Origin of the sequence: Halobellus clavatus (assembly GCF_900107195.1) — an archaeon.
GTDB classification, from domain to species: Archaea; Halobacteriota; Halobacteria; order Halobacteriales; family Haloferacaceae; genus Haloquadratum; species Haloquadratum clavatum.
The window spans coordinates 1-53565 of the sequence record NZ_FNPB01000017.1 but is presented as its reverse complement, the minus strand read 5'-3'; the positions used below and the strand labels follow the sequence as shown (position 1 = coordinate 53565).

The window sequence follows — 53565 nt, the reverse complement described above, 5'->3', positions numbered from 1 at the left end:
GGTGCAGACGTCGAGCCCGGTCGGCTCGCCCACGACGTACAGATCCGCGTCGAGGTCGAGTGCGGCCGCGCCGGTCGAGACCGCCTCCTCGTCGGGCGTTACCGCGAGCGTCACGCGCGAGTCCGGTGCCGGATCGACGGCGAAGAAGGCCGCGAGGATGGCGGCGAGCGGGCCCTTGGCGTCACAGGAGCCCCGCCCGCTGATGCGAACGAGTCGCCCGTCGACCTGCTGGATCTCGCTCGGCACGTGCGGCGAGACGGTGTCGATGTGGGTGTTGAAGACGAGGTGCGTCGCGGGATCCTCCCCCGCGTCGGCTCCGGCCTTCCGGGCGATCGTGTTGCCGGCGTCGTCGACCCGGACGTCGACGCCGTGCTCCGCCAGCGTCTCGACGAGGAACTCGCGCATCGGCTCGACGGTCTCGTTCGAGGCGATCGGGACGGCCTGCTCCAGGAAGTCGATGGGATCGAACGCGTCGGCGTCGTCCGTTCGATAGACGTCGGGTCCGGACATCTACGCCGAGCGGACGACGAGGTCGAGTTCGTCGGCGAACTCGCGCTGGGCCGGGCCGGCGAGCGTCGCGGGACCGTCGTCGGGGACGGTGATTCGGAGGTCACCGCCCGGCGGACTGACGGTCACCGACTCGGCGCCGTCGACGAGGCCGAGGCGCTTCGCGACCGCGGCCACGGCCACCGCGCCCGTGCCGCACGACCTGGTTTCGCCCTCGACGCCGCGCTCGTAGGTTCGCTGGTGGAAGTGGGGATTCCCGTCGGCGTCGACGCCGGCCCGCGAGGCGAGCGTGACGTTCGCTCCCTCCGGGAAGACGTCGGCGTGACGGACGGCCGGCGCGACCGCCTCGAGGTCGACCGCGTCGACGTCATCGACGACGGCGACGGCGTGGGGAACGCCCGTGTTCACCGCCGTGACGGTGAGCCCCTCGACGGACTCCTCGATCAGTTCGTCCTGGCGATCCAGCGGGAGATAACGGGGATCGAACGTGGGTTCGCCCATCTCGACGGTGACGAAGTTACCGTCGACGGCCGCGTGTCGCGTGCCGGCGGGCGTGTCGATCATCAGTTCGTCGTCGCCGGTCCGTTCAGCCGCCCACGCGGCGGCGACCCGCGCGCCGTTGCCGCACATCGCGGCGACCGACCCGTCCGGTTGGACCAGCGTCATCACGACCCGTGGCGGGGAGTAGCGCTCTTCGAGGTGGAGAAAGAGGACGCCGTCGGCACCGACCCGCGGGGCGTCAGTGTGGTCGACGCCGGTCTCGCGGTCGCAGTGGGCGGTCGCGAATGCGGGGCGGTCGGGGATCGATTCGACGGCGTCGACGACGATGAAGTCGTTACCGGTGCCGTGGTACTTCTCGACTGGTACCTGATCGTGCTGTACACTCATTGCTCTAAGGAAGTGAGGTCAGTCAACGTCTCCCGCCGTCGGGTGAGTCGAACCGTCGTCTCAGAGAGCGCGACTTCCGCCGGCCGGGGTCGGGAGTTGTAGGTGCTCGACATCTCGTATCCGTACGCGCCCGCGTTCCCGACGGCGAGGACGTGCCCGCGTCGGGGCCGCGGGAGCGATCTGTGCTCACAGAGTACGTCTGCCGACTCACATATAGGTCCTGCTACTGTGACCGGCGTCGACTCGGCGTCGGGTGCGGAGATATTGCGGATCGCGTGGTAGGCGTCGTACATCGCGGGCCGGAGCAGCGTCGTCATTCCGGCGTCGATACCCACGACGGTCGCGTCGCGGGCCTGCTTGACCGTGTTGACCCGGGCGAGCAACACGCCGGCGTCGGCGACGACGTAACGGCCGGGTTCGACCGCGAGCGTCGCCTCGACGTCGCCGAGTGCCGCTCGCGTCGCGTCGGCGACCGCATCCAGATCGAGCGGCGGTTCGGTCTCCCGGTAGGGAACGCCGAAGCCGCCGCCGACGTCGACGAACGAGAGTGGACCGATCCGGGATTCGATCTCCCGGGTCAGTTCACCCATCCGGCGGACTAACTCCCGGTGGTCCGAGAGGTCCTCGCCGGAGATCCCGCTGCCCGCGTGGGCGTGGACGCCGACGAGGTCGAAGTCGGCGTCCCACTGCTCGGCGAGGTCGGCGACCCGCTCGGCCGGGATCCCGAACTTCGCGTTCGCGCCCGTCTGGACCTTCTCGTGGTGGCCCGCGCCGACGCCGGGATTTGCCCGGATGCACAGGCGGCCGTCGAAGCCGCGGTCGCGCAGGCGCTCGACGGTGTCGGCCGCGCCGACGGTGATCGTCAGCGCGGGGTGCTCCCGCCAGCGCTCGACGACGTGATCGAGGTCGCGGGCGGGCGGGTTCACCGCGGTATACTGGATCCGCTCGCCCGGGAACCCGGCGTCGAGGGCGCGCTGGACCTCGCCCGCGGAGGCGCACTCCGCGTCGAGACCGGCCTCGCGAACGGTCCGGAGTACCGACTGTCCCGCGTGGGCCTTCATCGCGTACTTGACGTCGGCGTCGGGGAACGCCGCGCGGAGTCGCGCGCAGTTCGCTGTCACCCTCTCACGGTCGACGACGTAGAGCGGGGTCTCGTACTCCTCGGCGAGGGCGAGGAGGGCCTCGCCGTCCCAGTCGGCGAGGCGTCTGACCGCCGGCCCCACGTCGTCGACCTCGCTCATTCCCGGAGCGCCTCCTCACGACGGGTCTGATCGAGCGTGTCGTCTTCGATGTCGAGCGCGACGACTGCGGGCTTGTACGCGCCGGACTCGAAGAGGTCGTGGTCGCCGAGCGAAGATTCGACGTAGCGGGTGAACGCACGGCGATCAGAGGGCAGGTGGCCGTAGATGACCTCCTCTTCGACGAGGTCGTACACCGGAATCCGGGGGCTGAGTAGCGTGTTCTCGCCGACGATTGTGTTCTCGCCGATGTGGAACCCGGACGTGACGCGGCAGCCCGCACCGAGCGAGACACCGTCTTCGACGATGACGGGCGCGTCCTCGACGGGTTCGAGGACGCCGCCGATCAGCGTGTTCGCGCCGAGTTTGACGTTTTCGCCCAGTTGGGCACAGGAGCCGACCGTGTCGCAGGAGTCGACGAGGGTACCGTCGCCGACGTGCGCGCCGACGTTGACGAACGACGGCGACATCATAATGCAGTCCGAGCCGAGGTACGCGCCCCGTCGGATCGCGGTTCCGTCGGGCGTGTTCCGCGTGCCGCGGCCGCCGAGGTCTGTCGTCGAGCGGAGCGGCAAGACGTCGTAGTACGTGACGTCGCCGTACTCACGCGGGAGGGTCTCGCGCAGACCGAAGTTCAGCAGGATGCCGCGCTTGACCCACTCGTTGACGACCCAGCCGTCGGGGCCGCTGCCCCCGACCTGTTCTGCCGCACGGACGTCGCCAGTTTCGAGGGCTTCGAGGAACGCGTCGAGCGTAGATTCCACGCCCGAGCCCGCCGTCTCAGCGGCGATTTCGTCGGCTTGATAGCGCTGCCACAGATCTTCGATGTCGGATTCCAGACTCATTGGGATGCTCCGGTGTCGCCTGTGTCTCGGTCGGCGTCCAAGACTGCGTCGAAATCGTAGCGACCGGGGTCGCGGCCGACGAGCCAGGTCGCGGCGTCGAGCGCGCCAGCGGCGAAGATGCCGCGGGAGCCCGCGCGGTGGGTCAGTTCGACGATCTCCTCGTTGCCGGCCAGGAGGACGCGGTGTTCGCCCGTTACGTCACCCGCGCGACGCGCGTGGACACCGATTTCGTCGCCCTCGCGCGGTTGGTCTCCCTCGCGGCCGTGGACCCGTTCGGCGGCGTCGCCGCGGGCCTCGTCGATGTCGTCGAGGATGGTGAGCGCGGTTCCAGACGGGGCGTCGCGCTTGCCGTTGTGGTGCGTTTCCGTCACCTCGACGTCGTAGCCGGGAAGGGCCTCGACGGCCGAGCGGACGGCCCGTCGCAGCGCCGCAACGCCCCGCGAGAAGTTCGAGGCGCGCAGGAACGGCACCGTCTCGGCGACCGACTCCAGCGTCTCCAGTTCCGCGTCGTCGTAGCCCGTCGTCCCGACGACGACGGCGACGCCGTTGTTCGCCGCCGTGCGGAGGTACTCGACGCTCGCGTCGGGGACGGTGAAGTCCACGAGGACGTCGACGTCGTGGTGTTCGAGCGCGTCGTCGAGGTCGCCCTCGTCGACGACCGCGTCGGGGGCGCTCGGTGCGTCACCGCTCGTGACTGCCTCGGGCGTTCGGCTGGCGGCGAGAACGTACTCGACGGCGTCGTCGGCGGCCGCGGCCGCGAGGAGTTCGCCGCCCATCCGGCCGCTCGCACCGGTGATTGCGACTCGGTGCCCGCCCATCAGACGGCCTCCGTCCGCTCGGGGTCGGGCGTCTCCTCGAGCGCCGCCAGGATCCGCTCCATCTCGGCGTAGTTGTCGTCTTCGAGGTCCGTCAGCGGCGAGCGGACCCGACTCGGGCCGTAGCCGCGGATCTCCATCGCGGCCTTGACCGGGATCGGGTTAGTCTCGACGAACAGGTGCCGGAACAGCGGCGACAGTTCGTAGTGAACCTCGCGAGCGCGATCGAGATCTCCCTCGATGGCGGCGTCGACGAGTTCGACCGTGCGTTCGGGTTCGACGTTGCCGGCGACGGAGATGACGCCGCGGCCGCCGAGCGTACAGACCGGCAGCGTGAGCGCGTCGTCGCCGGAGAGGACCGCCAGGTCCTCCTCGCGCGTCCGTTCGATCACTTCGGAGATCTGTGCGATATCCCCGCTAGCAGCCTTGTACGCGCGGATGTTCTCGTGGCTGGCCAGGGCCTCGACCGTCTGCGGTTCGACGTTCTGGCCCGTTCGGCCCGGGACGTTGTAGACGATCTGCGGGAGGTCGACCGCGTCGGCGATCGCCCGGAAGTGCTCGCGGAGGCCCGCCTGCTCGGGCTTGTTGTAGTACGGTGAGATGAGCAGTAGGGCGTCGGCCCCGGCGTCCGCAGCGCGCTGTGAGAGGTCAAGCGCCTCGTGGGTCGAGTTCGACCCGGAGCCGGCGATGACGGGCACGTCGTCGACGGCCTCGACGACTGTCTCGACGACCTCGATGTGTTCGTCGTGGGTCAGCGTCGCGCTCTCACCGGTCGACCCGGCGGGCACGAGACCGGCGACGCCGGCGTCTTCGAGTCGTCGGGCGTCCGCTGCGAGCAGTTCGTGGTCGATCTCTTCGTTCTCGTCGAACGGCGTGGTCATCGCGGGGAACACGCCGGTGAAGTCGATGTCTGTCATTGTTGGGATGTCTACTGTCGGGTGGGGTTTGTCTCTGTCGTCATTCGGACGTTGGTGCGCGCGCCGCGAAGCCGCCAAGGACGGGGATGCCACTCCCGCCCAGAGCGTTTAGCACGCGCGTTTTTTGCCGCGGAAAAGAGCGCCACCCGTCGCTGTCTGCGGGGGCGACCCCGTCGAAGACGGCGTGGCGTGTGTCACACCGAAACGATGAGCGGCCGAAAGTATATACGTTTCGCAGTCGCCCCACGCGATTCGAGGGCACTGACCTCGTGTCCGGGCGGATCGGGGGTGTGAGTCACTCGTCGAGGTGGAGTTCGTCGAAGAGGGCAGCCACGCGCTGCCGGATGTCGTCTCGGATGCGCGCCACCTCGTCCGTCGGGCGTCCGTCGGGGTCGTCGAGGTCCCAGTCACGGTTCTCGCCGGCCCATCCGGCCGGACACACGTCGTCGGCCGAACAGCCCATCGTGACGACGTAGTCGCTGCGCTGGATCTCGTCGAACGTCACCTCGCGGGGCGTTCTGTCGCTGAGGTCGATCCCGACATCTCCCATCGCGTCGACGACGACGTCGTGGACGTGATCGGCGGGGCGCGTGCCGCCGGTCACGAGTTCGATCCGCGCTTCGAGACCGCGGTCGGCGCGTTCCTGTCGGGCGAAGGCGTAGGCCATCTGCGACCGGCCGGCGTTCTGGACGCAGACGAAGGCGATGCGGGTCGGGTCGGAGTCGGTGGTGTCTGTCATTGTCGTGGTCAGTCCGAGTAGGCGACGCCGGCGAGCATCGCGAGCCCGATCCAGACGGTGAGATACCGGTCGAGGACGCCGAGGTCGTCGCTCACGCCGTCACCACCTCGTCGGCAGTCGCCAGGAGCGATTCGGCGCTGTCGGTCGCAGTGTAGTACCGCCAGTTACCCTCCTTGCGGCGGCCCGCGAGTCCCACGTCGACGAGGTCCGACAGCGCGTGGCTGACAGCGCTCTCGCTGACGTCGACGAGCGGTTCGAGTTCGCAGACGCAGCGTTCGTCGTCGGCCGCGACGAGCGCGCGGGCGAGTCGGTATCGCGTCTCGTTTCCGAGGACGGCGAAGAGGGGACGGGCGTCGGCGTCGGCGAAGGCCGCCTCCGCGAGGGCGTCGAGCTCGTCGAGACGGCGCTCCACGTCCGCGTCGCAGCACTCGGACAGTTGCTCGGTCAGCAGTCGTCTGATTCGGTCCGCGGTGGGTGCCATCATACCTAGTTGAAATCCGGCTCAAATAGACATTCCGATCTGAATCGAGGTTCAGATAGATAGCGGGAGCGGTCGCACCGGATCTTCGATCGCGACGGCACGCAGGACCGGACATTCATGTAGGATGCCGACGCCAGTGACAGTATGACCGAGATTCACCCGAGTCAGCGGGTGGCGATCCTCGCCGACGCACAGAACCTCTATCACACCGCACAGAGCCTGTACTCACGGAACATCGACTACTCGGCGCTCTTAGAGAAGGGCGTCTCGGGGCGGGAACTCACGCGCGCGATCGCGTACGTCGTCCGCGCGGACTCGCCCGAAGAGGAGAGCTTCTTCGACGCGCTCGTCGATATCGGCTTCGAGCCGAAGATCAAGGAGATCAAGACGTTCGGCGACGGGTCGAAGAAGGCCGACTGGGACGTCGGGATGAGCCTGGACGCCGTCACGCTCGCGAACCACGTCGATACGGTCGTGCTCTGCACCGGCGACGGCGACTTCTCGCGGTTGTGCTCTCACCTCCGCCACGAGGGCGTCCGCGTCGAGGTGATGGCCTTCCAGGAGTCGACCGCTGAGGAACTGATCGAGGCGGCCGACACCTTCCTCGACCTCTCGGAGCGCGAGGAGACGTTCCTGCTGTGAGGACGCGCCCGACAGTGTCAGGAGAGACGGGTCGCGACGGCGGCAGCGCCGGTCCGGACGACAGAGAGCGCCGCGAGTCCCGTCCCGACGACAGCGACCGCGGCGACGGTCAGGGCCAGGGCGTCGCTGACGCCCGTCTCGAAGAGGAGTCCGCTGCTAGTGAAGAGGAGGAGCACGCCGAGCGCCACCAGGCGCGCGTTCGCGATCATACTCGTCTCGGACGCCGTGGCGGTATATATGGGTTTACCACTCGTTCGAGTGCGGTAACCGCTCGCACGGACGGGTGCGCGACCGAGGGAGTCTTGCCGCTCGGCCCGGGAGCGTGGGTATGAGCGAAGCCGACGCAAAGACGCTCGGGGAACTCCGGACGGTCGCGAACTACCAGTTCGGGGCGGGCGCGGGCGAGGCGCTGTTTCCTGCCGACGACGACGAGCGGGTGACCGTCCACCGATCGACGAGCGGGCGGCCGCGGCAACTCGTCGTCGACGACGGCCGTGTGGTCTCCTACGGTACTGACGGCCGCTTCACGCTCGGCATCGCCGGTGGTCGGCGGCTCGTGGACGCACTGGACCGTCCGACAGCGCGGGTCGTCGTCGGGGCGGAGAGCGAGCCGTTCGTTCGCGACGGCAAGAACACCTTCGCCAAGTTCGTCCGCGACGTCGACCCCGCAGTGAGGCCGGGCGACGAGGTCGCCGTCGTTCGTGAGGACGACACCGTTCTCGCGGTGGGTCGTGCGGAGCTCTCAGCAGACGCGATGACTGATTTCGAGACGGGGATGGCAGTCAGCGTGCGCGAGGGCGCCGGCGTCGACGAGGAGTCCGACTCGTAGGCGTCGCCGGCGTGTCAGAGTCCCAGCGCCGTCACCACCGGAACGCCGGCGGCGAGTGCGCCGACGAGATAGCCCCCGATCGCCCCGCCGTTGAGGAGCGGCAGGCCGGCGTGCGCTCGCCCCTTCAGCACCAGCCAGAGGAGCGCAAAGAGCCCCGCGAAGGTCCCGACCATCGCCGTCAGCGCGGGGAGGTTCAGCGCCGGGAGACCCGGGACGCCGAGCGACGGCGCGAACCGTGAGGGGACGAAGAACGCCGCGCTGGCGATCATCACGGTCGGCATCACGGCGTCGCCGAGGCCGATGAAGAAGGCGTCGCGGACCCCCGTCTCGTCCGTGTCGTCACTCGACTCTGCGTCGGCCGCCGGGCTGGGAGCGTCCGCGGTCGCGGTCTCGGTGGAGGTGTCATCCGTCGCGGTCTCGGTGGAGGTGTCATCCGTCGTGGTGCCAGTGGAGGTGTCATCCGTTCCGGCGTCCGCAGACGTTTCATCCGTCGCGGTGTCCGCGGACGCCTCCGCTGGTTCGTCGTCGCCGGAGGCGTCGTCGACCACGTCGGGCGTCGAGTCCCCCAGCGAATACGACAGCGACGTCGGAACGACGAGGACGACCGGGAGGTTCAGGTCCATCACGCCCGAGGCCAGATCGAGCATATGCTCGGTCCCGTAGACGCTGATCGCGTCGTAGACGGCCAGGACGGCGAGCAGGAGAATCGCGGGCAACAGCCCGAAACTGATCCCGAACAGGCCCGCCGCGCCCGCGCCCATCAGGACGCCCGCGGCGTCGATGACGTACCACTCCGGATGGATCACGAGGAGCACGGCGAGCGCGACCGAGGCCGAAATCGCAGCGAGCGGCGGGAGCAACACCGAGAAGACGTACCAGGCCAGCGACGCGGCCGCCAGCACGACGAAGCCCCGGACGGCCCAGTCGAGGTCGAATTTGAACGCCGCGAGCATCAGGGCCGTCGCGACCAGGATCGCTCCGATGTAAACGAGACTGTTCGTGGGATCCGACGGATCCTCGACGGTCTGATACCCCTGATCGTAGAACGTCGGCACCAGCGCGAGGGCGCCGAGCTGGACGAGGAGGAACAGCAGGGCAGCGAACCCGACGGCTCCGGCGACGCGTCTTCGCATACGGCCGGAGTTGCCGCCGACGCACTATGGGGATTGCGCTTCGAGGGTCGCGGTATCGGGGTCTCGATTCGACCGCGTCCGCACGTCCTGAATGACCAGTTTGACGCCGTCGGGATACGGAGATTCGAGGCTGATCGACCAGCCGTGGACCCGACACAGGGTTCGAATCGTCGGGAGGAAGATTCCCGTCTTGGCGTTCGGAACCGCCTCGCCGTACTCGAAGGCGCGGTCGACTTGGGCGGCCGGGATCGATTCGCCGTCACAGACCAGATCGATGCTGCCGTCCCGGACGTCGACCGAGAGCTCCGAGGCGTTCGTCGCGGCCGCGAACTCGAGGCAGTTCGAGAACAGTTGGACCAGCCGCGACTCGTCGGCGGCGACCTCCCGGTCACCGCGGACCGTGAGCGCCGGTTCGGGGTCGTCGAGCCGTTCGCGGGCCGCGTCGGCGATCACACCGGGATCGACGTACTCCGTGGAGTCGACCGTCTGACCGTAGCGCGCGAGCGTCGTGAGATCAGCGACGATGCGGTCCATCCGGTCGAGCGACGCGCTCGCCGTCTCACAGGCCTCTCTCGTCTCGGCTGGATCGGCTCCCGAGATGTCCTCCGACGCCAGGTCGAGATACCCCTGCGCGATCGAGAGGGTATTGCGGAGTTCGTGGGTGATCGCCTCCGCGAAGTCGTCGAACTGCTCGTTCTGGCGCTGAAGTTCCCGGCGCTGCTGTTCGACCTCGGTCACGTCGGTACAGATCAGGACTTCACCCACGCGCTTCGACCCGGTGCCGACCGGCGCGGTCTTGAGCAGAAAGTACCGGGTCTGGACCCGGTCCTCGATGGCGATGATGTCCTCGTCGTCGTCGAGAGCCGCGGCGAACGACGGACAGGCCGCCTTGAGCGGGCGTCCGACGGCGTCCGCGAGTTGTGGGAACGTCACGACCGCCGCCTCGTTGACGTCGCGAACGACCCGGTCGTCCGTGATCAACACCACCGCGTCGTCGAGCGCTTCGATGACGCGGTTCCGCCAGAACTGCGGCACGGCAACGAACTGCTCGTCGATGACGAACAGCGCGCCCACGGCGAAGACCGCCACACCCAGCGGCTCGTAGTTGAACTTGATGAACGGACCGACGCCCGTGTACGCGAGGACGTCGAAGACGACCGGGATCGCGGTCGTCCCGACGAGCGCCCCCAGGAGTCGAGTGTCGAGGTGTGACTCGGTGAAGGTCTCATAGAGCAGATAGAAGCCGACGGCGGTCAGCGCGTACGCCAGTCCCGTCACGACCCAGTGGACCGGTGAGGGCTCGATCGAGAGGTGAGCGAACGGGGTCGTCGCGAAGGTGGTCGTGAAGTACAGCGAGTGAACGGGATTCGTGAATTTCAGACCGGCCACGAAGAGATAGAGCACGAGTGCGGATTGGCGGAACAGCGGTCGGCGGTGGTAGTCGTGACCCGTGTACGCCGAGCAGAAGTAGAGCCACGCGCCCACGCTCGCGAAGCCGACGAGTAGTCCGACCATATAGAACGAAAGCTTGAGCCCGTCCGTGGGTGCGACGAGTCGGAGTGTGTGCGCCGCGGCCCACACCCCGCTGCAGAGTAAAAGCGCCGTCAGCCCCGTCCGGGTCTCCGTGTCCGAAAATCGCCGTACTCGCGAGATGGCCGCGAGACAGGCGAGTGCCGCGGCGCCGAACGCGGCGATATGGAGCACCCGTAAGGGCAACATCACAATTGATCGGTCGATAGATGGGGATATAAATCACTCCCGTCATTCGACATTTTGATAACGCTCCTGTCAGAGAGAATGAAATATTTTCGAGTTTGCGGCCCCGGTTTGGCCGGGTCAGCGCGCGTAGAGCCGCTGCCCGACGATCGACGCCGCACGCACGTCCTGCTCGGGCGTGACGGCGACGTAGGGGCGCGACACCGGGCCGAACACGTCGACGACGCGGCCGATCGTCGAGAGAGATTCGTCGACGGCTTCTGCACCGATGCCCGGGTGGTTCTCGTCCGCACAGCGGACGATGAGGAGGTTCTGTGCCGTTCGGGTGACAGTACCGAGGCGCCGCATCGTCAGTCCCGCAGGATGCCGACGTAGGCGGCGACCGCCTGCACCAGATCGTTCTTCGTCGAGTCTTCGGCGCCTTTCACGAGGACGCGGCCCCGAGCGTCCCACTCGCGGGGGTGCGTCACGTCGCGTTCGATGACGGCGTCGTACCCGATCTGCTGGACGGCCTGCGCGATCTCGTCGACGGTGGGGTCGTCGACGGCGTCGTCGAGCGGGACGCGCCGACCGTCCTCGCGCGAGACCGACGCGTCGATGTAGCGCGGCCAGATGACGTTCTCCACAGCCATAGTCCAACGACCGCGGCGCGCCCGTAATACGGTTGTGGTCCGGTGCTGTCGGGTGACCGACGGCGGGGTGCCGAGCAGTAGGCTTTATCGGCGCGCCCCCCACAGGCCGAGTATGGATCCGGATCTCGCCGCCCTCGACGAGTATCTGGCTGACGCGGGATACGACGGCTATCTCGTCGACGCCCCGGGGTCAGACGCCACGCAACGCTATCTCTCAGGGTTCGACGCTCCCGACCCGTTCGTGACGCTCTACACGCCCGACTCGACCGCGGTGTTGGTCTCCGCGCTGGAATACGGCCGCGCGAAGACGGAGAGCCAGGCCGACGACGTGTCGCGGCTGGCGGACTACGACTACCGGTCGCTCGCGGCCAAACACGGCACGCACGAGGCGAAAGCGCGCGTCGTCGAGGCCTGGCTGGCGGATCGGGGCGTAGACGCAGTCGCGACGCCCGAACGGTTTCCACTCGGATCCGCAGATCACCTCCGGGAACGAGGGATCGCCGTCGAGCCCGAGACGGCGGACGTGGTGACGGAGATCCGCGCGCGGAAGACGCCGACGGAGATCGAGTGGATCCGCGCTACACAGCGTGCCAACGAGGCGGCGATGGCGGCCGCGAACGACCTCCTGACGGCGGCGACCGTCCAGCGCGCCGCCGCGGTCGACGATGGAGAGTCTGCGGCCAGTCCCGAGGACGAGGTGCTGGTCCACGACGGCGAGATCCTGACCAGCGAGCGCGTCAAACGCGAGATCGAGGCGACGCTGCTGCGCAACGGGTGCGCACTCGACGAGACGATCGTCGCGTGCGGTGCCGCCGCCGCCGATCCACACGATCGGGGCAGCGGGCCGCTTCGCCCCGACGAACCGATCATCGTCGACATCTTCCCCCGGTCGAAGACGACGCGGTACCACGCGGATATGACCCGGACGTTCGTCAAGGGGGAGCCGACGGAGACGATTCGGCAGTGGTTCGAGTTGACGCAGGCGGCGATGGACGCGGCCTTCGACGTTCTCGAACCCGGCGCGACGGGGCGCGCCGTCCACGACGCGGTCTGTGACGTCTACGAGGACGCCGGGTGGCCGACGCTCCGCTCGGATTCGACGACCGGGACGGGATTCATCCACTCGACCGGTCACGGGGTCGGGCTGGAGATCCACGAGCTGCCACGGCTGTCACCGGACGGCGGCGAACTCCGGCCCGGACAGGTCGTGACCGTCGAACCCGGACTGTACGATCCGGCAGTCGGCGGGATGCGGCTCGAAGACCTCGTCGTCGTGACCGAGGACGGATACGAGAATCTGACCGACTACCCGTTCGAGCTGACCGTCTGAGGTCAGCCGGGGGACTCGCCGGCACTCTCGGTCCCGTTCGAGGTCCGGTTCTGCGCGTCGCGGTACTCGCGGAGCAGTGATTCCAGCGCGTCGGCGGTTTCGGGGGTGAGAACGCCGGCCGCCTGGCGAACGACGTAGTCGTCCTCGAGGAGGAACGCGTAGATCGTCTGATCGCCGAGGATGCCGAGTCGCCGCTGGAACGCCTGTTTGTTCACCGAGAGGAACACGGTGTTCTCGTGGAGTCGGTGGCTGGCGTTCGTCGGCGACATCCCCCCTTTCGACATCGGCGGGAGCATCCCCCCCTTGGACCCGACAGTCAGTTCGGCGTATCCGAAGTGGTCGAACTCCTCACGGAGTTCGTCGGCGAATTCGCGCCACGGCGAGACGAGTGACCGTTGTCGGAGATGAAAACTGACGACGACGAGCGTCTGCTCGCCGTCGAGGTCTGCGGGTAGCGTCACTCGTCGGCCGTGTTTGTCGGAGCCTGACGTTGTGGGAAACTTCATTCGGTTGGTGCCTCTACATCCATCATTCGTGGCCGTTCACGGTCGAACGGTGCCCAGTACGGCACTCACACGCGTAGCTACGTGGACGGCACAGACCGGAGCCAACGAACCGTTCGGTGTCACACTGGTGCAGGTTCTTTCCCCCCGAGAGCCAATTGGCCAGTGATCTGATTTAAACGTACGCCCCAAATATTCATATCTGATAATATACCCCCGGCAATCGCGTCACCGAACCCCTTTTGATTGCGGCGGCGCGTAGTCCGCGGCGATGGAGGTACTCGTCGTCGGGGCCGGTGGGATGGGACGCTGGGCCGGCGAGACGCTCGCAGCATCGTTCAGCGTCGCCTTCGCCGACCGTGATCCCGACGCCGCCGACGCGGCCGCAGCGGCACTCAGCGGGGGAGCGCGCGCGGTGGCTCTCGACACGGCAGAACGGTTCGAGGCAATCTGTCTCGCGGTCCCGATCAGCGCCGTCGGGACGGCGATCGAGACACACGCGGCGCGGGCCGACCGAGCGATGCTCGATGTCACCGGCGTGATGGTCGAACCGGTCACCGAGATGCGTGCACACCTCGCCGACCGCGAGCGCGTGAGTCTGCATCCGCTCTTCGCGCCCGGGAACGCCCCGGGGAACGTCGCCGCCGTCGTCGACGCGCCGGGGCCGGTCACCGATCGGGCGCTGGAGGCCATCGCCGACGCCGGAAACGACGTGTTCGAGACCGAACCGACAGAGCACGACGCGGCGATGGAGACGGTCCAGGCCGGTGCGCACACCGCTATTCTCGCGTATGCGCTCGCGGCGCGCGAGGTCCGCGAGGAGTTCTCGACGCCGGTCTCAGAGCGGCTCGACGAACTCGTCGACACGGTGACCGGCGGGACTCCGCGCGTCTACCGGGAGATCCAGGAGTCGTTCACGGGCGCCGACGCCGTCGCCGAGGCGGCGCGCCGGATCGCCGACGCCGATGGCGACGCGTTCGAAGAGTTGTACGCCGAAGCGGGAATGCCAGGCGACCGGCCCGGTACGGCCCCGGAAGACCGAGATACCGACGCCGGCAGTGAGGGGTCCACGCAGTGATCGACCGAGACGCCGTCCGCGCGAATGCAAAGTATCTCAGAAACGTTCGCCCGATCGATCCCGAAGAGATCCACGAGTACATCGACGGGACGCCCCATCCGGCAGTCGTGCGTGAGACACTCCGCGAGGAGGCGTTCGACCTCGGGCTCAGAGAGCGTTCGGACGGCACCTTCGTCCCTGCGAGCGACGACCCCGCACCACAACCCGGGTGGAACCCGACCGCGTTGCCCGAATCGTACGCGTTCGCGCTCGAAGACCTGCTCGTCGAGCGCTATGGGGCCAACTGGCACCGCGGCGAGAGCGGCGACCGATTGCGGACCGTGATCCGGCGGCTCAAGGAGGACTACTACCGGGGCAACCCCGTCGAATACGACGCGGTCGCCGCGCTGGGCTACGCGATCTATCACCTCCCGGACTACTACGCCGCCGTCGGCTACGTCCTCGACGACCTCACAGAGCGCGAGCGACTGCCCCGGAGGCTGCGCGTCCTCGACGTCGGCGCGGGGGCCGGCGGCCCGGCGCTGGGAGTACACGACTACCTGCCCGCGGACGCCGTCGTCGACTACCACGCCGTCGAGCCGTCGGCTGCGGCCGACGTCCTCGAGCGGCTGCTGACCGAGACGGGGCCGAACTTCCGGACGACGATCCACCGCGAGCCCGCGGAGGCGTTCGAGCCCGACGACCCGTACGATCTGGTGCTGTTCGCGAACGTGCTGAGCGAACTCGACGAGCCGGAAGCAGTCGCGGCGCGCTACCTCGACAGCGTCGCTGCCGACGGTTCGTTCGTCGCGCTGGCTCCCGCGGACCGCAACACTAGCACGCAGTTACGCGACGTCGAGCGCGCGCTGGCTCCGGCCTCCGCCGACGTCTCGGTGTACGCGCCGACACTCCGGCTGTGGCCCGATGCGGCCCCATCGGATCGCGGGTGGTCGTTCGACCGCCGCGACGACATCGCGGCCCCGCCCTTCCAGCGCCGCCTCGACGAGGCCGGCGCCCCGTCACCGCCACCCGGTGAGCGGGACGATCAGGCGGGAGCGCCCGCGGGCGGATCCGAGCGCACGCCCAGCGACGGGACGTTCCGGAACGAGACGGTCCAGTTCTCCTACGCGATCCTCCGGCCGGACGGGGCGCGCCGGGCGGACGTGCTCGGCAGTCCAGACCGCCACGCCAAGATGGCCGAGATGGAACAGCACGTCACGAACCGGATCGATCTGCTCGCGGTCAAACTGAGTCGCGACCTCACCGACGACGCGGACGCGAATCCCCTGTTCAAGATCAGTGACGGAAGCGAAGCGGTCGAGCACTACGCCGTCTCGACGATGGCAGACCCGCTCAACGAGACGCTCTTGACCGCCGACTACGGCGACGTGCTGGCCTTCGAGAACGTGTTGTGCCTGTGGAACGACGACGAGGGGGCCTACAATCTCGTCGTCGACGACGAGACGTTCGTCGAATTCGTCGCGTGAGGCTGGGCGCGTCGGGCGACTGACGCGCAGGGCCGACCGAGCGGGCGAGCCGTCGCGGTCGATCCCCGCTCGTCTCGGCACTCGCGGGCGGTACACATTTCCCCGCGCCGGCGAAGATAGCGGTATGAGCGACTCGCTCTCCCTGCTCCTCACGAACGACGACGGCATCGACGCCGTCGGGTTTCGAGCGCTGTACGAGGCGCTCTCGGAGATTGCCGACGTGACCGCCGTCGCCCCCGCCGACGATCAGAGCGCGGTCGGTCGGAAGCTTTCGAGTGACGTCACCGTCCGCCAGCACGAACTGGGCTACGCCATCGAGGGGACGCCCGCTGACTGCGTCGTCGCCGGACTCGAATCACTCCGGCCGGACGTCGACGCGGTCGTCGCCGGTTGCAACAAGGGGGCGAACCTCGGCGCGTACGTCCTCGGCCGCTCGGGCACGGTCAGCGCGGCGGTGGAAGCCGCGTTCTTCAACGTGCCCGCGATCGCCGTCTCGCTGTACGTGCCCGGCGGCGGGGAGACGCCGTGGCACGAGCAGGCGACTGACCCCGCGGACTTCCGGGAGGCGACCCGCGCGACGACGTACCTGGTCGAGCACGCGCTCGGCGCGGGCGTCTTCGAACAGGCGGAATATCTGAACGTCAACGCACCGATGCACGACGGCGACCCCGCGCCGATCGAGATCACTCGGCCGTCGACCCTCTATGAGATGACCGCCGACCACGACGGCAACGGGACCGTCACGCTCCACGACCGCGTGTGGGACATGATGCGCAGCGGCGACCTCCCCGATCCGGAAGGCACCGACCGCCGCGCGGTGGTCGACGGGAAGGTGTCGGTGTCGCCGCTGACGGCACCCCACTCGACGGAGCGCCACCAGGCGCTGGACGCGCTCGCGGAGACGTACCTGGATACGGTCTGAACGGCTCGGACGGGCTCACTCGGTGCGGACGGCGACGAACCGAAGCCGCCGGTAGTCGGCCGTCCACGTCCCGTCGTCGTACAGCTCGTCGCGGAGTCGGTCTTCGACGGCGGCGACGACCGCGTCGCGTTCCGCCTCGGGAACCGACCCGAGCAGGCGGTCACCGAACATTCCCAACCAGGCGGCCATACCGTCCGCCCCGTCGTCGAGTTCCGTCGGCCGGTCGAACAGTCTGGCGTAGCGGACCTCGAACCGGTGTGCTTCGAGCGTGCTCGCGTGCTCGCCGACGGTCGGGAAGTACCAGGGCTCACTCGGCGGGTCGTACCCCCGTGCGTCGAGTTCGGCTCGCACCGCGGTCACGATGGCGTCGACGTTGCCGCTCCCGCCGAGTTCGGCCACGAACCGACCGCCCGAGCGGAGCACGTCGGTAACCCCGTCCAGCACGGCGTCCTGTTCGTCGATCCAGTGCAGCGCCGCGTTCGAGAAGACGGCGTCGAACGGTTCGTCCGCGCCGAGCGTCGCGAGGTCGAACTTTCGAGCGTCCGCGCGGACGAACTGGATTCCCGGATGGGCCGCCCGTGCCGTCTCGATCATCTCCGCCGATCGGTCGAGGCCGACCACGTCCGCGCCCGCGTCCGCGATTCGAGCGGTCAGGTGGCCGGTCCCACACCCGAGGTCGAGGACCCGTTCGCCCGGGTCGGGGTCGAGAAGCCCGATCACGTCGGAGCCGTACTCGTAGACGAACGAGTGCGAGCCGTCGTAGGCGGCCGAGTCCCAGTCGTTCGCTGTCTCGTCGGTCATCGTCCGTCGTTGCGGCCGATGCGGCATAAATCGATCCGGACGGCGCGCGGCAGAAGGGAAACGCTCTTTTCGGGTACGGACGGATATCCGGCATATGAGCGACGGGGACGAGGAGACGACCGCCGATTCGGACGCGGCGGCGTCGGACGAGTCGACAGATGCGACGCCCGAGACCCTCAACGAACGCCTCGACGACCTGGAGGCCGACCTGGAGGCAGCCGAGACGGAGGCCGCCCTCGACGACATCGAGGCCGACCTCGACGACGCCGAGTCGGATCTGGACGCGGCGAACCTCCCGGAACCGGACGAGGACGACGAGGATGCAGAGGATCCACAGGCGGATCTCGAGACGCGGATCTCGGACCTCCGCGACGATCTCGACGCCCAGCGCGGCCCGTACGCGAGCGACGTGACCGACGCCGTCGAGTCGGCGCGCTCGAAACTGACCGAGACGCGCTGGACGGCCCAGGGGGAGCCCGAAGTCCGCGACGCCGTCGAGGCGTTCGCCGACGCGGCCGGCGAGTCTCTCGAAGAGACGTTCGAGGTCGACGCCGACTCGGCGGAGGGGGTCGACGTGGACGCGCTGGACGCCGCGCTCGAAACCGTCGCCGGGGCCGTCGCGGACGCCGGCCTCGACGCAGACGAGGACGCCGAGACCATCGCCTCGCTCATCGAGGCGACCGACGAACTCGAGTCCGGACTGGAGGACGCCCAGGAGTGGGACGACCTCGAGACGAACGAGCAGTTGATGGCTGAGGGGTTCTACGACGTCCTCGGCCACTACAAGGACTACCCGCCGGAACTCTCGGCGCTCAAGCAGTGGGAGAGCCAGGGTCGCGTGGATATGGTGCTGCTCGCGAAGGACAGCCTCCAGTCGGAGTTTATGCAGGACCACTGTATGGACGCGCTCGTCCGGATGGCCAACCCCGAGGCGTTCGACGAGATGCACCAACTCGCACAGCGGCGCGACAAGAAGGCGATCAAGGCACTCGGTCGGATGGGCTCGGGCGCCGAAGACGCCGTCGAGACGCTCGTCGAGTACGTCGACACCGATTCCGATCCCGCGCTCCAGAAAGTGACGTTCCGTGCGCTGGGAGAGATCGGCTCGACGGCGGCGACACAGGCGATCGCGGACAAACTGGAGATGGACAACGACAACGTCCGGCCGTACGCTGCCCGCGCGCTCGGTCTCATCGGTGACACGCGCGCGGTCGAACCGCTCTCGGACACCCTCGCGAACGACGGGGCCGACGAGGTCCGCGCGGCCGCCGCCTGGGCGCTTCGCCAGATCGGCACGGAAGCGGCGCTCGAAGCCGCCGCCGAGTACACCGACGAACGGTCGTTCCTCGTCCAGCACGAGGCGGAACTCGCTGCTGACGCCCTCGACGACACCGACGCGGAAGCACCGACGGCGTAGTCGGGACGCCTCCTCACGCATATCTTCAAGTAGGATCGGGGGACCACCCCCGCCGTGTCCGCACGCGTACCCCGGTCCGACGAGTCCGCGAAGTCCTCGCCGAGCGGCGACCGCTGGATCGCTCGCTCGGCGACCGTCCGGGCGATGCTCCTCGTCGTCCTTCTCTGGAGTCTCGGCGTCGTCCCGACGTCGGTCGTCGCCGCACCGGCGGTGGCAGAGCCGACACAGCCGCCGGCGGGAGCGACGGCGAACGACACCGGCCCACGCATCGTGGCCGTCTTCCCGGACCCGGTCGCAGCCGGCGACAGCGGTGAGTACGTCGTGGTCGATACCGCGGGCACGCCGAATCTGACCTTAGCGGACGGCGAGTCGACCGTCCGGGTGCCGCCCGACGGTCGCGTGGCGGTCTCCTCGTCACCGAACGCCACGCGAGCGCTCGTCGAGACACGCGTCGTCGGCCCCGGACTCGACCTCTCGAACGCGGGCGAACGCCTGCAACTCCGCCGCGACGGGATCGTCGTCGACCGGGTTGCGTACGACCGATCGCGTGAAGGTGAGCGATTGAACGCGACGACAGAGCGATGGACACCGCGGGGGTTGCGGCCGCGATCGGTCGTGTCGACCGGGGCGTCGCCGGCGACAGTGTTCGTCCTCCCGGACGCGCCCGAGGTGGCCATCGAGACGCTCCGCGGCGCTGAGACCCGGATCCTGCTCGCGGGGTACACGTTCGCCTCGCCGCGGGCGGCAGACGCGTTGCTCGCGGCGGAACGACGCGGCGTCAGGGTTCGGGTCCTCCTCGAAGGGGGCCCGATCGGCGGGATGACGACCGCACAGCGGACGCAACTCGACCGCCTCGCCGCGGGCGGGGTCGACGTCCGGGTGATCGACGGGCCGCACGCGCGGTTCACGTACCACCACGCGAAGTACGCGGTCGTCGACGACAGGGCGCTCGTGCTGACGGAGAACTGGAAGCCCGCGGGGACCGGCGGCCGCGACAGCCGCGGCTGGGGGGTGCGCGTCGATTCGCCGCGGACCGCCGCAGCACTGGCCGACGTGTTCGCTCACGACGCCGACTGGACCGACGCGGTGCCGTGGCCCACAGCCCGGCGGAATGCGACGTTCGTCGAGGCGGGACCGGCCGCGGGCACCTACGACGGCGAGTTCGACGCGAAACGGGTCGAAACCGGACGTATCGAGGTCCTGACCGCACCGGGAAACGCCGGAACGGCCGTCCGGCAGACGATCCGCGATGCCGACGACCGGATCTGGGTACTCTCGCCACGACTGGACGTCGAGGGGCCGTACTTCGCGTCGCTAGTCGACGCCGCCCGGCGCGGGGTTCGGGTTCGGATCCTGCTCTCGAACGCCTGGTACGACGCGGAGTCGAACGGCGCGGTGGTCGAGCGGGCCGCGCGGCTTCGCGACCGCGGCCTTCCGATCGAGGCCCGGATCGCACGGCCCGCGGGCCGGTTCGGAAAGGTTCACGCCAAGGGGGCGCTCGTCGACAGCGAGACCGTCCTCGTTGGCAGCCTCAACTGGAACGAAGGCGCCGAGCGACGAAACCGCGAGGTCGTCCTCGCACTCTCCGGCCCCGAGCCGGCGGCCTATTACGGGCAGGCGTTCGACGCCGACTGGCGACGGGCCGGCGGGGCCGGGGGCACAGAACGAGGTCTCACGGACCGGCGAGTGCAGGTGACGATGGGCCTCGGCGCGCTCGCGGCGCTGGCGCTCGCGGGGTTCGTCCTGCGGCGGGTGATAGCATTCGAATGAATCAGAACCGGCCAGTAGCTGCTCGCAGCGGACGGATGACCGTCCGTCTCAGGCCTCGGTGTCGACGATCGCCTGCGAGGAGAGTTCCTCGTCGAGTTCGGCGTCGGCCATCTTGTCGACGAGGCTGTCGATGACTTCGGCTCGCATACCCTTCACGAACTTGATCGAGCCGACGACGAGGTGGCCGCCGCCGGAGACGCCGCCGCCGACGACCTCCTCGTTCAGTTCCTCGACCATCCGGGGGATGTCGAGACGGACGCCGTCCGAGCGGAGCACCGCGAAGTCCGGGCCGTAGCCGATGGTGATAACCGCTTCGCCGTGCTCTTCGACCTTCCGGTCGTGGAGTTTGCCCGTGGTTTTGCCCGGTGCGGGGTACGTGAAGCGGTGGGCCCACTCGTCGAGGTCAGCGGTGTAGAGGTGGGCGTCCGAATCGAGTCGCTCGTGTTCGAGGTGGGGCGCGGCGGCGTCCATCTGCCGCTCGACGTCGCGCTCGGCCCGAGTCGCGAGGAAGTCGACGAGTTCCCGGTGGCGCTCCTCGTCGTCACAGCCGACGTTCAGGACGTCGTTGACGAGCGACTGCCCGTCGTTGTAGCGCAGCCAGTGGGCGGCGTAGTCGAGCGCTTCACCGACGTCGAGCAGGCGCTCGCGGTCGTAGCCCTCCTCCTCGGCGAGTGCGATGAAGTCCGCCATCTCGTCGGCCTTCGACCGATCGGCGAGTCCGGCGGCGGCGGGGACGTGTCGGAGTTCCGAGGTGAGATCGGGGTCGATCATCCGCGCGAGTTCGACGCACATCATCCCGGTCGTGATCCGGTAGTCCTCGTCGTAGAGGTAGGGGTTGACGTGGGCGTCCAGTAGGTCCTCGACGGCCTCTGGGTCGGGGTGGTGATGGTCGACCACGGCGATCGGCACGTCGTAGTGCGCGAGGTTCTCGTAGGCCGGCACGTCCTCCTCCGTCGAGCCGTTGTCGAGCATCAGGAGGAAGGGGAGCCGCTGGCCGTGCCGCGAGCGGCCCTCCAGCGCGAAGTTCAGGTCGCGCGTGACGTCTTCCATCTCGTAGAACGGTGCCTTCGAGGGAAGGCGCTTGATCAGGTGTCGCGGCGCGTCGGCGTCGTCGTGGACGGATTCGATGAAGTTCTCCAGCGCCAGTTGGACGGGCACCGAGGCGCACATTCCGTCACCGTCGGCGTGGTGACGGACGCGGATCGGCCGTCCTTCGAGGACGGTCCGTCGGAGGAGGTGAGCCAGATCGCGGAGGTCGTCACGGAGCTTCTCGAAGGCGGGCCACTCGACGAGCGGGTCGACGTCGTCGGGTTCGGCGCGCTGCTCGAACGCCTCGTCGAGTCGCTCACGGGCCTCGGCCATCGCCTCGTCGTCGAGCCGCGTCATCGAATCGACTTCGAGTTGCAGCGCGCCCTCGTGGGATTCGACGGTTCCGCCGATCCGGACGACGTCGTCGAGGTCGATCGACGGGAAGGCGCGGACGCCCGCCTCGCGGAACGCCGCCGCGGAGACGATCCCCGTCTCGTCGGCGATTCGGAAGACGGTCGGCCCGCCGGTCTGTTTGATCTGTGCAACCTGTCCCTCGATGTGGACCTCCTCGCCCGCCGACAGCCCTGCGATCGGGGTCAGGTCGGGTTCGTGGTCGACGACGACCGTCTGATAGGACGACTCCCGGAAGACGTCGAAGGCGAGGTCGCCGTTCTCTTTGATCGCCTCGAGGGCCACAGTCAGCCGGTCGCCGACTTCGTAGGAGCGATCGAGGTTGGACTCGTGGACCAGCCCCGACACCTCGTCGGAGATGTCGACGAAGATACCGTACTCGACGACACCGTTGACGACGGCGTGATAGCGGTCGCCTTCGGAGACGTCTTCGAGCGTGCAGTTCGGTGCGAGATCGTAGACGACAGGACGCGAGTCACCCTCCGAATTCGGAGCGGACTCGCCGCCGGAATCTCCGGCGTTATCGGCAGTCATACTGTTGGACAATGGCGGCCCGCGGTTAAGACTTTACAATCCAGCGTCGGCGCGGCGGCCCCTGACGCGGCGATCGACCCGGAGGCCGCTGGGCAGAATTCGGCGCACTCCGCGGCAGAGCACGCGGCCGCGACGCAGATGATCGGAACGCTTAGAAGGCGACGAACCACAGAATCGCGTATGCGACTCTTCCGGTCGAGCGAGATCATCGGCATCGCAGCCGACGCGCTCGACTTCGCGCGGGAGGCCGCGAGCGAGACGCACCCGGACGAGTATATGGGGTTCCTCCGCGGCGAACCCGCACGCAACTTCGATCTCGACCGCTCGGGGACGCTGATCACCGAGGTGTTGATCGTCCCGGGGACCCGCTCGGATCCGACGAGCGCGACCGTCGACAGCAATATGATCCCGAACGATCGCCACTCGGTCGGGTCGATCCACTCGCACCCGAACGGTGTCCTCCGCCCGAGCGACGCCGACCTCGACACCTTCGGGCAGGGTCGGGTCCACATCATCCTCGGTCATCCATACGGATCGACCGACTGGCGGGCCTTCGACCAGAACGGCGACACCCGCACGCTCGACGTCGTCGACGTCGACCTGCAGGATCCCGAGGAGTTCTTCGACTTCACCGAGGACGACCTCGACATCGATTACACCGACGGCAGCTACTCGGACACTAGCGGGTGGTTCCGATGACCCGACGCGTCGTCGCGCAGGGAACGTTCGATCTCATCCACCCCGGTCACGTCCACTATCTCTCGGAGGCGGCGGCGATGGGTGACGAGCTCCACGTCATCGTCGCCAGGCGGGAAAACGTCACGCACAAGGAACCACCCGTGCTGCCGGACCGACAGCGACGTGACGTGGTCGACGCGCTCGGGGTCGTGACCGAAGCCCACCTCGGTCACCGCGAGGACATCTTCGTCCCGATCGAGCGGATCGATCCGGACCTCATCGTCCTCGGTCACGACCAACACCACGACGCCGACGGCATCCGGGACGCGCTCGCCGCCCGGGGCATCGAGTGCGAAGTCGAGCGCGCGTCCGCCCGCGACCCCCGGTACGCGGGCGAACTGCTCTCGACCGGACGAATCGTCGAGCGGATTCTGGACGCGAGGGCCGACGAGTAGGCTCGAACCGGTGAGGACGTTCACCGGTCGCGACAGCGAATTTTCGACAGTGACGACAGAAGGGCGGAACGCGCGGACTCGTTACTCGTCGCTACTCTGCTGGTCGTCGAGCCACTGCTGGTACTCCTCCTGGGAGACGACCTCGACGGAGAAGTACATCTGCGAGTGGGCGACGCCGCAGTACTCCGTACAGTAGCCCTGATAGGTGCCAGTCTCGTAGGCGACGGTCCTGATCGAGTTGACCTGTCCGGGCATCGCGTCCTGTTTGAGTCCCAGATCGGGTGCGTGGAAGCCGTGTATCACGTCACGTGAGGTGACCCGGATCTCTATCGGACGGTCGACCGGGACGACGATTTCGGTGCCGGTCGTGAAGTTCCCGTCCTCGGGGTAGGACATCTCCCAGCCCCACTGGTAGGCCTCCGCGCGGACGACGACGGGGTCGCCCTCGACGGGTTCGCCGGCGGCGTTCTCCGCCTGCGGCTGGTAGGAAACGCTCTGGTCGGCGAGGACGCCGTAGGAGGCGACGCCGACGAACAGCAGCACGATTGCCGTGGCGATCGTCCAGGTGATCTCCAGGCGTCGATTCTCCTGCGTCGGCGACGCCTCGTCGTTGTTCCGGAACTTCACCACCGTGTAAATGAGGATTCCCTCGACGAGGATCGTGATCGGGATGGCGACGTACAGCAGCTTCCCGTTCAGTCCGTTGATGAGGGCCTCGCTGGCGGACGACTGCGCGGCCACGGGATCCGCGAACAGCCCCATCACCACCATCGTGAGGAGTGAAACGAGTGCCAAACGCGTCTTTCGCATCGATTCGGGCTTAGGAAGAGCCACGTAAATAGTTGCTGACTTCAGCCACCCCCAATTCGGGGGCCGAATGAGCGAAAGCGGGGCCCATAAATACGGGCATTCCTAAGTTCGCGTAGGTGACTCTCGTGGCACCGAGTGCAACGCATACCAGATTTCACAGCCTGCTCGCGGCGACAGCTATCGGCGTCTACTTCCTCCTCCTCGTCGGCGCGACGACTGCGCTGACTGACGCCGCAGCGGCGTGTGCGGCCTGGCCCGTCTGCGGCGACGGATGGACGATACCGACATCGGCCGCTGGATGGCTGGCGATCGGCCACCGCATCGCGGCGGTCGGGGTGGGCGTGCTCGGTGTGCTGACGCTGTTCGCTGGGGTGCGCGCCGGTGTCGACCGGCGGGTACTGGCGCCGATGCTCCTCGCGAGCGTGCTCTACCCCGTGCAGGCCGCACTTGGCGCTATCGTCGCGGTCGGGGGTGCGAGCGAAACGCTCTCGGCCGTCCACCTGACGGTCGGACTGGGCATCTTCGCGTCGCTCGTCGCGTCGCTGGCGTGGTCGCTCGAGCGAGAGACGGGCGATCCCAGCGAGGAGTCGGTCGACGACGTCGACCTTTCACCGCCCGTCGAAACCGACTACGAGCCAGACATCCCGACCGAGCCACGGGCACGACTGCTGGCGACTGTCAAGGCGTACGTCCGGTTGACGAAGCCGCGGCTGATGTGGCTCCTGTGTCTCGTCGCCGCCGCGGGAATGGCGCTCGCGGCGACGACTGCCGGGGGCCTGACGATCGAAATCGTCCTCGCGACGCTCGGCGGGGGCGTCCTCTCGATCGGCGCGTCCGGAACGTTCAATCACGTACTCGAGCGCGACATCGACCGTCGGATGCAGCGGACCAGCGATCGGCCGCTCGCGACCGACCTCGTGCCCGTCCGCAACGCGCTCGCGTTCGGATTCGCCTTGGCCGTGGCGTCGGTGGCGCTGTTCGCGTGGGTGAACGCCCTCGCGGCCGTCCTGGGCGTGGCCGCGATCGTCTTCTACAGCGTCGTCTACACCCTCCTCCTGAAGCCGAACACCGTACAGAACACCGTGATCGGCGGGGCGGCGGGCGCGCTCCCGGCACTCATCGGCTGGGTGGCGGTGACCGGCGAGATCGGACTCGGCGGACTCGCGCTGGCGACGATCATCTTCCTGTGGACGCCGGCACACTTCTACAACCTCGCGCTGGCGTACAAAGACGACTACGAACGCGGCGGCTTCCCGATGATGCCGGTCGTCCGCGGCGAGACGGAGACCCGAAAGCACGTGTTGTACTACCTCGCGGCGACCCTCGTCGCCGCCGGAGCGCTGGCGGCGATGGAGACGCTCGGGGTCGTGTACGCGCTCACGAGCGCCGTCTTCGGGGCGGCGTTCCTCTACTTCGCCGTCCGACTGCACTACGAACAAACCGAGTCGGCCGCGCTCCGCTCGTTCCACGCGTCGAACGCGTATCTCGGAGCGTTACTCCTGGCCCTCGTGGTCGACGCTCTGGTCGTCTGAAAATGGCGCTCGCAAAGGCCGCGTCCCGCGTGCCGACCCGCAACGTCCTCCACGCAGCGCTGCTCGGAAACAGCCTCGCAATCCTCGGAGCGGTGTATATGCTCGCAGCGGGGATCACGGTCATCCAGCCGCGGTACACGATCTACGGGCTTTCGTGGGTGTTCGTCGGCCTCCTGGTTCTCTGGAAAGTCCAGCCGCGACCGACCGACGAGCGGACCCGGCGGCGCGCGATCGCGATCGCGGGCGTCTACTTCGTCGCACTTGCGGCCGCCGGTGGGGTCGTCGTCACGGCGATGCGTCCTGGCGCGGGCGAATTCGGCCTCCGACTCGCGACGCTCGCCGCCGGATGGGGACCCGCGCCGATCGTGTCGACGCCGTGGGCCGCGCTGGTGTTGATGCCGGCCCGGATCGTCGGCTACCTGGCGCTCGCGTATCTGGTGTACGCGACCGTGATCGACGCCGCCGGCGCGGCGGTGTCGGGCGTGGTCGGCCTCTTCTCCTGTGTCTCGTGTTCGTGGCCGATCGTCGCCTCGGTGCTGTCGGGCGTCCTCGGCGGAGGATCGGCCGTCGCCGCGGCGGCGTTCGACTTCTCGTACGACATCTCCACCGTCGTGTTCCTCCTGACGGTCGCGCTGCTCTACTGGCGGCCGGTCGTCGGCGGACGGTTGGGTCGCTCGGCGAGCGAAGAATGACGGTGGCGTGCCGCGCTCAGGCGAATCCGACCGGTTTCGGATCCCCGTCGGCGCGGTGATCGACTGGAGTGCGGTCCTCGGCGGTCGCGTCGTCCGCAGCGGCGTCTGTGACGCCGTCGGGGTCAGCGGGGGTCGGTGACTCCTCGACTGGGTCGCGGCCGTCACGCTCGGCATCGTGCCCCTGCTCGACCAGCGCCGCTCGCCGCTGTGAGTGGTAGCACATACCAATCTGGAACATTGGTACCAAGTGACATAAATCTACCTCGTGGCGACCGCACCCCGCGACGGGCTTAACACGCCACGGCGTCGAACGCAGAGCGATGACGGCAATCGAGATCGAGTACTGCGTGCCGTGTGGGTTCCTGGAGCGGGCCGAAGAGATCCAGCACGCGCTGTTGGACCAGTTCGGTGATCGACTGGATCGGGTCGCACTCGTGACCGGCGATCACGGCGTCTTGACTGTCGCCGTCGACGGCGACGTGATCTGGGATAAGGCCGAAGACGACTACGACGTGGACGCGATCACGCGGCGCGTTCGCGACGCGATCTGAGGAGCGACCGCCGACTGCCGATTTATCGATGCCCCCACCGCCGGCCGTCCTCGTCGTAGCGGGCGTCGAAGATCCGCTCCCACTGTGACTGCGAAAGGTCGACGTCGGTCGCACCGACGTTTTCGTCGAGTTGCTCGACGGTCCGCGCGCCGACGATCGGCACCACGGTCGCGTCGGGAAAGTCCATCAGCCAGCGGAGCGCGACCTGCGCGGGCGAGGCGTCGACCTCGTCCGCGACGGCGCGGACGGCGTCGAGCACGTGCCAGCCGCGCTCTGAGAGGTAGAAACGATCGAACCGGTCGTCGATAGAGCCACGCGAGCCGTCGGGCGCGACGACCGCCGTGGGGTCCTCGGGGTCTGCGCGCTCGTACTTGCCGGTGAGAAAGCCTCCGGCCAGCGGGGAGTACGGACAGACCGCCAGCCCCTGGTCACTGCAGACGTCGAGGTACTCCTCGACGTCCTCGTAGTAGCCCGCGTGGAACAGCGGCTGGGTGACCTCGAAGCGCTCCCAGTCGTTGACGTCCGACGCCCACAACGCCTTGGTGAGTTGCCAGGCCGCCATCGTCGACGCACCGAGGTAGTTGATCGTTCCCTCCGCCACGAGCCGATCGAGCGTCGAGAGCGTCTCCGTGATCGGCGTCTCATCGTCCCACCGATGGATGTAGTACAGATCCAAGTAGTCGGTGCCCAGCCGGTCTAAGGTCCCCTCGATCTGCTCGCGGATGTGCGTGCGAGAGAGTCCCGAGCCGTTCGGGTCCTCTGGGTCGAACTCGAAGTACACTTTCGAGGCCAAGACGAACTCCGAGCGGTCTCGCTCGGCGAGCCAGTCACCGATCCACGACTCGCTGCGACCGCTGGGCGTCCCGTAGACGTTCGCGGTGTCGATGAAGTTCCCGCCGCGGTCGGCGAAGGCGTCGAGGAGTTCGTGCGCCTCGTCTTTCGGCGTCTCGACGACGCCGTTCGTCTCGCGGCCGAAGCGCCACGTACCGAGACAGAGCTCCGACACCGAGGTCCCCGTCGATCCGAGCCGCCGATAGGACAGGTCGCTACTCATAGGCGAGGCAACATTCCGCGGGATGAAAAGCGTGCGTGTCGGGTGGTCTCGGCGTCGTTACTCGATCGGTTCGAACCGGAAGCCGTCCCACTCCTGGCTCGCGGGTTCACGGATCCCCGCCTCGGGGTCCCGCAGTTCCTCGCAGTACACCGGCCGGACGTCGTCGCCGATGTCGATCGTCTCGCTCGCGACCTGCCCGATGGCGCGGACGGGTTCGCCCTCGACGTCGAACTCGACGATGGCGATCGTGTTCGGTTCGCGGACGCCCGGGGGCGTCGCCGTGGACGTGGTCCAGGTGACGACCTCGGCGGTGTACTCGCTGAGATCGACCGTCTCGGTCGGTTCCTGCCCACCCGGCCCGTACGGATGGCCGGGGTAGGTGATGCTCCCGTCGGGGTAGCGGTACGCTTCCATCACGGGGGCGCCGTCGGTGTCGTCGGCGTCCTCACCGCCGTTCGTGTCGTGTTCGTCGGTCATTGTCGTCCCTCCAGAATCGCCGTCGTCACGCAGTTCCCGAACCCGCCGACGTTGCAGGCGAGGCCGGTCTCGGCGTCGACCTGGCGCGGCCCCGCGTCGCCGAGGACCTGTTTGTAGATCTCGTACACCTGCGCCACCCCCGACGCGCCGAGGGGATGGCCCTTCGATTTCAATCCGCCGGAGGTGTTGATCGGGAGTTCGCCGTCCCGGTCGGTGACGCCCTCCTCGACGGCCTTCCAGCCTTCGCCCTTCTCGAAGAAGCCGAGATCCTCCGACTGGAGGAATTCGAGGATGGTGAACATATCGTGGAGTTCCGCCACGTCGATGTCGTCGGGGCCGACGTCGGCCATCTCGTAGGCCACCTCCGCGGAGTTGACGACGCCGCCCATCGTCGTCGGATCAGCGCGCTCGTGGACGACGTGGGTGTCTGTCGCGCCACCGATGCCCGTGATCACGGCGTAGTCGTCCGCATACTCGCGGGCGACCGACTCCGGGCAGAGCAAGAGCGCCGCCGAGCCGTCCGTAATCGGGCAGAAGTCATACAGCCGAAGCGGGTCGGCCACGATCGGCGAGTCGAGCACCGTGTCGAGGTCGACCTCCTTGCGGAACTGCGCGTGTGGGTTGTCGATGCCGTTGCGGTGGTTCTTCACCGCGACCTTGCCGAGCGACTCCCGGGGGGCGTCGTACGTGTCCAGGTAGTGTCGCGCGGTCAACCCCGCGAACGAGGGCAGTGTCAGGCCGTGTTTGTACTCGACGGGATGCGTCAGCGACGCGATGACGTCTGTCGCCTCCGACGTCGAGCGGTGCGTCATCTTCTCGCCGCCGACGAGCAGCGTCATCTCGGAGGCTCCCGAGGCGACCGACTGCCAGGCGGCGTACACGCCAGCGCCGCCGGACGACGAGGTCTGGTCGATCCGAGCGGTGTAGGCGGGAACCGCCGAGAGGTCGTGTGCGAGTGCGTTCGGGACGCCCGTTTGCCCCTCGAACTCGCCGCTCGCCATATTCGAGACGTACAGGTGGTCGACGGCGTCAGCCGAGACCCCGGCGTCGCGGAGACAGGCGCCGCCGGCCTCCGCGAGCAGCCCGCGGATCCACTCCTCGCGCTGCCCGAACTGGGTCATCGACGCGCCGATGATTGCTACGCGCTCCATAGTCGCACACGTTCGGGCGGTGGCTTACCGGTTTCCCTTCACTCCGGCGGGCGGGTCTCGAAGCGCTTACACACCCACCAGTCCGAGATCCGGTATGGTCGCTCTCGATTCGCTGGCTCCGAAGGTGGGTGCAGTCGCCGCACTCCTCCTCGCGGGCGTCGTATTCGTGCCCGCGATAGTGATATCCGCACCGGGTAGCGGTGTCGCCCAGTACTACGCCGCCGGGCCGATCGGCGTTTCGGTCGTCGGCGTCCTCGCGCTGATCGACGTGGTGGTGTTTCTCGCCGGTGACCAGGAGCGATCGGACCCGGTGACGCTCGCGGGATTCGCGGTCGTGGCGGGGATCGCGATGCTGTTGTTCTCGGTCCTGTGGGCGATATCGATCGACACCACGCTGCTCTTTAGTTTCCCGGCGGAGTACGCCTGGATCGAGGACCACCGCTGGCTCGTCGTCACCGGCACGGCCGTCGTCACGGCCGCCGCCGGTGGCTTCGCGCGCGGCGTGATGGACTGATCCCAGCACGACACCGAACCCTGACGGTGTCCGGCGATCAGAGGGGTCACGGAGTCGAAAGCCCCTTATGTGGCCCCGGTGTATTTCGGGATGGACTAGGTCGGGCAGCTAGGCCCTGCTCGTCACCTGCAATTTGGCCTTCAGCAGGGACCGAACCCGGGGGCGTCCGGTCAGACCGACGCGGGCCCCGGAAGCCAACGTAGAAACCTCGTCCTTCGGGGACGGCGGTTCGCGGTCGCCGGCCGCAGGGTCGGTCCGCCGCGATTCGACGCCGGCAGCCCGTCAGGCGCGGAAGCGAGCAGCGGACCGGTGAACGTTCGTCGCTCGGAGGATCGCGGGGTGGAGGAGGCGACCGGGATTCCCCGTGCCGGAACGCCGGGCAATCCCGCTGTCCACCATTCATTCGACATCACATCGACGCCGAGCGCCGCGGCCGCGATGAGACGGGGCTCCCCGAACTATAATTACGCAGTCCGCGTCTGTTCTATTGTGATCGATGATGAATGAATCCGCCAGCGGAACGCTGCCACAGTGGTACCGGACCGGGATCGGTCGACCGGAGACCGCCGACGAGGTTCGTGGGTACTGGATATTCGTCCTCGGCGTGCTACTGGGTGTCGTCGGGATCGTCCTGTTCTTGCCGAGCCGGACCGCGAGTCCGCTCAGGGAGTGGGCGATCGTCCTCGCCGGATCGGGACTCGCATTAGCGCTCGCGGGCCCGGTCATCCGGCTCCCGCTGCGGAAGCGAGCCAACCGCCTCGCGTACCTCGGTCTCGTGCTCTGTCTCGTCGCAGTGTTCTGGTTCCTGTTCGTGTTCCCGGCGGGGTGGACCCGGAGTAACTGGCTCGGGATCATCGGTCTGTACGCAGTGGGGACGGCCGCAATCGCGGCCGGTGGGGTGCTCGTTCCCCTGCTGACGCCGAGCGCGACGGAGATGGCCGAGCGGGAACGCGACGAGTCGCGCGGGGAAGTCGCGGACCTTCGAGCAGCGCTCGAAGACGCCGGCGTCGACGAGGCCGAAGCGCAGGCCACGATCGATCGACTGCGCGAGCGCGAATCGGAACTGGCCGAGGAGGTCGATCGGCTCCGTGCGGACGTGGCCGTCGCCGAGGACGACGAGGCCGACCTCGCGGCGCAACTGCGGTCACTGCGGTCCAGCAGCGCCCGCTTCGAGGTCTACGAGGACGCAGGCGGGGAGTACCGCTGGCGACTCCGCCACCGGAACGGCAATCTGATCGCGAGCAGCGGTGAGGGGTACACCGCGCGCCACAACGCCCAGAAGGGAATGCAGAGCGTCCGGCGGAACGCCCTCGGGGCGGATGTGCTGTTCCTCGAGAGCGAGTCCGAACTCGCGCCGGAGGACGAGTCCTTCGAACCGGTCGAGGAGGTCGGGAGCCAGGCCGCCTTCGAACTCTATGAGGACCGCGGCGGCGAGTACCGCTGGCGGCTCAGACACGAGAACGGGAACCTGATCGCCGAGAGCAGCGAGGGATACACGCGAAAGCGCGACGCCGAGCGGGCGATGGAGCGCATCAGAGACTACGCCGGGAGCGCGGACTACCTCCGATTCGACCCGACTGCGTTCGAGACCTACCGCGACGCGGCGGGTGCCTGGCGCTGGCGGCTCGTCCACCGGAACGGCAACATCCTCGCTGACTCAGGCGAGGGGTACACCCGCAGGCGCGATGCCAGACGCGCGATCGATCGGATCCGTGAGGGGATCGAAGAGCTGTCGTTCGAGCGCTACGAGGATCGAGCGGGCGAGTCCCGGTGGCGACTCAAATCGCCGAACGGTGACATCCTCGCAGACTCCGGTCAGGGCTACGCCGACGCGCGGGGCGCAGCCGAAGCGATCGATCGAATCCGTGAGTACGCGCCGGAGGCGCGGGTACTAGACCTCGGTGAGGCCGCTTTCGAGATTTACGAGGACAAGGGTGGCAAGTACCGCTGGCGACTCCGCCACCGGAACGGCAACATCCTCGCGGATTCTGGGCAGGGGTACGCCGAGCGACGGAACGCCCGCGACGGCGTCGAGAGCGTCAAGCGAAACGCGCCGAACGCGACCCGCGACGCGGCCGCTCCGGATGCCGAGGACGACGCCGAAGCGGCCGAAGAATCGGCAGAAAGTGGGGATTCAGGTACCGACGGAGAATCAGACGGCGCGCCCGACGCCTGAGTCGGTCCCCGACGACAGCATCACTCAGGCGGCCGCGGACTGACCGCCGTCGGGTTCGGTTCCGGGGTCAGAGCCGGACCGGGATTCGAAGTCGATCTCGACTTCGGCTTCCAGTTCGTCCCTGCTGACGCTCACCTCGAGTTCCTCGGCGTTCTCGGGGACGGCGATCGTGATCGTCCCGTCGGCGGCGGTCGTTCCGACCTCTTCCGCATTGACTGAAACCGACGCGTTCGCGACCGCGCTTCCGTTCCGGGTCACGCTGAGGGTCGCGTTCTCACCGCGCGTCACGTTCTCGGTGAAACTGGCGTTCAGCGCGCGTTCGGCGGCCGTCGGTCGGTCGTCGTCCTCGCGCTCGTCAGATTCGTTCTCGTCGTCGTCGACGGAGTCGATCTCGACGTCGGTGCCGGACTCGGAGATGACCGGCTTCAGGATGTACTTCCCGCTCTGTCCGGCCTCGAACGCGGTGATGTCGAACACGAAGTCGACCTCCTCGCCGTTACCGACGGTGAACGCCGAGTTCAGTTGGAGTTTCCCGCTGGGGAGTTTCACGCGCTGGTCGCTCCCGTCTTTCAGGGTCCCGTTCACCGACGAGACGTAGACGAACACCTTCTCGTAGGAGCCGTTCGGGACGTCGAACGAGGCGAGTTGCGTCGCGTTCGCGCCCTGGAGTTCCGTCAGGTCGACCGTGCGGTTCTCGACCTCGTATTCGACCCACTCCTCGCTCTCGGCGTCGCTGTCCTCCGCCTCGGAGTCATCGTCGGCCGCATCGTCGCCGTCTTCCGTCGAATCAGCGTCGTCTTCGGTGGAATCAGCATCATCCGTCGAGTCGTCGTCCGTCTCAGTCTCGGCTGTCGCCGTGGACGAGGTCTCGTTCTCGTCGCTCACGGGCTCGCCGTCGGCGTCCTCGCTGTCGGCGTCGTCGTCTGCAACGTCGTCAGTCTCCTCGTCGTCACCCTCGCCGGCGGGCTTGAGCCCGACCCGCGTGATCGTGACGTTGAGATGCTCGAAGTCGCCGATCGCGTTCTGTTCGTCGCTGACGTAGAAGTTCACCGTCCCGGCACTCGTCGCATCACTGGTCGACTGCACTGCGCTGTCTGTGGCTGTGGTCCCGTCGGGCGAGCCGGTGAGGCCGCCGGCACACCCGGCGAGCAGCACCAGCGCCGCGACGAGAACACTCGCGATTGCGTTGCGGTTCATTACATCCGACACCAGGTGGTGAAAGAGTATGTAAAGGGGCGGCCGTGACCCGGGATTCACCCGGATTTAGACCGTTTAATCCGGGTATATCCGAACAGGGCCGATTATCGGGTCGGTTCGCCCCACGCGCCGAGGCTCGCCTGTACGTCGCGCGTCGTGGCTTCCGGCGCGGCCTCGTGCCCGACGAGATCCCGGAGGTCGACCGCGTACGTGCTCCCGGCGTGATCGAGGACGAGCAGGCGCCCCTGCACCCCACGGACGGTGCCGGTGGCGATCGTCTCGGCGACCGGCCGATCCGTGAGTCCCAGGTCGTAGTCGAAGTCGAACCGGTCGGCGGCGTCGACGTCGAACTCGGACAGGAGCGCGTTCCACGCCGTCTCGTCGACGTCTCGGTGGAGGCCGGCGCGTTTGGTGGGGACGCGGATCCGGTCGGAGATCTCCATGGCGATCTCGGCCTCGCGCTCGCGGGCGATTCGACCGTCCGAGACGACCGCGAGCAGCGCGCCGCGGTCCGCGCCCTGCTCGCGCAGACGGGTCTCGAGTCGCCACTCCTTGGTGACGCCTACTTTGAACACGTCGGGCGCGAACGCCGCGAGGTAGATGGCGTGCGGTTCGACGCAGTCCATCTCGTCTTTGAGACAGGTGCCGGTGCACTTCGCACAGACCCACGTGGAAGCGTGCTGGGCGCAGTGCGGCGCGGTCGGCTCCGCGCACGCGAGGTGGCCGTCCTCGGTCACGGCGCCGGCGCAGTGTCGCTCGCCGAGGGTGTACGCGAGTTCAGTGCCGGGTTCCAGCGACAGGAAGTCGACAGACGCGGGCGATGCACGCTCTGCGTCAGTTTCGGTCGCGAGCGACGTGCTCTCTGCGTCGGCTGCAGCACTGTCCGCGTCGCTGAGGAACAGCCCCGGATCGCTGGTGTCATAGCCGACGAACTGCACGCTGATGGCTACGCGGTGAGCGAATAAAAGGTGTCCCGTTCGGGACCCGGCGGCGGTGGGTTCGATCAGGCGGCCGTGGCGTTGTACACGACTTCCACGTTCGTCACGACGTCCACGGGACCGCTCTCGACGTCGGTCCCCACGTTCGCCCCGGCGGTTGCCGTAGCTGCGGCTTCGAGGCTGCGGGGGCGCGGCGAATCCCGCTGGACGCGAACGACGTGGACGCCGGTGATCGTGAGGTTCGCGGAGTCGGCGACGGTCTCGGCCTTCTGACGGGCGTCGGTCATCGCCGACTTGCGTGCGCTCTGTTCGAGTTCTTTGCGGCGGTCAGCCGAGAGCGTGAACGAGACGTCGTCGACGTCCGTCGCGCCGTTCTTGACCGCGGTGTCGATGACCGAGCCGACCCGATCGACGTCCGAGAGCGAGATCTCGAACTCGTGGGACGCGCGGTACTGGATCTGCCGCTCTTCACCGTCCCTGCGCGGCGGTCGGTAATCGCGACCGATGTCGTACCGTCGAGTCGTGACCTGATCGTCCGTGAGCCCCAGTTCGGAGAGCGCCTGTCGCATCTGCGAGACGTTTTCGGCGAGTCGCTGGCGGGCGGTCACGGCGTCGTCAGCGGTGGCAATGACGCCGACGCGGACGACTGCGTGGTTCGGTTGCCCGCTGGCGCTTCCGGATCCGGAGACTTCGATCGTGCTCCCTGACTGTGACTGCGGCGCCTCTGCGGCGGAACTGGAGAGGGCGCCCGAACAGCCGGCCAGGAGGACCAGTGCGACGACGGCGACGATGCCGAGCGTGCGTCGTGACATACCCGAAGACTGTTGGGGGATATAAAGTGCTTCGTGGAGGCTCAAAGGGTCGTTTGAACCTGGCGCGCAGATCGAGCGCGCGGCCCACGGGGGACGGGCCATCCGAAGGTCCTTAGCGCCCGCACCGTTTCGACCCGGGTATGCACGACGAATCGGAGGTGGCCGTCCTCCGGTACGGCCACCGGCCCGGACGGGACGATCGGATGACGACCCACGTGGGGCTCACGGCTCGGGCACTCGGCGCCGACCGGGTGATTTTCCCCGACAACGCCAGCCAGTCCGAGGAAACGGTCGAAGACATCACCGGACGGTTCGGCGGCCAATTCGCCGTCGAGCGAACCGCGGCGTTGGACGGGACGATCAGCGAGTGGGAGGGCGTCATCGTCCACCTGACGATGTACGGGGAGCGGATCCAGGACGTCGAGGCCGAAGTCCGGAGAGCCCATCGCGACGAACCGGTACTCGTCGTCGTCGGCGGGGAGAAGGTCCCATTCGAGGTGTACGAGGCCGCCGACTGGAACGTCGGCGTCACGAACCAACCACACTCCGAGGTGGCCGGGCTCGCAGTCTTCCTGGACCGGCTCTTCGAGGGCCGGGAACTGGAACAGGAATGGCCCGACGCAGACAGACGAGTGCTCCCGCAGGCCTCCGGGAAGCGCGTCGTCGACGCCGACGCGTTCGGTGACGGTGACGATCCCGGCGGAACCGACGCCGACGGCGGCGCGAACGACGTCACTGAGTAGCCCGCGAAGCGAGCGATGACGTCGCCCCGGCCATCCGCAACTTTGAAACGACTGAGCGGCGCAACTGTGTGTAATGGCTTTTGAGGAGCTGCTGAACGACCCTGTCATCCAGAAGTACCTCCACGAGCTGGTCGGACCGACGGGGATGCCGGTGGCCGCGGCACCCCCCGATGGCGAGGTGACCGACGAGGAGCTCGCAGAGGAACTGGGTCTCGAACTCAACGACGTCCGGCGGGCACTCTTCATTCTCTACGAGAACGATCTGGCGGAGTACCGTCGAGTCCGCGACGAGGACTCCGGATGGCTCACCTACCTCTGGACGTTCCACTACGAGAATATTCCCGAGAACCTCCGCGAGGAGATGGAACGGCTGCTGGACGCGCTCGAAGAGCGCCTCGAGTACGAGCGGACCCACGAGTTCTACCTCTCTGAACCCGCCGGGATCCGCTTCGAGTTCTCGGAGGCGATGGAGCAAGGCTTCCAGTGCCCCGAGACCGGCGCGCCGCTGGAACCGATGGAAAACGACGATATGGTCGGCACGATGGAGCGCCGGATCGCGGAACTTCGCGACGAACTCAACGTCGACGTGGGTCGGGACGACTGATGGTCGTCCTCGCAACCAAGTGCTACGTGAGCGGCGACGCCCGGACCCGGGCGCTCGATAGCTTCGAGTCGCTGCTGGACAACGACATCGGCGAGCTCGCCGTCGAGTGGTCGGTCGACGTCCGTGACGACGACTTCGTCGCGGTCGATCTCGACGGCGAGGACGCGACTGTCGCCGCCAACGTCCTCGCGGAGTCGTGGGGCGAGATCACGCCCGAGTTCGAGGCCGATGAGACGTACGTCGGCACGCTCGAATCGTGGGACGACGACGGGTGGACGCTCGACGTCGGCAACGGAACGACAGTCCGGATCCCGACCGAAGAACTCGGGCTCGGGACCGGGACCGCGACGCAGATCCGCGACCGCTTCGGTGTCGTCCAGCACCTCCCGCTCCGGTTCGTCTACGGCGAGCCCGCGCGGCTCGCGGACGCGGAGCGCGACCGCCTCTATGAGTGGACCCGCGAGGAGGGCAGCGGGCGCGTCAACGTCAACAGCGCGACGCGGGGCGAGGTCCGCGCGACGGTCAACCGCGCGGGTCACGCGGCCGACATCGTTACAGTCGAGCGCCTGGGACTACTTGAACAGAGCATCATCTGTCCGGAGGACACCGACCCGCCGGGGCTGCTCGCCAGTATCGGGTCGTACCTCCGGTCGGAACTGAAGTGCGTGCTGACCTGAGCGCGACACACATCTATGAACCGTCGACTCCTGCTCGCGACCGCCTGTCTCGCCCTCCTGGCCGTCACCAGCGGCTGTCTCGGTATCGGCACTGGACCCGTCTCCGAGGACCAGATCGACAGCGACCCCGCCGCCCAGTACCAGTGGACGGAGAACCGGACGGTCCACCTCACCATTCAGTCGAACACGCAGTTCCGCACGGTGATGGAGACCAACGAGACGACGATCGAACTGTTCCGCCGCGACGGTTTCGGCGGAACGAACCCGCTGTCGGTGCAGGCGGTCAGGTACCGCTACCCGAACGGGACGGTAGTCACCGGAAGCGAGATCCGCGACCGCGGCGGCGAGGTTCGGACCACGCGTGACGAGACGATCATCGCGCTGCCGTCGGACGCGCCGCCGCGCGGCGGGTCGCTGGCGTTCACGAGCGAGAGTACGCCGAAACGATTCACGCTACCGACGTACGTCGACGGAACCTACGAGGTCGTGCTGCCGGAGAACCGCCGCATCGACTTCCCGGTCTTCGGGCAGGTCAGGCCCGGAGGGTTCGAGACCTCGGTCGACGACCAGAACCGCCTGCACATCGTGTGGAACGAAGCCGTGACCACGGACACGGTCTCGGTGCAGTTCTACCTCCAGCGAGACCTCTACGTCTTCGGCGGGATCGTCGCCCTCGTCGCCCTCGTCGGACTCGGCGGCCTGTTCTATTACCGCCGACAGATCGAGGAACTCCGGCAGGAGCGGATGGAGATGGGGGTCGACGTCGAGACCGAAGTCGACGACGACGACGGCCCCCCTCCGGGGATGGGCTGACGAGGTTCTCCGTCATCGAACTGCGTGACGGTGGCCCACCGGCGGGGAGGCGTCGACGCCGGGGGCCCACGAGCGACGTGTCGACGCCGGGTGTCACTCAATGATGCGTCGGCGCCGGCAGTTACCACGACGGATACGCTGACACAGCGGCCGGTTCGTGCGGCGAAGCGCTCGGGCCGACGCAGTGCCGAGGCGTTTTTGTCCGCCTCGGCGGTACAGAGAGTATGCAGGTCGCAATCGTCACCGTCGGGGACGAGATCCTCGCCGGGGACACCGTGAACACCAACGCGTCGTGGCTGGCCGAGCGGTTGCACGACCGCGGCGTCAGCGTCGGACGGATCACGACCGTTCCCGACGTGGTGGCTGACATCGCCCGCGTGATCAACGAGTACCGCGCCGAGTACGACGCGGTCGTCGTGACCGGCGGACTGGGCCCCACACACGACGACGTGACGATGGAGGGAGTCGCCGCCGCGGTCGGCCGGGACGTCAAACCGCACGAAGAGGCCCGCCGGTGGCTGACCGAAGAGGGCGGCTACGCGGCGGAGAAACTGGTCGAGGGGACCACAGACCTTCCCGCGCGGGCGCGGATGCTCCCCAACGAGGCCGGCGTTGCGCCCGGCGCGGTCGTCGAGGGGATCTACGTCCTCCCCGGCGTGCCCGACGAGATGAAAGCGATGTTCGAGCAGGTGGCCGAGGAGTTTTCCGGTGAACGCACGCACTCGACGGTCGTCGACGTCGACGAACCGGAGAGCGAACTGATCGATCGCCTGCGTGAACTCCGGCGGCGGTTCGACGTCACCGTGGGGAGTTACCCGGGCGAGTCGGTGCGGATCAAACTCACCGCGACCGAAGAGCGCGTCGCCGAGGAGGCCGCAGCGTGGCTGCGAGGGCAGGTCGAGTTGGTCGAGAACGAGGAGTAATCGAAGTCGAAAGTCGAGCTAGCGGCCCAGCAGCCGGATCCAGACGACGACCATCGCGAGGCTCAAGAGCAACACGACCGCCCCGGTCTCTGCGATCGGGAACGGTTCGCCGGCGAGTGCGAGCGGGAGCATACTCCGAGGTTCCGCGGCAGCGTTCTTAAACGTTCATACTATCGGAGCGGTCGCAACCGGTTGCAATCCGACCCCACGCAGTCCAGCGATCGAGTGACCGAAGCCTCACGGACCTCACGAGAACCGGCGGCGACCGACGCTCGCGCGATCGCCCGGTGACCGGTCGGCCTGATAGTGTTTACTCTCACTTTTTACCGCCGAGCGCCACCCCCGTTGGCAGCGCCCGGCGGTAAGAGATGAGAGTAAACACTATGAGAGAGGCACCCCGACCGGGAACTTTTCCACGCCCCGGTACTGCCTCCGAGTATGCGCATCGGTTTCGTCGTCAATCCGATCGCCGGAATGGGCGGTCGCGTCGGGCTCAAAGGCACCGACGGGAAGGTCGAGGAGGCGCGCCGGCGGGGCGCAGAACCGCGCGCACCCGACCGAGCCAGACGGGCCCTCGAGGCGCTCGCAGCGCACGGCTCCGACGAAATCGAACTGCTCACCTGGGGCGGCGATATGGGCGGCGAGATCGCGCGGGCAGTCGGGATGGAACCGGACGTGGTCGGTTCGCCGGCTGATGGTGAGACGAGCGCCACCGACACCGAACGAGCGGTCGAGGCGTTCGTGGACGCCAGCGTCGATCTCGTGCTGTTCGTCGGCGGCGACGGAACCGCCGCGGACGTCGCCGAGGCCGTCGAAGGCAGTGAGACGCCGATGCTGGGCGTTCCGGCCGGCGTGAAGGTGTACTCCTCGGTGTTCGCCGTCTCACCGGAAGACGCCGCGCAGGTGGTGCGGACGTTCGAGCGGACCGAACGGCGCGAGGTGATGGATATCGACGAGGACGAGTATCGGGAAGGAGAGGTCCACCCCGAGTTGCGGGCCGTACCGCTGGTGCCCGTCGCCGAGGAACTCCAGTCTTCCAAACAACTCGGCGGCGGTAACGTCGAGGCGCTGGCGGCGGGCGTCGCCGACGACATCCGTGCGAGCGAGAAGACGTTCGTCCTCGGACCCGGCAGCACGGTCGGCGCGATCAAGGAGGAACTCGGGTTCGACGGCTCGCCGCTCGGCGTCGACGTGTGGCGCGACGGCGAAGTGCTCGCGCTGGACGCGACCGAATCAGAGATCCTCGACGCACTCGGCCCCGCGGGCGAGAACGTCGTCGTCGTCTCGCCGATCGGCGGTCAGGGCTTCGTCTTCGGACGGGGCAATCCGCAACTCTCGCCCGCGGTGATCCGACGGTGTGATCTCGAAATCGTGGCATCGCGCTCGAAACTCGACACCGTGGGCGAACTCCGCGTCGACACCGACGACCCCGACCTCGATGCGGAACTCAGCGGGTGGACGAAAGTCCGTATCGGTCGGGTCGAACGGCGAATGATGCGGATCGCGTGACTGCTCGAGGCACGACCCACGACTGGTGGTCCACGTTCTTCCACGGCGATTTAATACCTCGGTTGAATCTGTGTACATATAAGTAGCATATAGTGACCATTAAGGTCTCGCGAAGCCAGGGGTGGCATATGGAGACGCGTAAGGTCCAACGGTTGGGCCCCTCGACGCTAGCGATGACGCTTCCAGCCGAATGGGCGAAGGAGCACAACGTCGACAAGGGCGACGAGGTGTCCCTGCGAATGGGTGGAAAGGGTACGTTGACCGTCCTGCCGGAGTCGGCCAGTCAGGAAGACGCCTCAGCGACGATCCGAGCGGACAGTCTCGACGCAGACTCTCTCGAGCGGGCGATCGTCGCACAGTACGTCCTCGGACGGCGAGTGATCCACATCGAGAAGAGTGACGGTGCGCTCGACTCCGAGCACATCAACGCCGTCTACAAGGCGGAGACGCAACTGATGGGACTGGGCGTCATCGAAGAGACGCCCGATCGGATCGCCATCCGCTGTTCGGTCGACCCCGAGGACTTCACGCTCGACAACCTGCTCGAACGGCTCGAGAACACCGGCAGTACGATGCGCGGCGAGGCGGTCAAGGCGCTCGCACACGGCAATACCGATCTCGCACAGCGCGCGCTGAACCGAGAGCGGCAGGCGAACAAGATCTTCGTCCTCCTGCTGCGGCTGATCTTCACGGCCTATCAGAATCCCAACCTCGCCCGGGCGATCGGCTTAGAGGAGGGCTTCCCGCTCATCGGCTACCGCTCGGTGGCGAAGAACCTCGAACTGACCGCCGACAACGCCGAGGACATCGCCAACATCGTGATGGACGCCGACGGTCACACCCTCGACGTGGACTCGAAGACGATGCGTCGGATCCGAGAGTTCACCGATCAGGTCGACGAACTCACGCGGACGGCGGTGCAGGCGGTCGTCGAACGCGACTACGACAAAACCGTCGAGTGCCGGACCCTCTTCCGACAGCTCCGAGACCGCGAGCAGGAGATCCTCGACGACCTCCCGGAGATGGACAACGACGAACTGCTTCAGGTACGCGAAGTCCTCGTGAGCCTCCAGCAGACGGCTCAGTACGCGATGCGGAACGCCGAGATCGCGGCGAACCTCGCGCTGAACGAGGAGTCCGAACACGTCACGATCGGATAAGCCGAGATCAGAGTTCGATCAGGCCACCGTCGGTCGTCGTCTCGGCCCCGCCGTCCGGTGGTTCGGTTCCGCCGTTCGTCGTCACAGTGCCGTCCGCTCCCGACGAGTCGGTCGCCGTCGGTTCGGGCGTCGCGGTCGGCGTCGGCGCGGGAGTCGGCTCGGCCGTCTCGGTGGACTCTTCCTCACCCGACCGATCCGTCGTCGGTTCGGGGGTCGGCGTCGCAGTCCCCGAGGCCGCCGTGCCGTTCCCGTCGGTCGGCTTCGTGCCGAAGAGGTCCGTCTCGATCGTCCGGGTGTAGGTGAGCGAGTCCAGCGGGACTCGGACGCTCCTGTCGCTGAGTTCGAGGCGGGCGGCAAACTCGATCCGGAGGTCAGTCACCTGATTCCGCTCGAGGTGCGTGACCCACCACTCGTCGATGTGGTCGTTCCGGATCGTAGCCGTCGCCTCGACGGTCTCCGTCGACTTCGGCGGAATCACGTACTCGGAGTCGGTCGTCCCGTTGCCCACTGCGACTTCGTTCATCGTGACGTCGTATTCGAGCTGGGAGACGGGGATCGGGTACGGTTTCGGATTGTAGACGACGAACGTGAGATCCAACGGCGTCCGCTGGGCGCTGACCGTGCCCCATTCTGCGCTCGTCTCGTTGATGTAGAGTACGGGATCGGAAGCGTACGGCTGATTCGCGTCGATCGAGCGGGTTTCGGTGGAGTTGAACTGCGAGAGCAGATCCGTCTCGATCGATCTGGTCACGTTCGGTGGGTCGACCGACCGGCCGACGGTGGACGAGCGGACGGACGCGTCGACGGTCACGGTCGTTCGTTCGCCGTTCCGGATGTGGGAGACCCACCACGGCGGGATCCGGTCGTTGCGTGCGCTGGTCCGGAACGACAGCGTGGAGTTGCCGGTGCCGACCGAGACGTCGTCTTTGACGCCGCTGGCGAGCGTGACATCGTTCAACAGGACGTCGTAGCTGACAGTCGCTCCGCCCAGCGAGGCGCCGATCGGGTTCGGGTTCGAGACGGTGAGGTCCGTCTCGACGACGGTCGTCGTCTCGTTCACCGGTCCGAATCGGTTCTCGACGCCCGCGACGCTCGGGACACCGAGGACACCCGCGGCGATCGCACCACCGACGATGAGTCCGGCGACGAGGAGGACGACGACCAGCGATCGAATCCGGCCGAAGAGCGAGAGCGTCGGCATTGTCCCTCCGAGTCGGTGGAGCCCTAAATACCCTGTCGGAGCGGCCCCCAAGTCGTATGAACTAAGTCGGGACCGGGTGAGCATCAGGTATGGAGACCGCATCCGCTACATCGGACAAGGGCTTCGGTCTGACTGTTCTCTTCGCGATCGTCGCGCTCTTGGGCGTCGTCGGGATGTTCGCCGCTGGGCTGACCGGCGACCAGCTCGTCGCTGCCATCGGATTCCTCGTTGCCACCGTCGCGGCGTCGCTGTCGGTGTCGGCGACGCATCTCTTCGGGTGAGCGCGCGTCGGCTCATCGAAACGGACGAGAAGCTTAAGACCGAACCCCCCATAGGGTACATACGATGAGTGAGTTCACCGAGGAGGAACGACAGATCGTCGCATACCTCCGCGAGAGCGTCGCCGCCGGTGAGCGATACTTCCGGGCGAAGAATATCGCCGACGCCATCGGACTCTCTGCCAAGCAGGTTGGCGTCCGACTGCCGCGGTTGGCGGAGAAGTCCGAGGACGTCGACATCGAGAAGTGGGGCCGCGCCCGATCGACCACCTGGCGTGTTACACAGAGCTGACCCCCGCGTGAGTCGAATCGCTGCCGGGGTGGCACGCGGATTCAGGGGCTTTTTCCTCTCTGCCTCCCACCGGCCACTATGACGGTTCGCGTCCGGCGAGTCTTCGAGTTCGAAGCCTCGCCAGAGGCCGTGTGGGACTTCATCGCCGACCCGGGCAAGCGGGCTGAAGCCATAAGCGTCGTCGAGCGGTACGACGTCGACGAATCGACCGGCGCGGCGACGTGGCACGTGAAACTCCCGATCCCGCTCATCAGTTCGACCGCGCGGGTCGAGACAGAAGACGTGACCCGCGACCCACCGTCACACGTCAAGTTCCTCGGGAAGTCGTCGGTGCTTCGCGTGACCGGTGAACACACGATCGAACCGACCGAGACGGGCGCGCGTCTGATCAACGAGTTCGTCGTCGACGGCCGCGTGCCGGGAGTCGAGGGGTTCTTCAAACGAAACCTCGACACGGAGTTAGAGAATCTAGAACGGGAACTGCGGCGGTCCGTCGAGACCGGCTCGTAGCCCTTCGCCCGGCCGGACCGTCCCGGAGGGTTTATTGCCGATCCCGCGTTATCTGCTGGTGCCGACGACCGACGCTTTTCTCGTCGAAGTCGGCACACACCCGCCACACACCGCCGCAGTGCTCGGGGTCCGCTGCGGCCCACCGCGTCCAGCGCTCCCTCACCCCGGAGGGGGAGTGACTGTACGCTCCGCTCCCACTCCCGCCTTCGCCTTCGATGGATCGACGCGCTAGCTACGGCGACGACGCCCGCTTTTCGATCTCGCCTTGGATCATCGCCGCGTCGAAGTCGTGATCCGGTCGGATGTTGACGAAATCCAGAAAGCGAGCAGCGTCGAGCAACTCGTCGGCCGAGAATGCCTCCGAAGCGGCCTCGACGGTCCGTTTCCCGCCGATCAACGGTTCGAGCGCGCCGAGCGCGCACGCGACGTCGTACGATTTCGCGTCCTGTGCGCCCTCCTCGCGAACGTTCGTCGCGTCGATGAAGTAGATCTCACCGTCGCGAATGAGGACGTTCTCCGCGCGGAGGTCGCCGTGGAGAAGGTCGTTGTCGTGCATCGTTGCGAGCGCCTGAAAGAGTGCGGGGGCCAGGTCCGCCTCGGCCGCCTCGTCGAGTTCGTCGAGCGTCCGAAACGCCGGGAGGTATTCGAGCACTAACACGCCGAGTCCGTCGACCTCGAACGCCTCGACCGGTTCGGGGGCGTTGAGCCCGATCTCTCGCATCCGCTCTGTCGCCTCGAGTTCGTGCTCGGCCATCTCGACGGGATCGGCGAAGTGCTCGAAGAAGCCTTCGGTCCCCGAGGAGAACGCGCCGAGGTTGCGCCCCGTGGTGAAGAGCGCGTGGACGACGGAGTTCTGTCGAGAGATGACTTTCACGAACCACCGGTCGTCGATCACCATCGGGGTCGACAGCCAGTTGTCCGCGTCGAGAAACCGGACGTGGACCGATTCTCGGTCGTACCGATCGCGGATCTCCCGGGCGACGGCCTCCAGCCGCGACCACTCGACGCGTCCGCGAAGGAGGCGGCGGAGTTCCATACCCCAACGTACGTCCCGGAGCGTATATATATCGTCCTCGCCGGATACGTCGGACCCAGCTGTCGGCGGTATCGGAGCCCGAAAAACGAGTCGCGGGGAGCGCTCAGTCGTCGGTTCCGCGGACCGTCAGCACCGGGACGCTCGACCGCCGGACCGTACGCTCGGTGACGCTACCGAGGAGGTACCGCTGTAAGCCGGTGCGGCCGTGGGTCCCCATCACGACGAGGTCGCAGTCGTGGTCGGCAGCGTACTCGACGACCACGTCGTCGGGGACGCCGGGCTCGACTGCCGTGACGGCCTCGACGCCCGCGTCGGCCGCGCGCTCTGCGACCGACTCGACGACCGATTCCGCGCGTTCTCGCAACGTCTGTTCGACCTGTTGTGGGCTGATCGCGGGGGCGCTGTGGCTCATATCGCGGGTGTCGACCACCGAGAGCACGTGCAGTTCGGCGTCGTACTGGGTCGCGATGTCGATCGCGTGGTCGACCGCGCTGTCTGCGCACTCGCTGCCGTCCGTGGGGATGAGGATGCGTTCGTACATATCTGAACCGACGGTGCGAGGGGAGTAGGGCGTTCGGATGGCTCTCAGCGAGCGGGAACCGGAACGGCCGTCGGCATCACTCCGAGAGCCGCTCGGCGATCCGTCGCGCGCCTTCTGCGGGAGCGAGGTCCGGGCGATCCGCGGCGATGCAGTCCACGTCGCGGTCGAGTTCTGCGGAGAGCCGCTCCTCGAAGACGTCGACGATGCCGGGGATACAGGCCATCCCGCCGGTGAGGACGATCGGCTTCGAGAGCGCGAGCTGGTAGGGCTTCATATGATCGTTCGCCAACTGCGCGAGGAAGTTGTTGGCGACCTCGTCGACAGCGTCGTCGACGTAGTCCGAGAGCGGTTCCATCACCGAGCGTTCGATCGTGAACTCGTGAGCGCCGCCGCCAGGCTGCTGGATGACGTCGGTGAACGGCTGGAAGTCGTCGAAGTCGGCGTGCGCTTCTTTGTACTCGCGGGCGGTCGTCAGATCGACGTTGACGCGACCCTGAGTCTCTTCTTCGACCGCGTTCGCGATTCGGCGGTCGACTTCGTTGCCGGTGACGGCGCCCGAGACGAACGGAGAGAGCTGTTCGCCGTGTCGGTACGCAGAGGCTTCGAGGTTCGTCGAACCCATATTGATCGCCGCGAACACTTCCTCGATGGCTTCGAGGTCGTCGCCGAACGCCGGAATCGATCCGCAGAGCGACTCGGGGAAGCTCCGAACCAGGGCGTTGCCCACGGGACTCTCTTCGATCACGCGGTTGAGGTTCGCCAGGCCGGGTTCGTTGTCGATCGTCGGAATCGCGTAGACGACCGCACTGTCGGCGTCGAGATTTTCGCTCGCGACGACTTCGTTGAAGAACTTCGAGGCGAGTTCTGCGCTGTCGTCGTCCTCGGGAAGTCCCGAGCGGAGCATATACTCCACCGTGTCGGGGTATTCCTGAGCCGCTTGCTCGCCGAAGAGGACTTCTTCTTCGCCGGTAAGGGCGTTCTCGAACGTCGCCAGACACGTCAGCGTCCGGACTGTGTTGATCTCACCGTTTCGGACGTACTGGAGAACTGTTCGCGTACTCCCGAGCTTGACGCCGACGGGGGTCGGCCCCGGGTCGACGGCCTCGTCTGCTTCCTCGTCCGCCGGCTCGTCTGTCTCGTCTGCCATACGAAAACCGACACCGAACGAATAAAAAATCCTGTCGGTATGATTACTGACAGGTCGGGTCGTCCGTCACTCCATCGACGCCAGACGGGCGATGTAGACCAGGCTCAGGTGGTGATCGTCGACGTCGAACTCCGAGGTGTTCGTGACCTCACCGGAGAAGCCGACGAGATAGTCCTGGAGTTCGGCCTCAACGTCCTCGGTCAGCCAGTCGACGGTGTGGTAGTACCGGATGGCGTCCATCGTCCGTTTGTAGCCGCCCTTGAGGACGAGGAACTCCAGCCAGTCGAAGACGATTCGTTCGGCCGCGTACGCGTCGGGGAGCGACGAGAGGTAGGGCTTGTCCAGGCTGCCGGCCGAGGCCGTCTCCCGGACCAGCAACTGTTCTAACTGATTCTGTCGAAGCGCCTCGCCGGCCCGGCCGCGGGGACGCTCGCGGATCTCCGTGTCGAACTGGAACCGGCCGACGTCGCCGGCGGTGTCGAAGCCGCCGCTCCGAGAACGCGGTCGGGCCTCAGCGTACCCGGGCTCGGGACGGCGGCGACCCTCGCTCTGTCCCCGCGCGGGACGCTCGACGTCGCCGAGGCCGAGGTCACTCGCGATCCGGTCCGCGCGCACGACGTCAGCGTGCCCGTCGGCGTGGTCGGATCGGCCGCGACGCGGCGGCGAGACGCCGTCGCGCGGACGAACGGATATCTCGTCGTCGCTTCCGTTCCGACGGTCGTCGTCCGCGTGGCCGTTGTGCCGGCGATCGGTCGACTCCTGGTGTCGCCGCTCGTCGGTCTCCTCGTTCGCCTGACCGTTGCGACGGCGACCCGTGGAATCTCCGCGTCGTCGCCCCTGGTTCCCCTCGTCAGCCCGGCCGTTTCGATGGCGGCCGTCTCGGCGGCGCCCATCCCGGTCCCGGCGGTCGGTCTCGCGACCGTTGCGCCGACCGCGTCGGCGTCGCTCACTCGGCCGCGGCCGGGCGTCGTCGCCCTCCCGCTGTGCGCCGTCTTCGTTTCGTTCTTTCCGTCGCTGATCGGCGATGCGCCTGAGTTCTCGGAGGTCGTAGTCGTCGGGATCGATGGTCATTGGCCTGGGTTGATCGCGGCGCGCGCCCGCCGCTCGGTCTTGTCTGCACAATCTGAGAGCCCGGGCATAAACGTGCCCCCTGAGTTATCAAACGAGAGAACGAGACTAGAGATCGCGCGTGTCGCCGTGCGCCCGCCGGACCGAGAGTGTGCCGCTGGAGACGTCGAACGAGAGCGACCGGCCGTGATCGCCGCCCACGTCGGTGGCGACGATCGGGATGCCGTGTTCCCCGAGGACCTCCTCGGTGGCCTCGACGTTCCGCTCGCCGACGGCCCCGTCGCCCGCGTTGAACTCGAACATTGCGCTCCCGCCGGCGACCCGGGCTTCGATGCGGGACCGGTCCGCCCCGGCGTCCACCATCTCGCGTAAGAGTCCGTTGACGGCGGTGTCGACGTACTTCGCATCGTTCGACATCGGATCGGGGCCCCCACCGTCAGTCTGGCTACGGCCATCGCTCGCTGCGGGCAACATCGCGTGAGCGAGGCCCGCGATGCCGGTTTCCGTGTCGACGAGCGCGATACCGACGCAGGAGCCGAGCCCGCTCGTCACGAGTTCGGCACCCGACTCCGTGACAGCGTAGTCGGCGACGCCGACTTTGACGCGTTCGGACGTCGACTGCTCGGTCGATTGGTTAGAGGTGTATACCTTCATTGGCGTGGTCGGAGAGCGCGATGCGCACGTGAGGGGCGAGCGGGCCACGCGCGCAGCGGAGAGAGGCGATGCACGTGACTCTCAGTTAGCCTGCTGTTCGGGTGCGAGCTGATCGAACGCCGCACGCAGTTCACGCTCGTCTGGCAGCGCGTAGATGTCACACGTGAACGTCTCGTCGGGCGTGACGATGGCCGAATCGATGAGGAACGCGTAGTCCTGTGTCCGCGCCAGTTCGGTCACGAGCGGATCGACGATCGCGGACGCGATGTCGTCGACGTGCGTCGGGGGCGAGATCTCGATCGTCGTCTCCAGGGTGTTCGCCCAGCCGTCGAGGAACCCCGAGGTGACGATGTTGCCGATCTCCTGGATGGCACTCTGCCGCATCGCAGGATCAGAGTCCATCCCGGGCATCAGCGCGTCCGCGACGCTCTCGGCCGAGTCGTGGTCGAACAGGATCGCGATGTACCCCGACGGTGTCCCGGTGAATTCGAGAACGACGCCCCGCCTGGCCTCGTCGGTCAGTTCCATCGGCACGCCCTCCACGGGGACGAAGCTCAGTCGGCTCACGTCGACGGTGGTGTCGATCCCGGTCATTGCGGTCAGGTCTTCGGAGGCCTGCCCCGCGCCCTCGGTGATCATCTCGGAGAACGACGTGAACGTCTCGACGGGGATCGTATCCCCGCTGTCGCCGGCGGCGTCGACGATGGTGTCGACGGAGTCGTGCGTGGGGAGCATATAGATGTAGAACCCCGCCTCCTCGTTGATCGTCTCGAGGTGGTTCCGGAACGCCAGAACGTGTCCGGTGTCGAGTTCGGTTTCGAGTTCTGCGGCCTCGGCCTCCACGTCGCTGCTGCCTTCCGGCGTGACGACGTCTTCGAGCGATCGGTCCGCATCGAGTTCCACGTACGTCGGCGTCGTGATGTCGATTCCGTCGCCGAGGAAGTCGGCCCACCCGTCGATGAAGCCGCCGAGCATAATGTTGCCCAGTTCTTTGAGCCCGCTCGTCGCCAGGTCGCTCTCGGGATTGTCGGACGCCCCGGGAACGAGCGCGTCGACGAGTTCGACGGCGCGCTCGCGATCGAACGCGAGGATCGTATGCCCAGCGATCGCCCCGGAGAATCCGATGTGGACCGTGACGAGGTCGCCCTCGCGGAACTCTCGTTCCACGTCGGACCGAGTCGCCATCTCGATTTTGGTGACGGCGACACGCGCGTCGAAGCCGGTGAGCGCCGTGAGCGATCCGGCTGCCTCTTCGGCCCCCGAGTGGGCGAGATCGCTGAACGTTCGAAGCGACTGGATGTCGAGGTTCATGCTTCGACGCCGACGACGTCGTCGATGGCTTGCAGCACGTTCGGCTTCTGGAACGGCTTCGTGATGTACCCGTCAGCGCCCGCCTCGACCGCCTCGCGCATCTTCTCTTCCTGACCGACGGAAGTGCACATAATCACCGACGAGTCGGGATCGATCGATTTGATCTCGGAGGTCGCCTCGATCCCGTTGCGAATCGGCATCACCACGTCCATCGTGACCACGTCGGGATCGAGCTCGCGGTACATTTCGACGGCCTCGACGCCGTTTTCGGCCTCGCCGACGACCTCGTGGTCGTCCTCTAGCAGCTGCTTCAGCAGGTTCCGCATAAACGCCGAGTCGTCGACCACCAGTACGTTGCGTGCCATAGGCTGTTTTCCGGGAAACAGCGTATAAACGCATCGCCCCCATTATCATCGATGATACAGCTTCGCGCGTCACTCCTCGGGCTGGTCAGCTGGGATCTGGAGTCCGTCCCCACGGAGGGCACTGACGAGGTCGGCTATCGAATCGTCGAGACTGAGTTCGTGCGCGCTGAGGATGGACGCGAGGGCCTTTGTGGGGTACGACACCTGCGTATTCGACGCGAGAAGCAGGATGCCGAGTGCCTCGTCCGCGGACGCGTCGGTATCGATCTGTTCGACGTACCACGTGGCCAGCTCGCCGAACGCCGTCGCGACGTCGTCGGAGAAGTGTTCGTGCTGGGAGATGTCGCCGTCGAAGGCCGCAGTGAGCGCGAACCCGTAGTCGGCCTCGTGGTCCGAGACGTACCGCCCCATCTGTTGCCGCGCGAGCGTCCCGCGTTCCTCGGTATCGGCGTCCTCGTCCTCGTCGACAGATGGCGACTCAGCGTCGTCCGTCGCGACGACGTAGCGCCCCTCGTCGAGTTCGGCGACTCGTTCGGACGCCGTGTAGTCGAGCTCGTCTGGTCTGACCACTCCCTCCTCATCACGCGCGCGTGACGGCGCGTCGTCCGGAGGGTCGGTCGGAGCCATAGGTTCTGGTGGCTCCGGCGCGACCATAAGCCCATCGCAGCGGTTGGTGCGTGAGCGGGTACCAATGTCCCCGATCGACTCTCAGTATCGATATCGAGACCCGAATAACCGTCACATTGAGGTGATTCCGTGTCGAACGGTCGGGTATCTATGGACTCCGACAGGACGCTCTCAGCACTCGGTAATGAATACAATCCTGATATCCTGCGTGCGGCGGACGAGGCGCACTCCGCCCAGGAGTTCAGTGAGATGCTCGACATCCCCATCGCAACGTGCTACCGCCGGATCGAGGAACTCACCAGCGCGGGACTCTTAGAACTGCACGACCGCGTCCTCTCGGACGAACACCGCCGGACGAACGTCTACCGACGCGACGTCGACGAGATCGTGATCGATTTCCAGGGTGACCAACTCAACGTGCAAGTGACCGAACGGCCCGAGGTGAAGAACAAACTCGACGACGTCTGGCGGCAGATCTCGAACGAGTGATCACGCGGACACTGTCGGGCGCGCGCCTGTTGGAAGCGAGTGGTACGCCGGATCTCTGTCCGTCGTAGGCGGTCGGCGACAGAACTGTCTCTTCTTGCTGCGACTGTCGGATGCAGGCGGTTTCACCACTGAGAATTCGCTATTCCGACGGTACAGGCAGTTAGGACCCAATATCATACGTGATATCCGAGTGCGTACTATTATGTATGAACCGATTTTCTACCGAAACGACGGTCCTCACCTCCGGGGAGGAGGCGCGGGGACCAGACTGGAGACAACACAATATGTTCGAAGACAACGAAACCGACCGTGGTCAGGTCGGTATCGGAACGCTCATCGTGTTCATCGCGATGGTCCTGGTCGCCGCGATCGCGGCCGGCGTCCTCGTGAACACGGCCGGCTTCCTCCAAGCGACTGCGGAGGACGCGGGTCAAGAGAGCGTCGACAAGGTGACGAATCGGCTCGACGTCGTGAGTTCTCACGGCTTAGTGAATGATACAGGAAGCAGCAAGGCAGTCGACAGCCTCAACCTCACTGTTCGGCTTGCGGCGGGTTCCGGTGCAGTCTCACTCGAAGACACGACCATCAAGTACGTGAGTGATACCACCGCCCGGAACCTCGTGTACAACGATGAGACGGATTCCAGTGGTGAAACCCTCCAGAACGTGACCCAGTCAGCGGATGGCTTCTCTGGGGGTCTAAATTCGACGGAGTACACGGCATACTCGCTCGATGACGCCGACGACAGTTCCTTCCCGGTGCTGAACGGGCAGGCCGATCGCTTCGAGATCGTCATCAACACCTCCGTCGTGGAACAGAACGGTGCGGGCCTCTCGACCGGCGACTCGGTCGAACTCGACATCACCAGCCGCTCGGGTGGCTCCACGCAAGTCATCTTCACGATGCCCCAGCAACTCGCCGGCCAAACTGACAACGACCCGGTTCCCCTCTAAAGAGTAAAATAATGAAATCACTATTCAACAACGACGACGACCGTGGTCAGGTCGGTATCGGGACGCTCATCGTGTTCATCGCGATGGTCCTGGTCGCCGCGATCGCGGCCGGCGTCCTCGTGAACACGGCCGGCTTCCTGCAGGCAACCGCCGAGGATGCTGGTCAAGAGAGCGTCGACAAGGTCACCAACCGCGTCGAAGTTGTTAATCAGCACGGTATTGTCGGGGCAAACGACGACATTGAGACAGTGAACCTGACGGTTCGGCTGGCGGCGGGGTCAAGCGCGGTGGATATGAACAGCACCTCGATCAAGTATCTGAGTGATAACGAGGTCGCGACGTTGACCAACAACTCTGCGCCCAACGCAGATACGTATGAGGAGCACGAGTTTAACCTCACGAGAGTCGAAGGAACCGACAGCGACAATTCCTTCGGTGTGCTCAACGACGGGGCCGATCGGTATGTCGTAAGTATCAATGCGTCGAAAATTGAGACGGGGACGGGCGGCCTCAGCACAGGCGACAAGATCCAACTCGACATCACGAGCCAGACCGGCGGTACGACGCAGGTCATCTTGACGATGCCGCAGCAGCTCGCTGGGGCCAACGAGGGCGACCCCGTCAAGCTCTGATCGCGACTCCGTCTTCGACGGGTACTGCGTTTTAGTTTTTCGATGCTATCGGCTACTTCGGTGTGTCACAGACTGTGAGCGGTGACACCGACGTATTTCACTGACATCATCGGGATCGTTTCTGAGCGGCGTCAGTGCAACTCTGAGATAGTGGCCTCTGACAACCCCAGTATCACGTGTGATATCTGGTCCCTCACCGTTATATACTGACCGCTATTTTGCTGAATTGACGGTCCTCACCTCCGGAGAGGGGCGCAGGGACCAGACTGGAGACAACACAATATGTTCGAAGACAACGAAACCGACCGTGGTCAGGTCGGTATCGGAACGCTCATCGTGTTCATCGCGATGG

General features: G+C 66.9%; 62 protein-coding genes and 1 other RNA gene (1 of these 63 only partly in view). 30 read left to right on the top strand and 33 right to left on the bottom strand.

Annotated features, from left to right (window positions below):
* The 8 genes from BLU74_RS16915 to BLU74_RS16880 form a co-directional block, all read right to left on the bottom strand.
* Positions 1-510 carry the 5' end (the start) of a M20 family metallopeptidase gene (locus tag BLU74_RS16915; RefSeq protein ID WP_089769466.1) on the bottom strand. It extends 666 nt beyond the left edge of the window, so 510 of the gene's 1176 nt are visible here — the first part of the coding sequence; its start codon is at positions 508-510; its stop codon lies off the left edge, out of view.
* Entirely contained in the window at positions 511-1395 is an 885-nt protein-coding gene (dapF, locus tag BLU74_RS16910; RefSeq protein ID WP_089769464.1) for a diaminopimelate epimerase, read from the bottom strand. It lies immediately after the preceding gene.
* Positions 1392-2636 carry a diaminopimelate decarboxylase gene (gene lysA, locus BLU74_RS16905; protein WP_089769462.1) on the bottom strand — a complete coding sequence of 415 codons (1245 nt, stop codon included), beginning with the start codon at positions 2634-2636 and terminating at the stop codon, positions 1392-1394. Before lysA ends, dapF begins: the two co-directional genes overlap by 4 nt.
* The gene (locus tag BLU74_RS16900; protein WP_089769460.1) at positions 2633-3478 is read right to left on the bottom strand and encodes a 2,3,4,5-tetrahydropyridine-2,6-dicarboxylate N-succinyltransferase; all 846 of its coding nucleotides are present in this window, start codon (positions 3476-3478) and stop codon (positions 2633-2635) included. The genes lysA and BLU74_RS16900 overlap by 4 nt, the downstream gene beginning before the upstream one ends.
* Positions 3475-4296, bottom strand: coding sequence for a 4-hydroxy-tetrahydrodipicolinate reductase (dapB, locus tag BLU74_RS16895; protein ID WP_089769458.1), 822 nt, complete (start codon positions 4294-4296; stop codon positions 3475-3477). Before dapB ends, BLU74_RS16900 begins: the two co-directional genes overlap by 4 nt.
* Positions 4296-5210 carry a 4-hydroxy-tetrahydrodipicolinate synthase gene (gene dapA / locus BLU74_RS16890; protein WP_089769456.1) on the bottom strand — a complete coding sequence of 305 codons (915 nt, stop codon included), beginning with the start codon at positions 5208-5210 and terminating at the stop codon, positions 4296-4298. The genes dapB and dapA overlap by 1 nt, the downstream gene beginning before the upstream one ends.
* Before the next feature lie 295 nt (positions 5211-5505).
* Positions 5506-5949: an arsenate reductase/protein-tyrosine-phosphatase family protein gene (locus tag BLU74_RS16885; protein WP_089769455.1), complete on the bottom strand. Its 444-nt coding sequence runs from the start codon at positions 5947-5949 to the stop codon at positions 5506-5508.
* Between the two features lie 91 nt (positions 5950-6040).
* A complete protein-coding gene (locus tag BLU74_RS16880) occupies positions 6041-6430 on the bottom strand; it encodes an ArsR/SmtB family transcription factor (protein WP_089769453.1) in 390 nt (129 codons plus the stop codon).
* A 144-nt stretch (positions 6431-6574) separates the two neighbouring features.
* On the opposite strand from BLU74_RS16880, the gene BLU74_RS16875 reads away from it, so the two are divergent.
* Positions 6575-7072 (top strand): LabA-like NYN domain-containing protein, encoded by a 498-nt coding sequence (locus tag BLU74_RS16875; RefSeq protein WP_089769451.1) that lies wholly within the window; start codon positions 6575-6577, stop codon positions 7070-7072.
* A gap of 17 nt (positions 7073-7089) precedes the next feature.
* Here BLU74_RS16875 and BLU74_RS16870 read toward each other — a convergent pair whose 3' ends face one another.
* Positions 7090-7281, bottom strand: a complete 192-nt coding sequence (locus BLU74_RS16870; RefSeq protein ID WP_089769449.1) for a hypothetical protein — start codon at positions 7279-7281, stop codon at positions 7090-7092.
* A gap of 119 nt (positions 7282-7400) precedes the next feature.
* Between BLU74_RS16870 and BLU74_RS16865 the strand changes: the two genes are divergently transcribed.
* A complete protein-coding gene (locus tag BLU74_RS16865) occupies positions 7401-7901 on the top strand; it encodes a PUA domain-containing protein (protein WP_089769447.1) in 501 nt (166 codons plus the stop codon).
* 14 nt (positions 7902-7915) lie between these two features.
* Here the strand turns inward: BLU74_RS16865 and BLU74_RS16860 are convergent, their stop codons facing one another.
* The 4 genes from BLU74_RS16860 to srp19 all read right to left on the bottom strand — a co-directional run bounded on the left by BLU74_RS16860 (position 7916) and on the right by srp19 (position 11382).
* On the bottom strand, positions 7916-9034 hold the full coding sequence (locus tag BLU74_RS16860; RefSeq protein WP_089769445.1) for a presenilin family intramembrane aspartyl protease PSH: 1119 nt from the start codon (positions 9032-9034) through the stop codon (positions 7916-7918).
* Between the two features lie 24 nt (positions 9035-9058).
* The gene (locus tag BLU74_RS16855; RefSeq protein ID WP_089769442.1) at positions 9059-10753 is read right to left on the bottom strand and encodes a sensor histidine kinase; all 1695 of its coding nucleotides are present in this window, start codon (positions 10751-10753) and stop codon (positions 9059-9061) included.
* Between the two features lie 117 nt (positions 10754-10870).
* Positions 10871-11098, bottom strand: a complete 228-nt coding sequence (locus tag BLU74_RS16850; RefSeq protein WP_089769440.1) for an H/ACA ribonucleoprotein complex subunit GAR1 — start codon at positions 11096-11098, stop codon at positions 10871-10873.
* A 2-nt stretch (positions 11099-11100) separates the two neighbouring features.
* Positions 11101-11382: a signal recognition particle subunit SRP19 gene (srp19, locus tag BLU74_RS16845; RefSeq protein WP_089769438.1), complete on the bottom strand. Its 282-nt coding sequence runs from the start codon at positions 11380-11382 to the stop codon at positions 11101-11103.
* A 112-nt stretch (positions 11383-11494) separates the two neighbouring features.
* Between srp19 and BLU74_RS16840 the strand changes: the two genes are divergently transcribed.
* Positions 11495-12712 carry a M24 family metallopeptidase gene (locus BLU74_RS16840; protein ID WP_089769436.1) on the top strand — a complete coding sequence of 406 codons (1218 nt, stop codon included), beginning with the start codon at positions 11495-11497 and terminating at the stop codon, positions 12710-12712.
* Positions 12713-12714: 2 nt separating this feature from the next.
* Here the strand turns inward: BLU74_RS16840 and BLU74_RS16835 are convergent, their stop codons facing one another.
* Positions 12715-13218, bottom strand: coding sequence for a hypothetical protein (locus BLU74_RS16835; protein WP_089769434.1), 504 nt, complete (start codon positions 13216-13218; stop codon positions 12715-12717).
* A 268-nt stretch (positions 13219-13486) separates the two neighbouring features.
* On the opposite strand from BLU74_RS16835, the gene BLU74_RS16830 reads away from it, so the two are divergent.
* From BLU74_RS16830 to surE, 3 genes are all read left to right on the top strand, one after another.
* Complete coding sequence (locus BLU74_RS16830) at positions 13487-14293, top strand: prephenate dehydrogenase/arogenate dehydrogenase family protein (protein ID WP_089769432.1); 807 nt, start codon at positions 13487-13489, stop codon at positions 14291-14293.
* The gene (locus tag BLU74_RS16825) at positions 14290-15759 is read left to right on the top strand and encodes a small ribosomal subunit Rsm22 family protein (protein WP_089769430.1); all 1470 of its coding nucleotides are present in this window, start codon (positions 14290-14292) and stop codon (positions 15757-15759) included. The genes BLU74_RS16830 and BLU74_RS16825 overlap by 4 nt, the downstream gene beginning before the upstream one ends.
* Positions 15760-15883: 124 nt before the next feature.
* A complete protein-coding gene (gene surE / locus BLU74_RS16820; protein WP_089769428.1) occupies positions 15884-16681 on the top strand; it encodes a 5'/3'-nucleotidase SurE in 798 nt (265 codons plus the stop codon).
* Positions 16682-16696: 15 nt separating this feature from the next.
* On the opposite strand, the gene BLU74_RS16815 is transcribed toward surE, so the two are convergent.
* Positions 16697-17482, bottom strand: a complete 786-nt coding sequence (locus BLU74_RS16815; protein WP_089769426.1) for a class I SAM-dependent methyltransferase — start codon at positions 17480-17482, stop codon at positions 16697-16699.
* Positions 17483-17576: 94 nt separating this feature from the next.
* On the opposite strand from BLU74_RS16815, the gene BLU74_RS16810 reads away from it, so the two are divergent.
* Entirely contained in the window at positions 17577-18899 is a 1323-nt protein-coding gene (locus tag BLU74_RS16810) for a HEAT repeat domain-containing protein (protein ID WP_089769425.1), read from the top strand.
* Positions 18900-18953: 54 nt separating this feature from the next.
* Complete coding sequence (locus tag BLU74_RS16805; RefSeq protein WP_245705826.1) at positions 18954-20669, top strand: phospholipase D-like domain-containing protein; 1716 nt, start codon at positions 18954-18956, stop codon at positions 20667-20669.
* A gap of 48 nt (positions 20670-20717) precedes the next feature.
* On the opposite strand, the gene BLU74_RS16800 is transcribed toward BLU74_RS16805, so the two are convergent.
* Positions 20718-22643: a Hef-associated nuclease gene (locus tag BLU74_RS16800; RefSeq protein ID WP_089769423.1), complete on the bottom strand. Its 1926-nt coding sequence runs from the start codon at positions 22641-22643 to the stop codon at positions 20718-20720.
* 180 nt (positions 22644-22823) lie between these two features.
* Here BLU74_RS16800 and BLU74_RS16795 point away from each other — a divergent pair, with 180 nt between their 5' ends.
* Together BLU74_RS16795 and BLU74_RS16790 are read left to right on the top strand one after the other, a co-directional pair.
* A complete protein-coding gene (locus BLU74_RS16795; RefSeq protein ID WP_089769421.1) occupies positions 22824-23342 on the top strand; it encodes a Mov34/MPN/PAD-1 family protein in 519 nt (172 codons plus the stop codon).
* Complete coding sequence (locus BLU74_RS16790) at positions 23339-23776, top strand: FAD synthase family protein (protein WP_089769419.1); 438 nt, start codon at positions 23339-23341, stop codon at positions 23774-23776. Before BLU74_RS16795 ends, BLU74_RS16790 begins: the two co-directional genes overlap by 4 nt.
* 81 nt (positions 23777-23857) lie before the next feature.
* Here BLU74_RS16790 and coxB read toward each other — a convergent pair whose 3' ends face one another.
* On the bottom strand, positions 23858-24586 hold the full coding sequence (coxB, locus tag BLU74_RS16785) for a cytochrome c oxidase subunit II (protein WP_089769417.1): 729 nt from the start codon (positions 24584-24586) through the stop codon (positions 23858-23860).
* Positions 24587-24711: 125 nt separating this feature from the next.
* On the opposite strand from coxB, the gene cyoE reads away from it, so the two are divergent.
* Together cyoE and BLU74_RS16775 are read left to right on the top strand one after the other, a co-directional pair.
* A complete protein-coding gene (gene cyoE / locus BLU74_RS16780; protein ID WP_089769490.1) occupies positions 24712-26118 on the top strand; it encodes a heme o synthase in 1407 nt (468 codons plus the stop codon).
* 2 nt (positions 26119-26120) lie between these two features.
* A complete protein-coding gene (locus BLU74_RS16775) occupies positions 26121-26810 on the top strand; it encodes a DUF7546 family protein (protein ID WP_089769415.1) in 690 nt (229 codons plus the stop codon).
* Between the two features lie 16 nt (positions 26811-26826).
* Here the strand turns inward: BLU74_RS16775 and BLU74_RS16770 are convergent, their stop codons facing one another.
* Positions 26827-27033 (bottom strand): hypothetical protein, encoded by a 207-nt coding sequence (locus tag BLU74_RS16770; protein WP_139175881.1) that lies wholly within the window; start codon positions 27031-27033, stop codon positions 26827-26829.
* 97 nt (positions 27034-27130) lie between these two features.
* Here BLU74_RS16770 and BLU74_RS16765 point away from each other — a divergent pair, with 97 nt between their 5' ends.
* A complete protein-coding gene (locus BLU74_RS16765) occupies positions 27131-27361 on the top strand; it encodes a SelT/SelW/SelH family protein (RefSeq protein ID WP_089769411.1) in 231 nt (76 codons plus the stop codon).
* A 22-nt stretch (positions 27362-27383) separates the two neighbouring features.
* Here the strand turns inward: BLU74_RS16765 and BLU74_RS16760 are convergent, their stop codons facing one another.
* The 3 genes from BLU74_RS16760 to BLU74_RS16750 all read right to left on the bottom strand — a co-directional run bounded on the left by BLU74_RS16760 (position 27384) and on the right by BLU74_RS16750 (position 30043).
* On the bottom strand, positions 27384-28403 hold the full coding sequence (locus BLU74_RS16760) for an aldo/keto reductase (protein WP_089769488.1): 1020 nt from the start codon (positions 28401-28403) through the stop codon (positions 27384-27386).
* Positions 28404-28472: 69 nt separating this feature from the next.
* Positions 28473-28829, bottom strand: a complete 357-nt coding sequence (locus BLU74_RS16755; RefSeq protein ID WP_089769486.1) for an OB-fold domain-containing protein — start codon at positions 28827-28829, stop codon at positions 28473-28475.
* Positions 28830-28888: 59 nt separating this feature from the next.
* Positions 28889-30043 (bottom strand): thiolase family protein, encoded by a 1155-nt coding sequence (locus BLU74_RS16750; protein ID WP_089769409.1) that lies wholly within the window; start codon positions 30041-30043, stop codon positions 28889-28891.
* Positions 30044-30137: 94 nt separating this feature from the next.
* Between BLU74_RS16750 and BLU74_RS16745 the strand changes: the two genes are divergently transcribed.
* The 3 genes from BLU74_RS16745 to BLU74_RS16735 all read left to right on the top strand — a co-directional run bounded on the left by BLU74_RS16745 (position 30138) and on the right by BLU74_RS16735 (position 32733).
* A complete protein-coding gene (locus BLU74_RS16745; protein WP_089769408.1) occupies positions 30138-30557 on the top strand; it encodes a DUF7548 family protein in 420 nt (139 codons plus the stop codon).
* An 88-nt stretch (positions 30558-30645) separates the two neighbouring features.
* An RNA gene (gene ffs / locus BLU74_RS16740) (signal recognition particle sRNA) lies at positions 30646-30955 on the top strand.
* A 98-nt stretch (positions 30956-31053) separates the two neighbouring features.
* The gene (locus BLU74_RS16735; protein ID WP_089769406.1) at positions 31054-32733 is read left to right on the top strand and encodes an HVO_2922 family protein; all 1680 of its coding nucleotides are present in this window, start codon (positions 31054-31056) and stop codon (positions 32731-32733) included.
* A gap of 24 nt (positions 32734-32757) precedes the next feature.
* On the opposite strand, the gene BLU74_RS16730 is transcribed toward BLU74_RS16735, so the two are convergent.
* From BLU74_RS16730 to BLU74_RS16720, 3 genes are all read right to left on the bottom strand, one after another.
* Positions 32758-33930, bottom strand: a complete 1173-nt coding sequence (locus BLU74_RS16730) for a DUF4382 domain-containing protein (RefSeq protein ID WP_089769404.1) — start codon at positions 33928-33930, stop codon at positions 32758-32760.
* A gap of 104 nt (positions 33931-34034) precedes the next feature.
* Positions 34035-34868: a DUF2797 domain-containing protein gene (locus BLU74_RS16725; protein ID WP_089769403.1), complete on the bottom strand. Its 834-nt coding sequence runs from the start codon at positions 34866-34868 to the stop codon at positions 34035-34037.
* A gap of 65 nt (positions 34869-34933) precedes the next feature.
* On the bottom strand, positions 34934-35680 hold the full coding sequence (locus BLU74_RS16720; RefSeq protein ID WP_089769401.1) for an SIMPL domain-containing protein: 747 nt from the start codon (positions 35678-35680) through the stop codon (positions 34934-34936).
* A gap of 140 nt (positions 35681-35820) precedes the next feature.
* Between BLU74_RS16720 and BLU74_RS16715 the strand changes: the two genes are divergently transcribed.
* From BLU74_RS16715 to BLU74_RS16685, 7 genes are all read left to right on the top strand, one after another.
* Positions 35821-36423: a tRNA (cytidine(56)-2'-O)-methyltransferase gene (locus BLU74_RS16715; protein ID WP_089769400.1), complete on the top strand. Its 603-nt coding sequence runs from the start codon at positions 35821-35823 to the stop codon at positions 36421-36423.
* Between the two features lie 73 nt (positions 36424-36496).
* Positions 36497-37027: a transcription factor gene (locus BLU74_RS16710; protein WP_089769398.1), complete on the top strand. Its 531-nt coding sequence runs from the start codon at positions 36497-36499 to the stop codon at positions 37025-37027.
* The gene (locus BLU74_RS16705; RefSeq protein WP_089769396.1) at positions 37027-37704 is read left to right on the top strand and encodes a DUF2110 family protein; all 678 of its coding nucleotides are present in this window, start codon (positions 37027-37029) and stop codon (positions 37702-37704) included. Before BLU74_RS16710 ends, BLU74_RS16705 begins: the two co-directional genes overlap by 1 nt.
* 15 nt (positions 37705-37719) lie before the next feature.
* Positions 37720-38517, top strand: coding sequence for a DUF5803 family protein (locus BLU74_RS16700; RefSeq protein WP_089769394.1), 798 nt, complete (start codon positions 37720-37722; stop codon positions 38515-38517).
* A 224-nt stretch (positions 38518-38741) separates the two neighbouring features.
* Positions 38742-39440, top strand: coding sequence for a competence/damage-inducible protein A (locus BLU74_RS16695; RefSeq protein ID WP_089769391.1), 699 nt, complete (start codon positions 38742-38744; stop codon positions 39438-39440).
* A 438-nt stretch (positions 39441-39878) separates the two neighbouring features.
* The gene (locus BLU74_RS16690; protein ID WP_089769389.1) at positions 39879-40949 is read left to right on the top strand and encodes an ATP-NAD kinase family protein; all 1071 of its coding nucleotides are present in this window, start codon (positions 39879-39881) and stop codon (positions 40947-40949) included.
* A gap of 128 nt (positions 40950-41077) precedes the next feature.
* Positions 41078-42109, top strand: a complete 1032-nt coding sequence (locus BLU74_RS16685) for a phosphate signaling complex PhoU family protein (protein ID WP_089769387.1) — start codon at positions 41078-41080, stop codon at positions 42107-42109.
* A 7-nt stretch (positions 42110-42116) separates the two neighbouring features.
* Here BLU74_RS16685 and BLU74_RS16680 read toward each other — a convergent pair whose 3' ends face one another.
* Positions 42117-43310 carry an LEA/WHy family protein gene (locus BLU74_RS16680; RefSeq protein WP_089769385.1) on the bottom strand — a complete coding sequence of 398 codons (1194 nt, stop codon included), beginning with the start codon at positions 43308-43310 and terminating at the stop codon, positions 42117-42119.
* Positions 43311-43399: 89 nt separating this feature from the next.
* Here BLU74_RS16680 and BLU74_RS16675 point away from each other — a divergent pair, with 89 nt between their 5' ends.
* The 3 genes from BLU74_RS16675 (at position 43400) to BLU74_RS16665 (ending at position 44390) form a co-directional block, all read left to right on the top strand.
* On the top strand, positions 43400-43591 hold the full coding sequence (locus tag BLU74_RS16675; RefSeq protein ID WP_089769383.1) for a DUF7525 family protein: 192 nt from the start codon (positions 43400-43402) through the stop codon (positions 43589-43591).
* Positions 43592-43655: 64 nt separating this feature from the next.
* On the top strand, positions 43656-43880 hold the full coding sequence (locus tag BLU74_RS16670; protein WP_089769382.1) for a DUF7123 family protein: 225 nt from the start codon (positions 43656-43658) through the stop codon (positions 43878-43880).
* A gap of 78 nt (positions 43881-43958) precedes the next feature.
* Positions 43959-44390 carry an SRPBCC family protein gene (locus BLU74_RS16665; protein ID WP_089769379.1) on the top strand — a complete coding sequence of 144 codons (432 nt, stop codon included), beginning with the start codon at positions 43959-43961 and terminating at the stop codon, positions 44388-44390.
* A 232-nt stretch (positions 44391-44622) separates the two neighbouring features.
* Here BLU74_RS16665 and BLU74_RS16660 read toward each other — a convergent pair whose 3' ends face one another.
* The 8 genes from BLU74_RS16660 to BLU74_RS16625 all read right to left on the bottom strand — a co-directional run bounded on the left by BLU74_RS16660 (position 44623) and on the right by BLU74_RS16625 (position 51139).
* Positions 44623-45426, bottom strand: coding sequence for an RIO1 family regulatory kinase/ATPase domain-containing protein (locus BLU74_RS16660; RefSeq protein ID WP_089769377.1), 804 nt, complete (start codon positions 45424-45426; stop codon positions 44623-44625).
* Between the two features lie 103 nt (positions 45427-45529).
* On the bottom strand, positions 45530-45967 hold the full coding sequence (locus BLU74_RS16655) for a universal stress protein (RefSeq protein ID WP_089769375.1): 438 nt from the start codon (positions 45965-45967) through the stop codon (positions 45530-45532).
* 76 nt (positions 45968-46043) lie between these two features.
* Complete coding sequence (locus BLU74_RS16650; RefSeq protein ID WP_089769374.1) at positions 46044-47114, bottom strand: actin-like salactin; 1071 nt, start codon at positions 47112-47114, stop codon at positions 46044-46046.
* A gap of 66 nt (positions 47115-47180) precedes the next feature.
* A complete protein-coding gene (locus BLU74_RS19645) occupies positions 47181-48185 on the bottom strand; it encodes a FlaD/FlaE family flagellar protein (protein WP_089769372.1) in 1005 nt (334 codons plus the stop codon).
* Positions 48186-48290: 105 nt separating this feature from the next.
* Positions 48291-48836: a chemotaxis protein CheD gene (locus tag BLU74_RS16640; protein ID WP_089769370.1), complete on the bottom strand. Its 546-nt coding sequence runs from the start codon at positions 48834-48836 to the stop codon at positions 48291-48293.
* An 81-nt stretch (positions 48837-48917) separates the two neighbouring features.
* Entirely contained in the window at positions 48918-50147 is a 1230-nt protein-coding gene (locus BLU74_RS16635) for a chemotaxis protein CheC (RefSeq protein WP_089769368.1), read from the bottom strand.
* A complete protein-coding gene (cheY, locus tag BLU74_RS16630; protein ID WP_089769366.1) occupies positions 50144-50512 on the bottom strand; it encodes a chemotaxis protein CheY in 369 nt (122 codons plus the stop codon). The genes BLU74_RS16635 and cheY overlap by 4 nt, the downstream gene beginning before the upstream one ends.
* Before the next feature lie 69 nt (positions 50513-50581).
* A complete protein-coding gene (locus BLU74_RS16625; protein WP_089769364.1) occupies positions 50582-51139 on the bottom strand; it encodes a DUF7500 family protein in 558 nt (185 codons plus the stop codon).
* A 150-nt stretch (positions 51140-51289) separates the two neighbouring features.
* On the opposite strand from BLU74_RS16625, the gene BLU74_RS16620 reads away from it, so the two are divergent.
* From BLU74_RS16620 to BLU74_RS16605, 4 genes are all read left to right on the top strand, one after another.
* Positions 51290-51628: an ArsR/SmtB family transcription factor gene (locus tag BLU74_RS16620; RefSeq protein ID WP_089769362.1), complete on the top strand. Its 339-nt coding sequence runs from the start codon at positions 51290-51292 to the stop codon at positions 51626-51628.
* A gap of 284 nt (positions 51629-51912) precedes the next feature.
* On the top strand, positions 51913-52581 hold the full coding sequence (locus BLU74_RS16615; protein ID WP_089769484.1) for an archaellin/type IV pilin N-terminal domain-containing protein: 669 nt from the start codon (positions 51913-51915) through the stop codon (positions 52579-52581).
* 11 nt (positions 52582-52592) lie between these two features.
* Positions 52593-53213 (top strand): archaellin/type IV pilin N-terminal domain-containing protein, encoded by a 621-nt coding sequence (locus BLU74_RS16610; RefSeq protein ID WP_089769360.1) that lies wholly within the window; start codon positions 52593-52595, stop codon positions 53211-53213.
* A 282-nt stretch (positions 53214-53495) separates the two neighbouring features.
* Positions 53496-53565: archaellin/type IV pilin N-terminal domain-containing protein (locus tag BLU74_RS16605; protein ID WP_342702058.1), on the top strand; the 70-nt coding region annotated here is incomplete at its 3' end.

Coding starts and splice junctions, on each gene's coding strand:
- BLU74_RS16690 (WP_089769389.1), top strand. CDS start 39,879: ATGCGCATCGGTTTCGTCGTCAATCCGATCGCCGGAATGGGCGGTCGC.
- BLU74_RS16745 (WP_089769408.1), top strand. CDS start 30,138: ATGGTCGCTCTCGATTCGCTGGCTCCGAAGGTGGGTGCAGTCGCCGCA.
- BLU74_RS16715 (WP_089769400.1), top strand. CDS start 35,821: ATGCACGACGAATCGGAGGTGGCCGTCCTCCGGTACGGCCACCGGCCC.
- surE (WP_089769428.1), top strand. CDS start 15,884: ATGAGCGACTCGCTCTCCCTGCTCCTCACGAACGACGACGGCATCGAC.
- BLU74_RS16770 (WP_139175881.1), bottom strand. CDS start 27,033: ATGTGCTACCACTCACAGCGGCGAGCGGCGCTGGTCGAGCAGGGGCAC.
- BLU74_RS16720 (WP_089769401.1), bottom strand. CDS start 35,680: ATGTCACGACGCACGCTCGGCATCGTCGCCGTCGTCGCACTGGTCCTC.
- BLU74_RS16755 (WP_089769486.1), bottom strand. CDS start 28,829: ATGGAAGCGTACCGCTACCCCGACGGGAGCATCACCTACCCCGGCCAT.
- srp19 (WP_089769438.1), bottom strand. CDS start 11,382: ATGGCTGTGGAGAACGTCATCTGGCCGCGCTACATCGACGCGTCGGTC.
- BLU74_RS16795 (WP_089769421.1), top strand. CDS start 22,824: ATGCGACTCTTCCGGTCGAGCGAGATCATCGGCATCGCAGCCGACGCG.
- BLU74_RS16735 (WP_089769406.1), top strand. CDS start 31,054: ATGATGAATGAATCCGCCAGCGGAACGCTGCCACAGTGGTACCGGACC.
- BLU74_RS16750 (WP_089769409.1), bottom strand. CDS start 30,043: ATGGAGCGCGTAGCAATCATCGGCGCGTCGATGACCCAGTTCGGGCAG.
- BLU74_RS16655 (WP_089769375.1), bottom strand. CDS start 45,967: ATGTACGAACGCATCCTCATCCCCACGGACGGCAGCGAGTGCGCAGAC.
- BLU74_RS16800 (WP_089769423.1), bottom strand. CDS start 22,643: ATGACTGCCGATAACGCCGGAGATTCCGGCGGCGAGTCCGCTCCGAAT.
- BLU74_RS16615 (WP_089769484.1), top strand. CDS start 51,913: ATGTTCGAAGACAACGAAACCGACCGTGGTCAGGTCGGTATCGGAACG.
- coxB (WP_089769417.1), bottom strand. CDS start 24,586: ATGCGAAAGACGCGTTTGGCACTCGTTTCACTCCTCACGATGGTGGTG.
- BLU74_RS16685 (WP_089769387.1), top strand. CDS start 41,078: ATGGAGACGCGTAAGGTCCAACGGTTGGGCCCCTCGACGCTAGCGATG.
- BLU74_RS16835 (WP_089769434.1), bottom strand. CDS start 13,218: ATGAAGTTTCCCACAACGTCAGGCTCCGACAAACACGGCCGACGAGTG.
- BLU74_RS16870 (WP_089769449.1), bottom strand. CDS start 7,281: ATGATCGCGAACGCGCGCCTGGTGGCGCTCGGCGTGCTCCTCCTCTTC.
- BLU74_RS16660 (WP_089769377.1), bottom strand. CDS start 45,426: ATGGAACTCCGCCGCCTCCTTCGCGGACGCGTCGAGTGGTCGCGGCTG.
- BLU74_RS16665 (WP_089769379.1), top strand. CDS start 43,959: ATGACGGTTCGCGTCCGGCGAGTCTTCGAGTTCGAAGCCTCGCCAGAG.
- BLU74_RS16710 (WP_089769398.1), top strand. CDS start 36,497: ATGGCTTTTGAGGAGCTGCTGAACGACCCTGTCATCCAGAAGTACCTC.
- dapB (WP_089769458.1), bottom strand. CDS start 4,296: ATGGGCGGGCACCGAGTCGCAATCACCGGTGCGAGCGGCCGGATGGGC.
- BLU74_RS16860 (WP_089769445.1), bottom strand. CDS start 9,034: ATGCGAAGACGCGTCGCCGGAGCCGTCGGGTTCGCTGCCCTGCTGTTC.
- BLU74_RS16855 (WP_089769442.1), bottom strand. CDS start 10,753: ATGTTGCCCTTACGGGTGCTCCATATCGCCGCGTTCGGCGCCGCGGCA.
- dapA (WP_089769456.1), bottom strand. CDS start 5,210: ATGACAGACATCGACTTCACCGGCGTGTTCCCCGCGATGACCACGCCG.
- BLU74_RS16610 (WP_089769360.1), top strand. CDS start 52,593: ATGAAATCACTATTCAACAACGACGACGACCGTGGTCAGGTCGGTATC.
- BLU74_RS16815 (WP_089769426.1), bottom strand. CDS start 17,482: ATGACCGACGAGACAGCGAACGACTGGGACTCGGCCGCCTACGACGGC.
- BLU74_RS16675 (WP_089769383.1), top strand. CDS start 43,400: ATGGAGACCGCATCCGCTACATCGGACAAGGGCTTCGGTCTGACTGTT.
- BLU74_RS16850 (WP_089769440.1), bottom strand. CDS start 11,098: ATGCGGCGCCTCGGTACTGTCACCCGAACGGCACAGAACCTCCTCATC.
- BLU74_RS16900 (WP_089769460.1), bottom strand. CDS start 3,478: ATGAGTCTGGAATCCGACATCGAAGATCTGTGGCAGCGCTATCAAGCC.
- BLU74_RS16875 (WP_089769451.1), top strand. CDS start 6,575: ATGACCGAGATTCACCCGAGTCAGCGGGTGGCGATCCTCGCCGACGCA.
- BLU74_RS16765 (WP_089769411.1), top strand. CDS start 27,131: ATGACGGCAATCGAGATCGAGTACTGCGTGCCGTGTGGGTTCCTGGAG.
- BLU74_RS16830 (WP_089769432.1), top strand. CDS start 13,487: ATGGAGGTACTCGTCGTCGGGGCCGGTGGGATGGGACGCTGGGCCGGC.
- BLU74_RS16695 (WP_089769391.1), top strand. CDS start 38,742: ATGCAGGTCGCAATCGTCACCGTCGGGGACGAGATCCTCGCCGGGGAC.
- BLU74_RS16840 (WP_089769436.1), top strand. CDS start 11,495: ATGGATCCGGATCTCGCCGCCCTCGACGAGTATCTGGCTGACGCGGGA.
- BLU74_RS16880 (WP_089769453.1), bottom strand. CDS start 6,430: ATGGCACCCACCGCGGACCGAATCAGACGACTGCTGACCGAGCAACTG.
- BLU74_RS16700 (WP_089769394.1), top strand. CDS start 37,720: ATGAACCGTCGACTCCTGCTCGCGACCGCCTGTCTCGCCCTCCTGGCC.
- cheY (WP_089769366.1), bottom strand. CDS start 50,512: ATGGCACGCAACGTACTGGTGGTCGACGACTCGGCGTTTATGCGGAAC.
- BLU74_RS16670 (WP_089769382.1), top strand. CDS start 43,656: ATGAGTGAGTTCACCGAGGAGGAACGACAGATCGTCGCATACCTCCGC.
- BLU74_RS16640 (WP_089769370.1), bottom strand. CDS start 48,836: ATGAAGGTATACACCTCTAACCAATCGACCGAGCAGTCGACGTCCGAA.
- BLU74_RS16810 (WP_089769425.1), top strand. CDS start 17,577: ATGAGCGACGGGGACGAGGAGACGACCGCCGATTCGGACGCGGCGGCG.
- BLU74_RS16885 (WP_089769455.1), bottom strand. CDS start 5,949: ATGACAGACACCACCGACTCCGACCCGACCCGCATCGCCTTCGTCTGC.
- dapF (WP_089769464.1), bottom strand. CDS start 1,395: ATGAGTGTACAGCACGATCAGGTACCAGTCGAGAAGTACCACGGCACC.
- BLU74_RS16620 (WP_089769362.1), top strand. CDS start 51,290: ATGGACTCCGACAGGACGCTCTCAGCACTCGGTAATGAATACAATCCT.
- BLU74_RS16775 (WP_089769415.1), top strand. CDS start 26,121: ATGGCGCTCGCAAAGGCCGCGTCCCGCGTGCCGACCCGCAACGTCCTC.
- BLU74_RS16635 (WP_089769368.1), bottom strand. CDS start 50,147: ATGAACCTCGACATCCAGTCGCTTCGAACGTTCAGCGATCTCGCCCAC.
- BLU74_RS16730 (WP_089769404.1), bottom strand. CDS start 33,930: ATGAACCGCAACGCAATCGCGAGTGTTCTCGTCGCGGCGCTGGTGCTG.
- BLU74_RS16625 (WP_089769364.1), bottom strand. CDS start 51,139: ATGGCTCCGACCGACCCTCCGGACGACGCGCCGTCACGCGCGCGTGAT.
- BLU74_RS16705 (WP_089769396.1), top strand. CDS start 37,027: ATGGTCGTCCTCGCAACCAAGTGCTACGTGAGCGGCGACGCCCGGACC.
- lysA (WP_089769462.1), bottom strand. CDS start 2,636: ATGAGCGAGGTCGACGACGTGGGGCCGGCGGTCAGACGCCTCGCCGAC.
- BLU74_RS16790 (WP_089769419.1), top strand. CDS start 23,339: ATGACCCGACGCGTCGTCGCGCAGGGAACGTTCGATCTCATCCACCCC.
- BLU74_RS16650 (WP_089769374.1), bottom strand. CDS start 47,114: ATGGCAGACGAGACAGACGAGCCGGCGGACGAGGAAGCAGACGAGGCC.
- BLU74_RS16865 (WP_089769447.1), top strand. CDS start 7,401: ATGAGCGAAGCCGACGCAAAGACGCTCGGGGAACTCCGGACGGTCGCG.
- BLU74_RS16680 (WP_089769385.1), bottom strand. CDS start 43,310: ATGCCGACGCTCTCGCTCTTCGGCCGGATTCGATCGCTGGTCGTCGTC.
- BLU74_RS19645 (WP_089769372.1), bottom strand. CDS start 48,185: ATGACCATCGATCCCGACGACTACGACCTCCGAGAACTCAGGCGCATC.